Genomic DNA, 57,671 nt, shown 5'->3' with positions numbered 1-57,671 from the left:
AGCCTGATCGAGGGCGGCGGCCTCGGCGCGGTGCTGCCCGGCGTGATGGGCACCGGCTACATCCAGGACTCGGCGAAGCAGCTGGCAACCTTCGTGGACCGGGTGCTCGCGGCGACCGGCTCGGACGAGGTCGACCTGGTCGCGCACTCCCAGGGCGGCTCGATGGCGAACTGGTACACCAAGTTCGAGGGCGGCGCGGCCAAGGTCGACAAGCTGGTCACCTTCGGCGCCACGCACCACGGCACCAGCCTGATCGGGATCGGCGCGCTCGGCCGGGCGATCAACAACCTCGGCATCGACATCCTCGGCTTCATCGAGATCTTCGTCGGGCACGCCGGGATCCAGCAGACCATCGGCTCGGACTTCGTGAACAAGCTGAACGCGAACGGCGACACCGTCGCCGGGGTCGACTACACGGTCGTCGGGACCAGGTACGACGAGATCACCAACCCCTACGACCTGACGTTCCTGCAGGCGGGCCCCGGCGCGACGGTCCGCAACATCACGCTGCAGGACGGCTGCGAGCAGGATGTCTCCGACCACCTGACGGTGATGTACTCCCCGCGCGCGCTCTCCATCGTGCTGAATTCGCTGGACCCCCAGGCGAACCCGAGCCTGGTCTGCACCTTCAACCCGTGGCTGATCGGTGGCGGTGGCAAGCTCTGACCACCGGAAACGCACGGGAGCCCGGGGCACTGCGCCCCGGGCTCCCGTGTTCGATGGTCAGGCGACGGCGGGCTCGGCCAGCGCCTGCTCGCGCAGCGTGGCCAGCACCTTGGTGAGGATGCGGGAGACCTGCATCTGCGAGATGCCGAGCCGCTTGGCGATCTCCGACTGGGTGAGGTTGTCGCCGAAGCGCCACATCAGCACCTGCCGGTCGCGCTCGGGCAGCGCGGCCAGCAGCGGGCCGACGGTGATGGCGTCCTCCAGCAGGTTGTAGCCCGGGTCAGGGGCGGCGAAGGAGTCCAGCGCCGAGGTGGTGCCGGAGTCCTCGTCGCCGCCGCGCGGCTGCTCGATCGGCTCGGCGGCGTAGCCGTTGCGGGCGATCAGCGCCTGGGTGACCTCGACCAGATCGACGTCGAGGTGCGCGGCGATCTCCCGCGCGGTCGGCATCCGGTGCAGCCGGTGCGAGAGCGTCTCGATCGCGGGCGCCAGCCGCTGCTGCAGCTCCTTGGTCGCGCGCGGCACCCGGACCGCCCAGGTGCGGTCCCGGAAGTGCCTGCGCACCTCGCCCATGATGGTCGGCACCGCGAACCCGACGAACGAGGCGCCCACCGAGACGTCGAAGCGGTCGACGGCCTGCACCAGCCCGACCATGGCGACCTGCACCAGGTCGTCCGCGTTCTCGCCGCGCCCCGCGAACTTCATCGCGATGTGCTCGGCCAGCGGGAGCGCCGCGGTGATGATGTCCTCCCGCAGCCTGGCCCGAGCCGGGTCGCCCTCGGGTAGCGCGGCCAGCTCGGCGAAGCGCGGCTCGAGGTTCTCGTAGCCGCCTGTGCTGGTACGGCGGGCGACATCGCGGTAGGCGGTCATCGTCGTCGAGTTCATCGGGCACCTCTTCCGGCCGGGCAGGGCGAACGCACGTCCTAGCTGGTACCCGGACCCGTTGCCGCCAAACTGCTTCGGGCCGATTTTCCGCGCCGCCCCGCGCTACCCGGCCGCGGGATCACGTAGCGGACCACGTAGTCGCCCCGATGCCGGTCCACCCCTCCCTTCGGCACTGTGACGTGAGTCATACGTCGTCGATCGGAAGGACCACCCCATGACCATGACGGCAGCAGCGCCGCTGACCCGCGCCGACGAGTACCTGGCCAGGGCGCGCGAGGTAGCCAGGGTGATCGAGGCCGAGGCCGACGCCATCGAGGCGGGCGCGACCATCACGGGCACGGTGTTCCAGGCGCTCGCCGACGCCGAGCTCTTCTGGATCCTGGTGCCCGAGGAGTACGGCGGCGCCGGGCTGGACATCGTCGGCGCCTTCCGGGTGATCCAGGAGCTCTCCCGCGCCGACGGCTCCACCGGGTGGGCCTTCATGGCCAACTCGTGCAGCACCGCCGTCGCCGTCGGGTTCATGGACCAGGCAGGCGCGCGGGAGATGTTCGCGGGACCGGAGCGCGGCATCACCGCGGGGATGATCGTGCCGACCGGCAGCGCGGTCCGGGTGGACGGCGGCTACCGGGTGAGCGGCTGCTTCCAGTTCGCCAGCGGCTCGGCGCACGCCTCCTGGATCGGCGCGGGCTTCGTGGTGCACGACGCCGACGGCAACCCCGTCGTCGGCCCGGACGGGCAGCCGGACTGCCGGATCGGCTTCCTGCCGCGCGCGGAGATCGAGTTCCTCGGCAACTGGAGCGTCATGGGCATGGTCGGCACCGGTTCCTACGACTACCGGGTGGACGACCGCTTCGTGCCGGACAGGTTCGTAATGGAGACCTTCTCCACCGTGCCGACCCGCCCGGAGCCGGTCTACGAGCTCGGGCTGCTCGGCATCGGCGTCGGCGGGCACGCGCCGGTCGCGCTCGGGCTGGCCGAGCGCGCGCTGCAGGAGATCGCGGGCATCGTCGCGACCAAGCAGCGGCCGGGCTACGCCACGCCGGTCGGCGAATCCGACCTGTTCCGGCTGGACTTCGCGCGGCACGAGGCGCTCTTCCGGGCGGCGAGCGCCTACGTCTACGAGGTGTACGGCGCGGCGCAGGCCGCCGCCGCGGCGGGTGAGCCGATCACCGACGAGCTGCGCGCCCGCATGCGCCAGACCGCGACCTGGGCCCAGGAGGTCGCGGGCGACGTGGTGATGTTCGCGCACCGCTGGGCGGGCAGCGCCACCGTGCGCAACCCCAGCGCGCTCGGCCGCTGCGTGCGCGATGCCGCCGTCGCCACCCAGCACGCCCTGGTCGACCGGATGACCCTGGTCGAGGCCGCGCAGGCCATCGTCCCCGGCTACCTCCGCTGAACTCCGAACCCTTCGAAAGGACCACATTCATGAGCACGCTCGACGGCAAGGTCGCCCTGGTCACCGGAGCCGCCCGCGGCCAGGGGCGCTCGCACGCCATCCGGCTGGCGGAGGCGGGCGCCGATGTCATCGCGGTGGACATCTGCGCCGACATCGCCAGCACCGAGTACCGCGGCGCCACCAGGGAGGAGCTGGAGGAGACCGCGAACTTCGTCGCCGAGACCGGGCAGCGGGCGCACACCGCCGTCGCCGACGTCCGGGACCTGGCCGCGCTGGAGCGCGCCGTCGCCGACGGCGTCGCGGAGCTGGGCAGGCTGGACATCGTGGTGGCCAACGCGGGCATCTTCTCCTCGGCGCCGCTGCACGAGCTCACCGAGGCGCAGTGGGACGAGATGATCGACGTCAACCTGAGCGGGGTGTGGAAGACGCTGCGCGCCGTCGTCCCGCAGCTCATCGCGCAGGGCGAGGGCGGGTCGATCGTGCTGATCAGCTCGACCGGCGGGCTGCAGGGCTTCCCGAACTTCGCGCACTACGTGGCGGCCAAGCACGGGGTGACCGGGCTGGCCCGCACCGCCGCCAACGAGCTCGGCGCGCACGGGATCCGGTGCAACTCCGTGCACCCGACCTCGGTGCTCACCGACATGATCGACCATGAGGCCATGTACCGGCTCTTCCGGCCGGATCTCGCGCAGCCGACGCGGGCCGACTTCCGGGAGGCGTGCCAGTCCGGGATGAACCTGCTGCCGACGCCGTGGCTGGAGCCGGGGGACATCTCCGACGCGGTGGTGTGGCTGGCCTCGGACGCGGCGCGCTTCGTCACCGGCATCGCGCTGCCGATCGACGCAGGCGCGCTGGCCAAGGTGTGAACCGCCGGGGTGCCCCGCAACTCAGCGGGGCACCCCCGCTGCGGCCAGCTCGACCCGGCGGCGCAGCCCCAGTTTGCGCAGCAGGTGCTCGACGTGCCCCTCGACCGTGCGGGTCGAGAGCACCAGCTTCTCCGCGATCTGCCGGTTGGTGAGCCCCTCGGCCACCCACGCCGCCACCTCGCGCTCGCGCGGGGTGAGCCGGTCGCGCTCGGCGGCGGCCGGAGCCGGAGCCGGTTCGGCGGCGCCGAACTCCAGCAGCTCGGTCAGCGACATGGCGCTCCCCTTGACCCCGGCCCGCTCGAAGGCCTGCTCCCCGACCCGGCCGCGCGCGGTCTCGATCGCCCGCTCGCGCAGCGCGATCCAGCTCTCCGAGCCGTAGAGCTGCTGCCCGATCGACCCCCAGCTGGCCGAGGTGGCCCCGAGCAGCACCGCCGCGGTCGCCGCCGAATCCCGCGCCGCCGCGCCGCTCTCCCGCGCCGCCGCGGCGGAGAGCCCGGCCAGCGCCCAGCCGAGCAACTCGGCAAGCAGCGTGGTGCCGAGCACGTCGCCGAACCGGCGCTGGATCCGCAGCCCGCGCAGCGCGTGCTCGCGGGCGGCCGACCAGTCGCCGCCGCGCAGCGCCACCAGCCCGAGCCCGTAGATGGCGTAGGAGTGGAACCAGTGCTCGCCCACCGCAGTGGTCTCGGCGTGCACCGCCGCGAATTCGTCGCGCGCCCGGTCGATCTCGCCGGTGGCGCTGTAGAGCATCCCGCGGTGGATGCGGAGCATGGTCACCAGGTCCGGCGGCGAGCCGCAGGCCGCGTACCCGGCCCGCGCCTCGGCCATGCTCGCCGCGGCGGCGTCGAGCTCGCCCGCGAACAGCTCGCGCAGCCCGCGCAGGTGGGTGAGGAGCGCGGCGTCGCCGTGCTCGCGGGCCCGGTGCAGCGTGTACCCGGCGGCGTCCCGGTCGCCCTGCAGCACCTGCACCAGCGCCAGCACCGCGAGCGCCCTTGCCCTGGCGGCGGGGTCGATGCCGGGCAGGTCGACCAGCCTGGTCAGCCACATGCGGTGCTCGCGCACCGAGATGCCGCAGGCCCACAGGTACAGCGACGCCCCGAGCGCCGCCGCCGCGTGCCCGGTGGCCACCGGGTCGCCCGGGTCGGAGAGCGCGGATTCCAGCGCGGCGCGGATGTTCCCGCGGTTCCGCTCCACCGCGGCGACGTGCCGCAGCTGGTCCGGGCCGTACCAACCCGCCGCGGTGGCGCGGACCACCTCGGCGCACCACCCGGCCAGCCTGCCGCGCAGCTCGTCGCGTTCCGGCGCGGTGAGCCGGTCGTGGCCGTACTCCCTGATCGCCTCCAGCATTCGGAACCGCACCCCGCCGCCGTGCTCCTCGCGGCGCACGATCGACTTCGCCACCAGCGCCGCGGTGGTGTCCATGATCAGCGCGGCGGGCAGCCGGTCGTCCGCGCAGACCCGCACCGCCGCGGCCAGCTCGAAGCCGTCGGTGAAGACCGAGAGCCGGGTCCAGAGCAGCCGCTCCGGCCCGGTGCAGAGCTCGTAGCTCCAGTCGATGGCGGCGGGCAGGCTGCGGTGCCGCGGCGCCCTGGCCCTGGCGCCCGCGGTGAGCACCGAGAGCCGGTGCTCCAGCAGCCCGGAGAGGTCGCCGAGCGAGAGCACGGTGAGCCGGGCGCAGGCCAGCTCGATGGCGAGCGGCAGCCCGTCCAGGCGGTCGCAGATCCGCTCGATCTCGCCGATGTTCTCGTCGGTCACCCGGAAGCCGGAGAGCACCTCGGCGGCGCGCGAGCCGAAGAGCTCGACCGCGCCCGCGTGCGTCGGCAGCGGCGGCAGGTCGAAGACGTACTCGCCGGGGATCGCCAGGTACTCCCTGGTGGTGCTGAGCACCCGCAGCCCGGAGGTGGCCTCCAGCAGCCGGGCCACCAGGGCGGCGGTGGCGTCGACGACGTGCTCGCAGTTGTCGAGCACCAGCAGCATGCGGCGGTTGCGCAGGTACTCGATCAGCACCTGCTCCGGCGAGCGGTGGTGCGCGTCCCTGTTGTCCAGCGCCAGCCCGTCGCACACCACCTGGGCCAGCAGCTCCGGGGTGCGGATGGCGGCGAACTCGACGAAGCGCACGCCGTCCGGGAAGGCGCGGCGGAACTCGTACGCGGCCTGGATGGAGAGCCGGGTCTTCCCGATCCCGCCCGGCCCGACGATGCTCACCAGCCGGTGCTCGCCGAGCAGCCCGCGCAGCTCGCGCAGCTCCGCGCGCCTGCCGACGAAGGTGGTCGCCGGGGTCGGCACGCCCGCCGCGATGTGCTGCGAATCCCGCTTGGCCGCCTCGAGTTCGGCCCGGATCTCGGTGACCGTGCGCGCCAGCATGGTGCGCGACCTGGTCCAGCCGATGCGCCGGGAGATCTCCGCGATGCCGATGCCGGGGGCGGCCACCAGCAGGTCGCGGACCGCGGCGTCGATGTCGTCGGTGACCCGCCCGGAGCGGCGGCGGTGGTCGTCCGGCGGGGTGTCCATGGCGAGCGCCCGCCGCACGGTGTTGCGGGACATGCCGAGCCGGGCGGCGATTCCCTTGATCGACTCGCCGTCCCGATGGCAGCGCTGGATCTCCGACCATTCGTCGACGTTCATGTCCCTCCATCTCTCCGGTGAGATGTGGATCACTGTCCAATGCCGTACGGACCCGCCGCAACCAGGGGGGTCAGGATGTGTCATCGAGTGCGCGACGGTGTGCCCCCGACCGGCTGCGCACCCGTCCGACCAGGCCGGGGCGGTGGTGCGGGGCGCGCGGCCGGATCACGTAGTCGAACGGTTACGGTCCGGCGCAACGCCCCGGCACAGTGATCGGCACCACATCGGCTACCACCCCGAGGAGCGAACATGACGACGAAGAACGCCGAGGCGCTGCGGGCCGCGTTCGCCGCCGCGGACGCGGGCGACCCCACCCTGCTGGTCGCGCTCTACGACGACGACATGACCTGGGCGGGCTTCACCCTCGACGGCACCCAGCGGCTCTACACCAAGGGCGAGTTCCTCGAGGCCTTCGGCGTGCTGGCGAAGCTGGACGAGGCGCGCAACGAGGTGCTCGAGGTGAAGGTCGTCGGCGACGAGCTCGTCGTCGCCGACGTGCGCGCCTACCGCAGGCTCGGCGATACCGAACTCGACATCACCATGGTCATGACGCACCGCTTCGTGGACGGCAGGGTCACGCACGGCACCGATATCGTCCCCTCGTCCTTCGAGCGGTTCTGGGCCACCACCGGCCTGGCGGGTTCGTGACCGCCGCGCTGGTCGGCCGGGCCCCCACCGCGCTCGCCGTACTGCGCCGGGGCGGGGTGGTGCTCGTCGTCGACGACCTGCGCGGTACCGGCTCCGACCTGGTGACGCTGGCGTCTGCGGCGTCCGGCCGCACCGTCGCGGGGATGATCCGGCACGGCTCCGGTCTGCTCTGCACCACCGTCGACGCCGCCCGCTGCGACCGCCTCGAGCTGCCGCCGGTGAACTGGCGCGACCCCGGCGGCAACTGGTACGCGGGCGCCATGCGGGTCTCGGTGGACGCCACCGCGGGCATCACCACCGGCATCTCCGCGCACGACCGCGCCGCCACCGCGCGGGTGCTCGCCGACCCCGACGCCACTCCGGACGCCCTGCGCAGGCCGGGCCACGTCATCCCGGTACTGGCCGAGCCCGGCGACGCCAACCGCCCGGCCCTGCTGGCCGAGCTCGCAGCGCGCTGCGGCCGGCCCGGCGCCGCGGTGCTCTTCTGCGCCGCCGAGGCCGAACCCGCCGCGCTGCCGGTGCTGCGCCTCGGCGACATCCCCCGCTGAGCGATCGGGACTATCCGGTCAAAACCCCCGCTGAGCAGGCATGCGGCAAATCGGACAGCTGTCGGGGCGGCTGTCTCGCCGGGCCGCCCGCCCGGCATACTCGGGACAACTCGGCCCGATTGGAGCAGGCATGGACACGACCACCGCCGCACCCTCCGACAAGCTCGACCGCGACGTGATCGTCACCGGCCTGGTCATCGTCGCGGGAATGATCATGGTGGTGCTCGACACCACGATCGTGAACGTGGCACTGGACGCGCTCAGCACCGAGCTCGGCGCCCCGCTCTCCACCACCCAGTGGGTCGTCACCGGCTACCTGCTCGCCGTCGCCCTGGTCATCCCGCTCACCGGCTGGGCCATGGACCGCTTCGGCCCCAAGCCGACCTGGCTCACGGCGGTCACGCTGTTCGTGCTCGGCTCCGCGCTCTGCGCCACCGCGTGGTCGGTCGAGAGCCTGGTCTTCTTCCGGGTGCTGCAGGGGCTCGGCGGCGGCATGCTGCTCCCCGCGGGCCAGGCCATCATCACCAGGGCCGCCGGGCCGAACCGGCTCGGCCGGGCCATGAGCATCATCGGCGTCCCCATGCTGCTCGGCCCGGTCCTCGGTCCCGTGCTCGGCGGGCTGCTCGTGGAGTACACCGGCTGGCACTGGATCTTCCTGGTGAACGTCCCGGTCGGCGCGCTCGCCATCGCGCTCGCGGTGTGGAAGCTGCCGTCCGGCGACGCGCTGCCCGACCCGGGCAGGCTCGACCTGCGCGGGCTGGTGCTGCTCTCCGGCAGCCTGGTCTGCCTGCTCTACGGCCTCTCCGAGGCCGCGTCGCACGGCGGCTTCGGGGCGTGGGGCGTTCTCGGCTGGCTGCTCGCCGGCGCCGTCGGCCTCGCGCTCTACACCTGGCACAGCCTGAACCGCGGCTCCGCCTCCATCGTCGATGTCCGGCTGCTCGGCAACCGGCTCTTCGCGGGCGCCACCTTCGCGGTGTTCCTGGTGGCGATCGGGCTCTTCGGCGGCATGCTGCTGCTCCCGCTCTACTACCAGACCGTGCGCGGCGAGGGCGCGCTCGGCGCCGGGCTGCTGCTCGCCCCGCAGGGGCTGGGCGCGATCGTGGCCATGGTGGTCGGCGGCAGGCTGGTCGACCGGATCGGCGCCGGGTACGTGGTCCCGGTCGGCGTCGTGCTCGCGCTGATCGGCACCTTCCCCTTCACCCAGGTCGGCACCGACACCTCGTATGTGTGGCTGAGCGTGGCGCTCTTCGTCCGCGGCATGGGCCTCGGCTCGGTCATGATGCCGACCATGGCCGCCGCCTACTCGAGCCTGGACCGCGACATCGTCTCCCGCGCGGCCCCGACGCTCTCCGCCATCCAGCAGGTCGGCGCATCGCTCGGCAGTGCCCTGCTGGTCACCGCGCTGACCCAGCGCCTCACCGAGCAGTTGAGTTCCCGGGGGATCAACGCCCCCGGCGGCGGCGCCGACCAGATCAGCACGATCCCCCCGGAGGCGCTCCCGATCATCGGCCCGCTGCTCGCCAATGCCTTCGGCTTCGCCTTCTGGGTCGCCTTCGCCCTCACCGCGGTCATCTTCCTGCCCGCGCTGTTCCTGCCGCGCCACCGCACCGGGGCCGCCCCGGAGGCGGCACCGGGGCTGTGATCCGCGCCGCGGCAGCGGTATTCCCGGTTACCGTGAAAGGCGCCGCCGCACCCGCGGGGTGACCGGGAGGTGCGGGGTGATGGGGGAACCGCAGCAGTGGATCGTCCCGGTGACGGCGGCGCTGGTCGTGTTCTCCGCGTCGGCGTTGGCGTGCCCGCACCCGTGTGCCGGTCGCGGCCGGGTCGCGCACGGGGTGCTGTGCGCGGCGATGGCCGCCATGCTGATCCCGGCCCACGACCCGCTGGGCCCACTGCCGTGGGCGGTCGCGCTCGGCGGGCTCGGGTTGTGGCTGGCCGACACGCCGGTCCCGCTCGCGCGGCGGCTGCCGGTGATCGCGGACGTGCTGGTGATGGTGGTGCTGCTGCTGACGGCGCCCGGCGCGGCGGCTGCTCCCGGTGCGGCCCATCAGCACTCCGGGGGAGCGGGTCCGGCGTGGCTCTCGCTGCCGATCGTGGCGCTCATCGCCTGGGCCTGGGTCCGGCTGTACGTATGGCGTGCGGGCCGCGGCGCCCTGCCCGCCGCTCGATCCGCCGCAGGCACCCTCGCGCACCTCGCGATGACAGCGGCGATGCTGCTCATGGGGCTGACCCACATCGCGCACCGGTGAACGGTGATCAGCCGGCGAAATCGGGGCACAGGTTGGTCGTGGCGGCGCTCACGAAGAGCGTGCCCTGGTCGAAGTGGTAGGCCTGCTCGACCGCGCTGATCTCGTCCAGCACCGAGACCCCGGCCCGCAGGTTCCCGCAGGCCAGGTAGCCGGCGGCGACCATGTCGTCGGCCGAGCGGCCCGGCAGGGTGGCGTTGTTGATGCCGATCTCCTCCAGGAAGGAGGTCTCGGCGGGGCCGATGTCGGCCGACGCGGTGGCGATGCCGCCGCCGAGCGCGGCGAAGGCGAGGGCGGAGGCAACGGCGAAGGTGCGGAGGCGGTGACGGGTGGTGACCATGATGGCGTCCTCGGTGTCGAGCTGGAGTGGTGGTGCCCTCAATGATTCCGCCGCCGAGCACGCCGGAGAACCCACCCCAGGGTTGGAGCGGGCACCCCCCACGGTGCGGGGAGCAGCCCTCCCGGCCGAAGCCGCGCTCACGCCTCGGTGGCAGGCCCCACCCGCCGGTGCTTGGCCCCGCGGGTGAACGCGCCGGACCCGTACGGCGCGAACTCCACATCCGGGTCGGTGACCGCGCCGAGTTCCCGGCGCAGCACCCGGTACTCGCTGTTCGCCCCGGAGAGCGCCGCGACCACCGCCGCCGAGATCCGCTCGGCCAGAACAGGATCGGCGGTCGCGCCCGGCCGCAGCTCGACCTGCAGCCGCAACCGCTGGTGCTGCCCGTCGCGGACGGTGGCGAGCACGAACTTGCCGGTGACCGTCGCGCCGAAGCCGGGCTGGTCCACGGCGGCCTGCACCGGGTCGGGGTAGATATTGGCGCCGTACAGGATGGTCGCCACATCGGTGCGGCCGGAGATGGCGAGGTACCTGGCGTCCCGGCGCACCGCCGCGGCCAGGTCGGCGTGGCCGGTGGCGGTGAGCACCGCGGCGAGCTCGTCCCCGCTGCGGGCGGTGCCGCGGTCGTCGACCCGGTAGCGGACCATCGGCAGCGTCCCGTCCACCGTGAAGAGCAGGTGGTCGGGCTCGACCTCGATGTAGCAGGAGCGCGGGTCGTACTCGACGAGCGTCGGCTGCGGCGCGGGCGCCTCCGACTTGCCGGGGCCGGCGCCGAACACGGCCGCGGAGAGCTCGGGGTTGCCGCGCGCCGCCCGGCGGACGGCGATGGTGAGCGCGGTCTCGTTGCCGACGAAGCCGATCTCCGACGCCCCGTACACGGCGACCACCCGCTCCGGGCTGTCCCTCCGGCCGAGCCGCTCCAGCACGTGGTCCCGGTAGTCCTCGCTGGTGGGTTCGCCGCCGACCAGCAGCCGGATGTCCTGCCGGAGCGCGGCCTCCGGCGCCTGGTCGAGCAGGTCGCGCACGTACGGCGGGTACCCGGCGAGCACGATGCGGTCGAAGAACGGGCCGAGCGTCGCCAGCGCGTCCCCGGCCGACGGCAGATCGACGCCGGGGGTGATGACGGTGATCCGGTGCCCGCGGGCGCGCAACCCGAGCAGGGCGAGCAGTGCGTAGGTGCCGCCGGTCCAGGTGCCCATGGCGAAGCAGACGATCACCAGCGTCTGCTTCCGGTCGGTGCCGAACTGCGAGCGGAACAGCGCGTCGAAGTGCTGCTCGGCCACGGCGAACGACTTCGGCCCGCGCGGCCAGTAGGTCGCGGTCCCGGACGCCCCCGAGCTCGCCACCAGCATCGAGGTGGCGTCGACGCTTTCGCTCAGCGGCCACGTCGTCGCCACGTCCGCCTTGGTCATCGGCGGCACCGCCGCGAAATCGGTGACCGCGTCGGCGCGCACGCCATACGCGGCGAGGAAGGCCGCGTAGCCGGGGGCGCCGCTCGCCCGCCGGAAGGTCGCGAACGCCGTGTCGAGACCGGGCCGGGTCCCCGCCGAGGCCACCGTGCGGGCGGGACCGTTCTCCGTCGTTGTCATGGCCTACCTCCGTGCCGGAATACGTTGCACGGCGAGCCTGCGCGCGCAGCCCGGCCCGGACACCGCGGCCTGGAGACTGCTGAACACTGCTGAACAGCAGTGCTGTTCAGGACGGCGGCCCGGCTCCGTCCGCGTCGGCGAGCAGCCCGCGGAGGCAGAGCCGCTCCACGGTCGCCGCCACCTCGGCGGGCACCGCCCGCGGATCGCGCAGGCTGAGGATCAGCACATTGTTCACCAGCGTGGTGGCGATCGTCGCCGCAGGGACGTCGTCGACGATCTCGTGCTTCTCCTGCGCAGACTCGATCGCCGCCACGATCAGCCCGGGAAAGTCGAGCGCGGTGAGCACCCGCGTCACCGTGCTCGGCGACTGGAACCGCTCCACGCTGATGATCAGCGTCATCGCCTCGACCAGCGTCCGGTGCGCGCCGATCAGCTCGGCCAGACCGGTGAGGTACCGGCGCAGCACGTCGGCGCTCGGCCGGTAGCGGGCGTCGCTCTCGGTGCGCTTCGCGAGCCGGCCGAAGGCGGTGGCGAGGCCGGCCACGACTATATCGGGGGTGGTCGGGAACAGCGTGTCGACCAGCGCGGGCGCCACCTCGGCGGAGGTCGCGATCTGGGTGCGGGTCGTGCTGAAGTACCCGCGCTCGGCGAATTCCGCGGTGGCGGCGCTGATGATCGCGTGCTCCGGGTCGTCCGGCAGCGAGTCGGAGCCGGTCGACCGGAAACCGCCGACCGCCTTCTCCGCCAGCGCGGCCATCGTGTCGTCGATGTGCCCGTGCGTCTGGTCGGGGTCGAGGACCGAGGCGAAGAGCGCGACGGCGGCGTGGCCGAAGAGGTCGTCGGGGACGGCCTCCGGATCGAAGCGCGCCCGGAGCGCGAGCCCCTCGCCGAGCGCGGTCATCACCACCGCCAGCATCTCGACGGTGAACGGCTGGCGCAGGCTCGCGCCCCACCGCTGCATCGCCTCGGTGTGCACCCGCTCGGAGATGGTCGTGAGCCGGGCGTACTCGTCGCGGACGGCGGCCGTGGCCGCGGGGTCCCCGCCCGCGGCGGCGGCGACCACGAGGCGGAGCTGGGTGGCCGGATCGGTGCGGATCTGCTCCAGGTTCCACTCGCACAGGCCGCGGATCACCGTGCGCGGATCGCCGCCGCTCGCCCGGGTGCGGCGGCCGACCTCGTCGTCGATGGCCTCGGCCGTCCGCCGCGTCCCCGCCATCACGGTGCGCAGCAGCTCCCGCAGGTACAGCTCCTTGCCGCCACCGCCGCCCGTCCGGCGCGGGTAGGTGGTCGAGAAGGTCTGCTTGGAGAGCTGCGCGCGCGGGGTGACGTGGCGGTCGATGACGAGCCCGTCGGCGAGCAGGTTCAGATCACCCGCCGCCAGCGCTTCCCGGCCCGCCTGCAGGAAGCGCTGGCGGGCGGAGAGGTGCCGCTCCGGCATGGTCGGTTCTCCCGGTCTGGTCGGGTGCCGCGGGCCGATCCCGGCCCGCCGCTTGACTTTCGAGTCAACGAGCGCAAGATCGTAGTTCGGAAGTGGTCGCCGGGGCAAGGCTGCCTGCCATGGTCACCGGGGTGGCTTCCGTGATCGAATTCGGCCATGTCGACTGCCGGTACGTGTCCCGCGCCCAGTGGCCCGTGTCACGGCGCGGTCGGCTCCAATTCCGATACCGATCGGTGTGATTCGTGCGGCGGCGCAATCGACTCCGCGCGTCCGCGCGCCAGGCACGCCCGCCTCGCGGCCGCTGTGGTGGGCGCGTCCTACCGCTCCGCCGTCTGGCGACTCCGCCTGGACAACGTCGACTTCTCGAACACGCTGGCCGTTGGCGACGGAGCGGCTCGCTTCGCGGCCACCCTGCGCCCCGAGGGCTGCTACGTCACGGCCATCGATCCGCACTCCACCACCCCGGACGTGCGGCGCTGCGGCCTGGAGGATCTGATCGACGCGCCGGGCCGCTACACCGCGATCGTCTACTGGCACGGGCTCGAGCGCACGCCGCGACCCTCGGGTGAGATCCGGATGGCGACGCATCTGCTGCGGCCGGGTGGCTCGCTGATCGTCTCGATCCCGGATCCGGACAGCGTGCAGGCGCGCGTCCTCGGAGCGCGGTGGTTGGGCAGGCATCGGCCGGGGGAGCGGCACCACCTCTCCCGACGCTCGCTCGCGGCACTGCTGCGCGACAACGGCCTGCGTGTCCGCACCTCCGGCGTTTCCGGCGGTGTCACCGTGCTGGGCTGGGTCGACGGCATGGTGCAGCTCGGGGTCGGCCTCCGGGTGCGGCACGCCTGGGTCAGGACCGGTTCGCGGTATCGGCTCGGCAGGCTGCTCACCCTCCTGGTGCTGCCGGTCGCGGCCGCCGCCGCGGCACTCGAGGCCGTGCTCGGCCGGACGGGTGCGTGCACGGCGGTGGCGGTACGGGAATCCGCGTGATGTCGGCCGGGTCCGCGGGCGGCGTCGCCCGAGGGTGACGCGGCCGTGCTGAGCGGAGCCGCGTGCGGCGGATTTCAGCGAACGATCGCCGGGGCGGCGATCGGGTGTGGGGCGCGGACTCAGCTCGCTGCCGCCAGCACCTTCCACACCCGCTTGGGCCGCGCCCGAGACTGCGGCGCCGCGTACCCGAGCCGCCGCCGTGCCTCGTGAAAACTGATCCGCAGCAGATCCGTCAGCAGCTCCGCGGTGTCCCGGTAGCCGGTGTCCGCGGCGAGGCCGCGTCGCTCCGCTTCGGCGACCGCCGCCCGCATGGCGGCATCCAGCTGCCGCCTGCGGCGCTCGGTCTCGACGAGGGTGCGGAGCAGGTCGACATCGGCCAACTCGGACCATCCGGGTGCCGGGACCTGCGGCGTCGGCGCAGTCGCTTGCTTGGTCACCCGCGTAGCGTACCGCACCTTAGAACGTATGTTCGATAACTCTTCGAGTACGAATGGCCTGCCTCAGGCCGCGGCGTCGCTCGCCCACCGGCGCAGGCGGGCCCGCTGCCGCGGCAGCGTCCGCTGATCGGCCACCTCGAACGCGTGGGCCGTGTCCGCCAGGTTCACCGCGTTCGCCTCGAAGACCTCGATGAGCCCGCCGAGCGTGGTGAAGCAGCTGTCCCGGTTCGCCAGGTACCCCTTCTCGCCGTCGGCGAACTGATGCCCGGGCTTGTCGTCACCCCAGGGCTCGCCGCGGCTGTTGCACGCCTGCTCGAGGGTTTCGAGCAGGATCCGGGTCGCCGCGGCGACCTCTTCGAATTGCCGTGCGGCGCGGCGCACTCCGTCGGGGTCGATCTCCACGGACTGGCTCATCGTGCTGGTCCTCTCGAATCCGGTGCCGCAGCGCCGCTTTTCGTCCGACAACCATGGTGCCGGCCAGAGTTCATCTTGGATACACGTGCCCGCCACTTTTACGATGCCTTAACGTCGTCGGTACATTCGCTGGGCAGGCTCGGCGATGTCAGGCACTGCGATCCGGGGAGAGTCGATCGAATGAGCAAGCCGCACAACGACTCCGCCGCGGCCCCGGATATCCCGCTGAATCTGTCCGGGGTGCCGCCGCTGCCCGAACCGCCCGCCGACGACGGCTCGGCGATCGAACGGCAGGCGACCGACCTCGCGCACGAGACGGCGCGCGAACTGGCCGTCGCCGGACCGGAGGGCTGGCGCAGGCTGGAGGCGTTCTTCGCGCTGACGGTCGCGGGCGGGGTGAGCTACGTCCTGTACCACCTGGACGACGACCTGGTCGCCCGGCTGGAACCGACCGCGGAGATCGTCGACATGGTGCGGCGGCAACGGGAGGTCGCGGCCGGGATCGGCGACGGGCCGTGGTGGCGGATGGTGCTGCGGCTCGACGTCGCGGGCACCCTCGAGGTCGACTACGACTACGGCGACGAGCCGTTCCCGGAGGATCAGCTGCTGGTGCCGGAGGCGTACCTGGCCGACCTGGAGGCGTACCCGCGCGAGCGGCTGCCGGTCTGGCTGGCGGCCTACCTCGGCCACGGCGACCGGCAGTGGCGCTCGCCCGCGGAGGCCGATGAGCGGGCACGGGCGGACCGGGCCGTCGGTCGCGCCGCGGTGCGGTCGACCGACGACTTCCCCGCGCTTCCGGTGCTCTGGTCGCGCTGGGCGGCGATCGCGGCGGCGTTCGTCGCGGTCGGCTCGGCGTGGGGGCCGCGGGTGCTGCCCGCGCTCGGTGTCTTCGAGGGGGCTTCGCGCGGCGGTGCGACGCTGTACGTCCTCCCCGGCGGCCGCGCGGTGCTCTCGGGCGGGGTGTGGAACGCGCCCGAGCTGGACGCCGCCTACAACGACGGCACGCCGCTGCCCGAGCTGTACGCCGGTGCCCCGGCCTGGGTGGCCGGTCAGGTGCTGAACCCGCGGGCGGCCCGCGGCACCCTGTCGTTCTGCTACTGGTGGGAGCGCGGCAGCTGGTTCCGCGGCGAGTCGCCGACCGCCGACCGGCTCACCGCGGCGGTGCCGGGGGTGTGGTCGGCGCAGAGCACCGCCGATGTGATCTGCGGGGTGCTCGGCCCGGACCCGAGCGACCGGCAGCGTGCCGCCGCGGCGGACCTGGTGGCCGCCGCGGAATCCGGGGTGGCGTCACGGGATACGCTCACCGCCCTGTTCACCGACCCGGCCGACGACATCGCCGGGGCGCTCTACCAGCTCTCGCTGGCCGGACTGGTGATGGAGGTGCCCGACCGGCTCTCCCGGGAGCAGGCCATCGCCGCCGTCCGCGCGCACATCGCCGAGCAGGGCATCGACACCTCCGCCTACCCTGTCGACGACCTGGTCGCGGAGCGGCTGACCGTGGGCTGGATGGTCGTCGCGCCGACCGGGCCGGGCGAGATCGCCGTCGGCCGCGCGATCTTCTACATCGCCGACGACGGCGTCATCGAGCAGTCCTCGTCCTCCATCCCGCCCTCGCGCTACGCCGCGGGTTTCGAGCAGCGCTTCCACGACCGCAAGACCGGCGCCGCCGCCGACTTCCGGGTCTGACCTGGGCCGGGGTCAGACCCGGAACGAGTCCACGTCCGGCCAGGCGCCGGTCCAGCGGCTCTGCTGCTCGAGCCACGCCGCGGCGTGGACGCACGTCTCGTGGGTCGTCGCCTCGTCGGTGTCGTAGGTGGAGGTTCGCCTGTTCAGCGTCAGCCTGCGCTCGCGGGCGGGTTCGGCGGGTGGTTCCAGCAGCGAGCGTGCCCACACCCGGTACTCGATCACGTCGGGAGTCTCCCCGTCGTGTTTGACGTGGATCTCCCAGGTCGGCGGGTACACCCGGTAGCCGTCGACCGGCTCGCCGTTGCGCACGGCCTCGTCGTACTCCGCGCCGATGAGCTCCGGGTGCAGGCTGCCGTGCGCGGTGATCACGCCGGTGGCGCGATCGACGACGTAGGTGCCCGCCCCGATCCCCGCCTCCGCGGCGACCTCCTCCTCGGTGAGCACCGGCTGCGCGACCCAGCCGTACTCGCAGCGGAACACCGCGTACGCCCGGTCGGTGTCGAATGCCGTTGCCAGGTAGTGCCGCACCTGCTCCGCGGTGTCGAGCGGCGCGCTCGCCGTCATGCCTGGATTCCGAGCCGCCTGCGGGTCTCCAGTAACCGCGGCAGGTCGGCGGCGAGCTCGCCGATCCAGCCCGTGAAGGTCGACGGCCCCGCGCGTTCCGGCTGTGCCTCCTCGTAGAGCCAGATCGGTGGATCGGGTTCGTCGAGGTCGGCGCCGCGGAAGTACTCGAAGGCGTAGCCCTGGTGGGTCTGCAGGATGTAGGCGTCCTCGAACGGGGCGAAGGAACGATCGTCGTCGTCGGCGACGATCTCGCGGGCCGTCTGCTTGGCTCGGAGCAGCGAGGCGTAGTCCCATTCGCCGTCGCGGCTCAGCCAGTACGGGTTCTTCCCGGTGATCGCGAGGAAGTCGAGGTACGCGGCCGGAAGCGCCCGCACCCCCTGCGCCTGCCGCAGCGCGGCGATCTCCGCGTCGGTGCACCCCCGGATGGCATCCGGCGTGACCAGTCCCCGCCGGATCAGCTGATCGGCGAGTTCGGCCATGAACGGCATGGCGGTCTCCTCACTCGGCTCCGGCGCGCGCCGGGCGGTCTCGTCGGACATTCTTTCATCGGCCCGCGCCGCTCCCCCCGGACGAGGAGCCGGGTTGCGGCACGGGGTCCTTGGGCTTGGCTGATTTGCCCTTCTTCGGGGCGACCCCGCCGGGCAGGCCGAGGGTGGGGCGCTCGAGGTCGAGCGGCGGGTAGGGCGCCACCCACAGGGATTCGAGGTGAATGTGCGGGTACATCTGCTGGAAGCGCTCGATCACCTCCGCGCAGGAGTCGCACGGTGCGTGTTCGACGAACATCCGCACCCGGCCGCGCGCCGGGCTGGTGCCGTCGGGGCCGAGCGGGTAGGTCTCGATCAGCTTCCGGTGCAGGTGCTCGAGCAGGTTGTTCTCGGAGTCGGTCGCCCGACCCGGCTTGTCCCGATGCGCGGGGACGATGGCGTGGTCGGTGACCGGTAGCGCGATCTCCGGCACCGGCCACGGCAGCGAACGGCGCTGCACGCCCCAGACCTTGGCCCCGCTGAACGCCGCGAACGCTCCGGTCTCCGACCCGATCTCGTACTCGAGCGCGCCGCCCATCCGGCCCGGCCCCACCTGCGCCGCGTAGCGCGCGCGCCGATGCAGCTCGGCCAGCCCGTGCACCGCCGGGTCATCGACCCGGACCTGACGTACCGCTGGCGCGGAGCCCTCCGCCGACGACCCGGCGTGCTGCTCCTCCGCCATGCCGTGGCCGGTGTCGGCGGTATCGGCCGGATCGGGGATGCGCAGGGTCGATCCCCGCTGTGCCGCCTGCGTAGCGGATTCGGCCCGCGACGGCCCCGCCCTGCCGGATTTGGGGACGACTCCGTGCGGGAGGCCGAGGGTGGGGCGGTCGAGGTCGAGGGGTGGGTAGGGGACGACCCACCCGACCTGGAGGTCGATGTGGGGGTACATCTGCTGGAAGCGTTCGATGACCTCGGCGCAGGAGTCGCAGGGGGTCTGTTCGACGAGGACCCGGACGTGTCCGGTGGCGGGGCTGGTGCCGTCGGGGCCGAGCGGGTAGGTGCCGACCAGTTTCCGGTGCAGGTGCTCGAGGATGTTGTTCTCGGAGTCGGTGGATCGTTTGGGCCGGTCGCGGTGCAGCGGGATGATGGCGTTGTCGGTGGCGGGCGGCGCGATCTCGGGTGCGGTGTAGGGGAGTCCGCGGCGTCGGGGAGCCCAGGCCTTGCCGCCGCTGAACCCGGCGAACGATCCCGACAGGTCACCGACCCGGTATTCGAGCGCGGCGCCCATCCGGTTGGGGGTCACCTGCGCGATGTAGCGGGCCTGCCGGTGCAGCTCCGCCAGCTCGTACACGGATGGATCGTCCATGTCGATCTGCCGTACCGCGGGCGCTGTCAGCGGTGCCGACGGTTCGGCGAGCTGCTCCGGGAATTGCTCCGGCGACGCGGGTCCGTGCCCGGTGTCCGCCGGTTGGAACGTGTCCTCCGTCGGACGGAGCGTGTCGTCCGCCGGGCGGGATGAGGTGTCGGCCGGGCGGGACGAGGATGGGGCCGGTCGCGATGGCCCGGCCTGCGTCGGCCGGGGTTGTGATGGCCCCGCCTGGGTCCTGGGCTGTCGACCGGATCTGGGGATGACCCCCTGCGGGAGGCCGAGGGTGGGGCGCTCGAGGTCGAGGGGTGGGTACGGGGCGACCCACCCGACCTCGAGGTCGATGTGGGGGTACATCTGCTGGAAGCGTTCGATGACCTCGGCGCAGGAGTCGCAGGGGGTCTGTTCGACGAAGACGCGGACGTGTCCGGTGGCGGGGCTGGTGCCGTCGGGGCCGAGCGGATATGCCGCTACCAGGGTGCGGTGCAGGTGCTCGAGGAGGTTGTTCTCGGAGTCGGTGGATCGTTTGGGCCGGTCGCGGTGCAGCGGGACGATCGCGTTGTCGGTGGCGGGCGGCGCGATCACCGGCGGCTCGCCGGGCAGCCCGCGGCGTCGGGGGGCCCACGGCTTGCCGCCGCTGAACGCGGCGAACGATCCCGACAGGTCACCGACCCGGTATTCGAGCGCGGCGCCCATCCGGTTGGGGGTCACCTGCGCCACCCAGCGGGCGCGCCGGTGCAGCTCCTCCAGCGTGCGCATCGACGGATCGCCCGCCTCGATCTGCCGCACCACCGGCTGCGCGACATCGTCCGCGGGCGAGCGCTGCGCACCGGCCGGGACGAGCGGCACCGGGGCCACCGCTTCGGCGTTCGCCGCCGCGCGCCGCGCGCCCGCCGCCAAGACGACACGGTCGGGGGTCGTGATGATGGCCGAGGTGGCGGCGGTGCGCTCGACGATCGAGGCGGGCAACTCGGTGTAGGTGGCGCCGTCCGCCGGATCCCACCAGACCGGGTCCGATTCCGCGTCCGGGAACACCAGGGCCAGGACGTGGTCCTCCACCGGCCTCCCGGTCTCGGCGCCGGGCGTGTCGTTCCAGCGCACACCGACCCGGGCCATGGTCCGCTCACCGGAGCCGCGCACCGCGTCGTAGACCGCCCGGTACTGCTCCGCGGCCGTCCGCTCCGGTCCGGGGGAGACCTGCTCGGCACCCAGCCAGCGCTCGGCCTGCGCTTCGTCGCTGTTCTCCGGGGCGGTGTCCGCCGGGCCGATCAGCGGGCGCGCGACCTCGGGGTTGCCGAGGAAGCTGGAGAACAGTGCCAGCACCCGGGCCGGGGCGTTGCCCGCCGTCGGGTCCGATCCGGCGATCAGGCGACCGTAGGGGATGCCGCCGGTCGCGTAGGCCGTCGCCGGGTTCTGGAACGGCACGGCGACCCCGTTCCACTCCAGCGCCTGCCGCAGCGCCCTGGTCTCCGCCTCGGTGACCGGACCGTACCGGCCCGGCGTCTGGAAGCTCGACGGTGTCGGGATCAGGTGGCTGTGGCTCGGATCGGCGAAGAAGGCGGGCGCACTGCGCGAGATCAGCTCCCGGGGCGAGCCGCCGACGAGCTCCCTCTCGGGAGCCGCGACATAGGACACGGCGACGGTCGTCGCGGCGATCGACTCCGGGACGCGGTCACCGGTGTAGCCGGTGAGGGGATCCCACCAGACCGGGGCGCGGGAGCCGTCCTCCGGATGCACGACGGCCAGCACCGCGACACTCCCGTCCTGCTGCCGCGCCTCGACGACGGCGACCGAGCCCGGCCCGTACCCGGCCGATGCCAGTACCTCGGTGACGTGATCGAACCGCTCGCCGACCGGGCGGCCGTCGTCCATCGACTGCCACTGCCTGCCGAAGAACCGGGCCACCCGGCGGAGCCGGACCCGGTCGGTCCGCGGGACTCGCTGCGGCGCCCCGCCCGGGTTGAGCCGGTCCCAGGACGGGACGTTGGTGCGCGGGAACCCGAGGAAGGAGGCGATCCCCGCGAGCGCGGCGTCGTACCCGCTGTGGGTCCGACCGGGGCCGGGCGGCCCGCCGAACGTGGTCAGGGTGCCGTACGCGGGGCCGCCGGGCACCGACGAGTACCGGCCGGGATCGCGCCGCGCGACGAACCCCGAGCCGTCCGCCGAGCGCAGGGCGTCCTCGAGCAGACCCCGATGGCTCGCGGCCCGGTCCAGCAGCGCGATGTCGGACGCCGCGAATCGGACCCGGGCGACCCTGTCGACGAACGCGGCGGGCATCGTCTCGTACGTACGTCCGGTCTGGGCGTCCCACCACACCGGCCCCGGAGCGTCCTCCGGGTGGACGATCGCCAGAATATGGGCGTTGCCGTTGGTGACCGGATTGCCGTCCGCGTCGACCGAACCCCATTCCACGCAGACGAATGCGAACGAACCGGTCCCACGATCGGCGATCACGTCCTGGATCATCCGGAACTGCTCGGCCATGGGGGCAGGCCGCTCGGTGAACGTCGCGGGATCGACCAGCTGGTTGCCGAGCCAGCGCTCGGTCGCGGGGTTGCCGGCCAGCGCCGGATGCTCGGGCAGCGGCCCGATCAGGGGGCCTGCGACCACGGGTGAACCGAGGAACGACGAGATGGCCGCGACGGTGGTGGCGGCGCAGTTGCGGAGCCGGCCGAGCAGCCGCGTGCCCGGGCCGTTGACGAGGCGGCCGAACGGTCGTCCGCCGGGGACTGCGGTGTAGGTCGCGGGGTTTCGATACCGGGCGAATCCGCCGCCCGGCGCCGCGAGCGCCGCCTCCAGCGCCTGCTGGTCCGCGGTGTCCACCGACCCGAAGGCTTGCTGCGGGAAGCCCGTGGTCGGCGCGATCGTACGGCTGCCCGGGGTCGGGCGGGTGTGCACAGGTTGGGCGGTCGAGGTGTCCGTGCCGGGTCCGGCGGGCTCCGATTCCGCCGTCCCGGGCAGCAGCACCTCGGCCGTGATCGTGGTGAGTCTCGTGGCCTCGTCACGGGCGACACCGGTGATGCGGTAGCGGGTATCGCGGGCGAGGAGCAGTTCGCTGTCGCGCGGCTGTCCGCCGTTGCTCCCGATCCACAGGCCCGGGGTGCCGGGGGGGACGGTGAGGTCGAGGCGGTAGCTGAACTCGCGTCCGTCGCCCATGGTGGCCAGGTCGGGGCCGACGGTGGTGGACAGGTAACCGGGTTCGTGCTGGGTGGTGCCGACGAGGTCGTCCAGTGCGTAGGGGTACCGCATCCGCCTGCCGTCGCGACCGCGCAGGAATTCGATCTGGTCGATCCCGCGGACGACGCGGATCGGTTCGGTGTTGGGGAGCGGCTGCATCGCTCGGTCGAGGGTGTCGACGGCTCGGCGGAGGGTGAAGGGGTGCGGGGTGGCGGATCCCAGGTAGCGGAGGTACAGCGGTTCGGTGATCTGCCGATAATGCCTGCCGTCGGCCACGAGCTGCGTGTGGGTTGCCGAGGGTGACGCGGTGCCGAAGATCGACTGGAGTGCGCGCGTGGCCTGGTAGGCCCGGGCCGGGTCGGGGAGCACATCGGACGGGTGCGACGGCCCGGTGTGGTAGGCCGCCAGGTCGTCGAGCGAGGGGTCCTGCGAGCCGGTCAGCTCGGTGAGTACGTCGAGGTTTGCGGCGGCGGCACGCTGTCGCTCGTACGTGCGCTGGAGGGCGTCGCCGCCGTCGCGCAGCAGTGTGTTGTAGGCGGGGCTCAGATGATAGGCCCAGACCGCGTGTTTCTGCTCCGCGGTGAGCTGTGGCCAGCGGTCGAGGACGGTTTCGCCGTAGTTGAGGCCGGCGTCCTCGGTGTCGAAGACCCTGGTCCCGGATGGGTCGAGCCGCCCGGTGTCGGTGCGGTCGGTGCTGGACGGGGTCGGCGGGCGGGTGTGGTGCTCCGCGGGCGGATCGAACGTCGCGGGCAGGTCGAGTCGGTCGAGGTGCAGGCGGTAGGGCCTGCCGTCGGCGGTGGTGGCCAGCTGGAGGTCGGCCGGGTTGTCGGGCGAGGCGTAGACCAGGACGAAGGGGGCATCCGCCGCTCCGTGGCGGTAGACGTCGCGCGGCGCACCCGGGCGGAGCACCACCATATTGAGGCCGAGCGCCCGCGCGGCGACGGGGAGCAGGTCGACGCTCATGAGGTGGTCGGTGGGGTGATGCCGGTCGGTGAGGGCATCGAGCAGCAGGCCGAACCGGTCGAGCGCGCGTTCGCGGACCGCGTCGTCGAATCGGTCGATCGAATCCAAAAACTGCTGTTTGCGGGCAGCGGTCGCGGCGATGTCCGCCGCGCTCCTCGGCAAGTCCTCGTCGCTCCCGAGCACCCCGCGTCGGCGGAGCTCCAGCAGCTCGCCGATCTCGCGGAGTTCCCCTTCGGCCCACTCGTTGCGCCAGCGAATCCGGCGCAGGGTCTCGCCCTTCGCCTCCTTCTGCGCGGCCAGCGTGACGCTGCGCAGCAGTTCGAGGTAGGCATCGCGGTCGGCGCGGAGGTGCTCGGCCATGGTGGTCCGTGCCGCCCTGCCGTTCGGCAGCCCCGCGGCGCGGGCGAGCACGTCCAGCAGGCGGTTCCCGTTCTCCGGCAGCGGAGTCCAGGTCGGGTCGCCGGTGTCGTGGCCCGTGGCCGGGGTGCGGAAGTCCGCGGCGGGGTCGGTGCGGTCGCCGCGGGTCATCAGGGTGCGGAGGCGGTCGACGGTCGACGGGCGGGTGTCGGCGCGCGATGCCCGCGGCGCCGACGAACCGGTGAGGCCCTGGACCCGCGCCACGACCCGTCCGAGGCGCCGCGACCCGAGCCGGGGGGCTGGGGCGGTCGCGGGGTGCAGCGCGCTCCCGTCCGCTTCGGGTCCGCGGTCCGGGCGGCCGGGCGGCCGGGTCCGGTCCGCGGGGGCGCCGATGCGGATCCCGGCCGGGAACACCGGAATGGTCCGGCCGGTTCGCGTGCCCGAGCCGGAAACACCGGTGTCCGAACGGGAATCGGGGAGGGGACGGGCGTGGTGGCCGGTTCGGAGCCGCGCCGCCAACGTTCGGACGCCGGTCGGGATGTGCGGGATCGTCGTGCGCGGGTCGTCCCGGCCGATACCGGGTGGGAACAGGGCCGGGGCGACGGCCCCCGTCGGGCCGAACAGGATCGCGTGCACCGCGGCGTACTCGTTCCGGCCGGGCACCGTGTGGGTGGGGTCGGCGTCGTCCTGCACGAGCACCGTGCCGCGGTCGTTGACCATCCGGTAGGCGTGCGCGCCGATGCCGTCCGCGCCGGGGGTGGCGTGCACGCCGACGACGAGCGCCTGCGCGCCCGGCCCCTGGATCATCAGGTTGCGGACGATCGTGGCGGTGTCGGGGAAGCCCTGGAGTCTGCCGCCCGCGGCGCGCTCCAGCTCGCGTCGGGTGCGCCCCGCCACCGGCGGTGGCCCGGTCGGTATCCGGATCCGGTTCCCCGGGAGCGAATCGCGGATTCCGGTCAGCGCGGCGACGACACAGTCCGTGCCGGTCCGCAGCGCCGAGGAGCCGGCGCGGGAGGTGTCGACCGAGTCGACGTCCGTCGACGCTCCGCTCCTGGCAGTGACCTCGGGGAGACCGGCGTCGGGGGTGATCGGCGGTGCGCCGGTCCGCGGGAGCACCGTTGCCGACTCTGGCGAGGTCGCGAGCTGCGGTGATGCGGTACGGACGGTGCCGTCGCCGCGCGCCGGGTCCGGGGTGGGTGCCGCGCCGCGCAGCCGGTCGAGCCGCGCTCGGAACAGGTCGCGGTGGCGCGGGGCGCGCTCCGCCGGGCGCGGGGTCGGTGCCCCGGCCAGACGCTCCGGAAGGGCGCGGACGCGAGAGAGTATCCGCTGGAGGCGGTTCGGCGCGGCCGGACGCACCGGGCCTGCCTGCCGTGTCGCGGTCGTCGCGTTCACCTGGATGCTGCCGTCGGAGAGCGGGGCCGCGCGGTGCGGCGTCATCGGCGGGGTCGGCTGGGTTCCCGGCGCGGCCGTCGAGCGGTCGTCGCCGGTCAGCGCGGTGTCGACGGTGAGGTTCATCGCCTGCGCTTCGTCGGAGACCTCCGGCGTGGCGATGGACTCCACCGACGCGTCGGGCCGAACGGGCGCGGACACCGGGGTGGAGAGGCGCAGGTCCTCGCCGGACGGCAGGTTCCGGAGCGGCTCGACGGCCCGGTGCACTCGGGGGAGTGGATCGAACCGGTGCCGTCTGCGCACCGGCGGCGACGCGAGTTGCCCGCTCCGCTCGGTATTGGTCTCGAGGGGTTTCGCGGCGGTCGTGGTCTCGGCGGTCTGCTGGTCGGTGCCGATCGGCGCCCGGGCGGCAGTGGCCTCGTCGATCCCGGTCTCGATGCTGGAGTCACCCTCGACGGTGGGTCGAGTCTTGACCGGTTCGACGGCGTTCTCGGGCCTCTCGGCGTCGTCCCCGACGCGCGAGCGGCCGTCGGGCACCGTCGGCGCCTTCGGCGCACCCGTGCCGTCGGCGGGGACGGCGAGGTAGTAGTGCTCGCCCGCGACGAGCACCGAGGCGTCCGGCTGTGCCCTGGTGTCCTCGCCGAAGGTCCAACCGTGCGCGATCTGCGTGTTGTGCACCCGCACAAGGCCGACGTTCAGCCGCGCCAGCGCGGTCGCGGCGGCGCGGGGAACCAGGTCGAAGAGGGTGAACTGCCACTGCCCGAGCTGCCGCAGCCGCCGGACCTGCGCGTCGTACGCCGCGCGGGCGCTGTCGACGATGTGCTGCGGGATCTCGGTCTGCCGCCGCTCTTCGGCGGTGAGCCGTTTGCCGCTGGTCAGCGCGGCGGCGTGCAGTTCGAGGAACTGCCGGAAGTACTGGTCGCGCCGGGGCCCGGACAGCTCGTCGGCGGTCATGCCGCGCAGGTGGTGGAGCCGCCGGTCGAGTTCCGCGCGCGAGTGGGCGGGCGCGACGTACACGATTCGTTCGAGGGCGTGGAAGAAGCAGTCGTTGTCCTCGGGCATGGATTCCCACAGGTGCCCCTCGGGTGCGGGCACCGACTCGACCGCGGCCGATCGCGGACCCGCGACGCGGAAGGTCGCCGGTGGCGGGACGGCGCGGTCACCGTCCTCCGAGCCGGTCACCCTCGCCTTGCCCTCGGCGCCGGCCTCGACCCCCGCCGCCTTGCCCTCCGCGGCCTTGCCCTCCGCGGCTTTGCCTTCCGCAGTCGTGCCTTCGTCTGCCTTGACCTCTGCGGCCTTGCCTTCCGCGGCTTTGCCGTCTGCGGCTTTGCCGTCTGCGGCCTTGCCTTCGGTGCCGTTCGACCCGCTCTTCGGCGCCGCCGTGCTGTCCGCCGGTTCCGGTGTCTTCGCGGTCGACGGCGGTGGCTCGATGGTGCGCAGCACCATGTCGCCGGTGACCCACACCGTCCCCTGCGGACCCCGCACCTCCACGAGCGCGACGGTGCGCAGCCGGAAGCCGTCGGTCGGCGCGTTGGTGCGCCAGAGATTGCGCCGGACGCTGCCGACGCCGTTGTCCCCGCCCTTGTGCTGGCTCTGGCCGCCGATGGGAAGGGAGGCGATCCCCCCTCGGAAGTTCTGCTCGGAGAGGATCGGACCGGTGTAGCTGGCGCCGAGCCCGACGGTCGTGCTGTGTTCTTCGCTGGAGAGCATGCTGTCGACCGAGAATTCGAAGCGATCGATGGCGATCGACGTCGCGGAGTCCTCGGCGCGGGGCGAGTACAGGCTGACCTTGATCTGGACGCCGTCCACCGTGACCTCCGCCGCGTGCGGCCGCGGCTCGGGCACGGTGCCGGACGGGTCGACGTTGAGCAGCGGCGCGGTGGACTGCGGGCCGAGCCGGGTGAAGTCGCCCTTCGCCACCAGGGTGACGAGCCGGTTGTAGGTCGCCTCGGCGGAGCGGGTGCCGTCGTTGCCGTGCAGCGCGGGATCGACGGTCAGCAGTGCCGCGGCGAGTTCCGGCGCCGCGTCGAATTCGCGGATGTCGAAGGACAACTCGGGAACCCAGGGGGTGGTCGAGAGCAGGGCTCTGGTATCCGCGGGTACCTCGTCGGCGGGCTCGACATGGGTGTTGGCTTCGAGATCGATCTCGTCCGCCGGGCGCTCGGTGTCGCGGATCCGGGCGGGACGCAGTTCGGGCGCGGCGGGGTCGAATCCGAAGATCGCCGGTCGGGTGCGCTGGAGCTCGGGCACCGAGCCCGCCCCCGGCAGCGGTTTGGTATCCGAGACGTGCAGCCGCACGTGCGAGGTCGAGCGGACCGTCGAGGATTCGGTCACGGTCGGCGGCGGGAGTTCCTCCGGGACGAGGCCGTGCGCGACCCCCAGTTGCTGCCCGCCGAGGATCAGCAGGTCGCCGACCTTGTCGGCCACGTACGTCAGCAGTGCCTCGGTCAACGGGCGGGAGTCGACGGTGACGGTGTACTCGGTCGGCACCTCGAATTCGTACTGCGCGTCGGAGCTGCGCTGCCAGGCGCTCAGGTCGCGGGTGGAGTTCTGCACGTCGCCGTGCGTGCTCGAGCGTTCGACGCCGAAGGTGACGGCGGGGCGGTGGCCGCGGTCCTTGGTCTCGGTGCCGGTACTGCGCCCGCCGAACGTGACATCGAGCTGGTTGCCCCGCGACCGGGTGGTCCCGACGCTGGTCGCCTCCGGTTCCAGCAGGGCGTTGCCGTCGGCGCGGATATGCCGGTGCACGTTGTCCAGGGCGGCGGTGCGCGGCACCTGTTTGCCCTCCAGCGTCGCCAGGGTGGTGCCGTCGGGCATGTCGGCGTCCCGCCGGGGGCGGGTGCTGAAGTTGACCCCGACGAGCTTGGGAAAGAGCCCGCTCCGGTCGATGTAGTGGAAGGTGTGCTTGCCCTCGGACCCGGCATTGGCGAGGTTCCGCACGCCGAAGCTCGTGGTGTGCTCGTTGATCAGCGTGGCGACGCCGGGGTGGTAGTTGTTCGAGCCGACGACCGTCGCGCCGGGCGACATCTTCTCCACCAGCGCCGTCGCGGTGTCCTCGAGGGCGCCGCGGCCGTCCTCGAAGACGACCTCGGTGACCGAGCCGAAGGAGAGCAGCCCCTTGGCGGTCTCCGGGTCGTCGGTGCGCGCGCCCGCGTAGGCGTCCGGGAGCAGGCGGCGCTCGGTCGCGACCGAGGTCCCGTCGCTCTGCTGCACCGTCTCCTCGGGGAGGACCGGGTCGGCGACCTTGTTGTCCGCGGCCCACTGCTGCACGAGGCGCAGGTATTCGGGATGGTTGTGCAGGTCGTTGTCGGTGAGGAAGAACTCGAGCCTGCGCGGCGCGTCCACGAACCGCGTCCTGGAGGCGTACGGCTTGCCCTGCGCGAGCCCGCTGAGGAAGTTGCGCAGCCCCACCTTGACGTTGACGCGGTAGTGGCCGTCGGCGGTGAAGCGGTAGACGTTGCCGCCGTAGTCGGAGGTGACACGCATGGTGTCGGTGGCGTCGCCCTTGGTGACGGACTTGCCGGTCGAGTCGAAGCCGTGCCAGCCGCCGCTGGGGCGGAAGCTGCCGTCGGACTGCGCGCCGTAGGCCCCCTGCACATTGATGCCGCCCGCGTTGCCCCTGGTCTTCGTCTCGGTGTCGGCGGTGGTGTTGGTGTTCTCCAGCCAGTGCTCGGTGTCGATCGGCACCACGCCGAGCACCTCGATGTTGTCGAAGTAGCCGCGGATGTCGACGCTGTAGTCCGTTCCGGCGACGCCACCGGGGATCTCGCTCTCGAACTTGAACGAGTCGCGGAAGATCATCGGCGCGAACGAGGTCGTGTGGTGCGGCGACAGCGAGGTGTGCAGCGCCGACTGGACCGCCGAGGTGGGGTGCTGCACCGGGTCGCCGAACGCGGTGCGCCACATCCACCGGCCGAGCCCCGCGGCCCGATCCCACACCCAGTGCCCGAGGTCGGACCAGGTGGGGCCGGTGTCGCCGGCGTCGGAGCGCTCGTCGTCCGCGCGCCAGGCGCCAGGCACCGGCGGGGTGTCGTCGGATTCGTCGTCCGAGTCGAGGAGGGTGGGGCGGGGAACATCGGTGAGGTCGATCTCGACGAACTCGTCGGAGCCGTCGGTGCGCGGGAACGTCGGGCCGCCCGCCGCGCTCGGCCGACCGGACTCCGTGTCCGAGTCGAGGAAGGTGGGGCCGCGCCCGCCGGATCGGCCGGATTCGTCGTCGGAGAGCAGGAAGGTCGGGCCGTGGCCGTCGCCGGGCAGTGTGGATTCGCCGTCGGTCAGCAGGAAGGTCTCCGGGTGCGGGAGATCCGTGATGTCGACCTCGCCGTCCGAGGTCAGCGGGAGCAGCTGGTTCGGTGGCGGCGGGGCGGGCCGGTCCGGGGGCGCGGGGAACGGCGGGGCCGCGGTGTCGCGGTCCGCGAGTTCGATGCTCTCCTGCTCCGGCGCCCGCGCACCGAACCACCTGCGGACCGCCGCCGACCACGGGCCGGACGGGAGGTAGGCGCCGGGGTTCCAGCGGGAGCCCGCGGTGGTGCTCGGCGCGGCTTCGGACTCGGTGCCGCTGTCGGCGGGGGTGCCCGGGTACTCACCCGGCAGCGGCGGGCGGTTGGGGTCGTCCAGTTCCGCGGCGGCTTCGCGCTCGATATCGGCGACGAGCTCGAGCGTCGCCTCGTGCAGGATCTCGCCGACCGGATGGCCGGCGATCACGGCGCTGAGCGGGAGCCTGCCGACCCCCTTCTCGATGGCGGCGTCCGCGGCGAGGCCGAGCTTCTCGGTGAACTCGGCGCGGGCGTCGTCGTCGACGTCGGTATCGGCCCGGATCACCGGGTCGGGTAGCCGCCCTGTGCCCTCGGTGGGCGTGGTCAGGTAGGTGGGAACGGCCAGGCTGATCGCGCCGGTGCCCTCGATCGGCGCCGGGCCGGGGCCGTGGCTGTAGGCGATCTCCACGACGTACCTGGTCGGCACACCGAAGATCTGCAGGCCGGGCTCGCGCGCCTTGGGGCCGGGGCTGAAGGTGTAGTTCTCCTCGGCGAGGTTGTGGCCGCTGACGGTGGTCTGCGAGGTGTCGCCGGTCCGGTCGTAGGAGCCGTTCAGGCTGGCGAGTGCCTCGCTGCCCTCGACGTCGAACGGGTTGGTGAAGGCGAAGCCCGCGCCCGCGTCCCAGGCGAACGGCGTGTGCTCGGAGCGCTCCTCGCTCGCCAGGATGATGCCGGAGTAGTTCATCGTCTGGATGTGCGGGATCATCCAGTCGTGGGTGACGCCCCGGTGTGCATTCTGCTCGGGGTCGTAGCGGCCGTCCGCGGTCGCGTAGTCCCGGACGGCCTTGATGGTGACGGTGATGCGCTCGGTGTCGAACCCGTTCGATTTCTCGAAGACCGTCCGCGAGCCGCCCTGGATCATCTCGTCGACCGTGCCGAGGCGGTTCAGCCTGGACGTGATCTGGGTGAGTTTGCGGTGGTTCTCCAGCAGTTGGCTCTTCGTGGCGTCCGAATCGAGGGTGTTCGATCCCTCGGTCCGCGGCGGCAGGAAGTTCTTGTCCGCCAGGTAGTTCTCGATCCCGTCGAGCACGGGCTGCGGGATGTCGTTGCGCAGCGGGGTGGTCAGCAGCCCGAGTTGCTGCAGGTGCAGCAGGTCCGGTGGCAGGTAGCGGCGTTGTTCGGCGGTGGGTTTGCTGCCCAGCGACGCCTTCGACGGCACCAGCATGTTGATCGGGTACCGCTTCCCCGGCGTCGGGTCCGTCGCCGGGTTCGCCGGGGCGAGCGGGGAACCGGCCTGCGGCTGCACGGGCGGCCCGCCGGGCCGGACGAAGGTCACCCTGATGTCCAGGTCCGGGGTCGTGTGCAGCAGGTGGGCGACCAGCCGCAGCGCGCGCGAGGTGTAGGCCCGCCCGCCGTAGGCGATGGAGTGGTTGTGCCGCTGCGCCGCCCCGACCTTGACCGGGGTCAGGTTGGCCCCGATCGTCGGGTACGAGGTCTTCTCGTCGGGCTTGGCGCGGCCGAGGCCGAAGGACAGCGCCAGCGATCCGCCGATGGCGTTGGCGATGGTGGAGGTGGCGAGGGTGCGCAGCGCCCGCAGCACGTTGTACTCCAGCCGGGAGGCGCCCGCGGTGGTGGTCGGCCCGGTGAGCTGCTGCCCGCCGTGGAAGGCGGGGATCTCCACCTGGAAGAAGCCGAGCGGCGTGCCGTCCTTCGCGTAGAGCGTCGGGGACGGCACCGCGCCGCCGTGCATCATCGGGATGTTGCCGCGGAAGTTCCCGCCGAAGAACTCGCGCAGCTGGGACGCGGAGTTGCTGGACAGGTTCCGCACCTGGTCCGGGAAGGACGCCATGACATCGGCGAAGAGCCGATCGTGGTGCGGGAAGTCGAGCGGTCCGTAGAACGGCAGCTCCTCCAGTGACAGCGGCGCATCCGGGTCGGCGGGGTCGCGGCGCTGCGGCGGGGGGACGGTCGCGTCGTCCGCCGGATCGACCACCGGCAGGCCGGGGCTCTCGTCCAGGTACTTGGGGAACCAGGCGACCAGGTCGTCCGGCGCGGGCTCCGGGATGCGCGTCCACCCATCGGCGACCGGCAGGTCCGGTGCGAGCACCCCGGCCACGCCGTCGTCGTTGAGCCGGATCTCCCACAGCATCTCGTAGTCGTGCGGGACGGCCGCGGCCTCGGTGCTGCGCTTCTTGATGATCGACTGGATGGTCGAGAAGACCGAGGCGCCCGAGGAGAGCTCGTTGTGCGTGAAGTCCGGCCGGAAGGTCAGCCCCATCCGGAGGAAGGTCTTGTCGAACATGTTCCACAGCCCGCTGAAGGTGAGCCCGAACGAGCGCAGGTTGTGGCTGCCCGCGGTATCGCCGGTCTCGACGGCGCCGTAGGTCCAGCGCTGGGTGCTGACCGTCGGGCCGGTGCTCGGCCGCGAGCTGTCGCGGGCGCGCAGCTGCAGGCGCAGGAACGCCGGGAACGGCCGTCCCCGGTACTCGACGGCCAGCGGCATGCCGGATTCGCTGAGCAGCCGGTCGTACTCGGCGGTGGTGAGCCGGGAGGTGAGCTTCCGTTCGACCTCGGCACGGAACTTCGGGTCCGGCGCTCCCGCGGTCTCGACCGGCTTCGTGCCGCCGAGCAGGCGATCGACGCGCGCGGCGATCGGGCCGGTGGAGAGCATCGCGTCGACGTCGGCCTTGAACGTGTCGTCGGCGTCGATGGTGTTCAGCCTGGCCCGGATCTGCTCCGGGGTCGCGTCCGGGGTGAGCTCCCTGACCTCCCGCAACCACTGCGCCGCCGCGAACTCGCCGCCCCTGCTCTCCACCATCCGCACGACGTGCCCGCGCAGCCATTCGATCGTGCGCTGCGGGATCGGCATGACGTGGACCAGCTCCTCCGCGCCACGCCGCTGCGCGCCGAACTCCAGGACCGGTTCGCTCAGCGGGCGGTGTCCGATCACGGTCTCCGCGGGCAGCTCCTCCGGATGCTGCGGGACGATGAAGGCCGGCCGGCCGTTGGCGTCGAAGAGGGCGGCGTGGGTGCCCGCGAGCTCGCGGGGCGCGTGCGGCGGGAAGGCGCGGGTGTCCGGGTCGGCGGGGTCGCGGACCTCGATCGCGCCGTCGTCGCCGACCCGGAGCAGGTAGGCGTGCGCGCCGATGCCGGTGGTGTCGGCCGGGCCGCGGTAGTGGTCGACCACAAGGGCGACCGCGCCCGGGCCGAGCGGGGTGAGCTGGGCGGCGATGTCGTCGTGGTCGTGGAAGGGGCGCAGCGGTGCGCCCGCGTGGTCGGCGAGGGTGTCGGCGGTGATCCCGGTGGTCTCGGTGCTCGGCAGCCGCGGTTGCGGGCGCCCCGTGAGGTCCGCGAGGCCGCGCAGCGCGAGGACGCCGCAATCGAGGGTGCCCGGCGTCACCACCGGCTCCTCCGAGCCGCGGTCGGTGCGGTGCTCCGGGCCGATCACACCGGTGCCATCGGTGATCGGCGCGGGCCGCCGTGGCGTCGCGGTGGTCTCGGGTGTCGTGGCCCTCTCGGGTGTCGTGGTCGTCTCGAGGGGCGCGGTCCTCTCAGGTGTCGCGGTCGACTCAGGTGTCGTGGTTGTCTCGGGTGTGTCGGTGGTCTCGGCGAGCGAGGCGGAGTCCGCCGGGTGCTGCTCGGGTTCCGTGCGCGGGATCGGGGGCGGGGTGGCCGGGCGCTGCGAGTCGGTGCCCTCCGTCGTGGGCGGCGCACGCGGGAGATCCGACTCCAGGGTGTGGGCGCGCAGCAACTGCTGCTCCACCGCCGCCTTCTGCAGCGGCGTGGCGATGTCGCGCAGATCGTTCTCGGCGGTGGCGAGCGCGGACCTGGTCTGCTCCACCCGCGCCTCGGTCTCGCCGGTACCGCCGTCCCGGTGCGCCGCGGCGGCATCGCGATGGTCGGCCGCCGCCTCCTGATACCGCGTGATGTAGGTGGTGACGCGCGCGTCGGGCGCCGCGCTCCGGTAGTCCTCCGGCGAGACGTAGTGCACCGCCTCGCCCGGCGTGCCACCGGTCGCCCAGTCCCCCTTCGGGTTCCCGCTGCGCGCCGCCCGCGTCTCGGCCTGGTGGTTCACCCGCTCCGAGTAGGCAGGGCCACCGCTGATCTTGACCTTCAGCCCACCGTTCGCGATCGCCTCCGCGGACGGAGTGATGTCGACACCGCGCCCCATCATCTTGTTGCCGAGAATGATCCGGCCCATCTCCCCGCCGCCCGCGATGATCCGCTGCAGTTCGTCGTTGGCCCGGTCCTTGCTGCCGTGCGCATCGACCCACGCGACATCGAGCTTGTCGTAGGCCACCACGATCCCGCGCTCGGCCGCGGCCCGGTCGAGCGCCGCGGAGAGCCGGGCCACATCGGCGTTGTCCATGGCGATCGCGAGCTGTGGCGAGCCCTGCTGCTCCAGTTCGCCGGTCTCGGCGTTCCGGACGAAGGCGGTGTCGAGGATGTCGTCCGCCATGGCCGCGAACTTCTCCTCGCCGGACAAGAAATGCCTGGCGTCCGGGGTGCTGAGCTGCGACTTGAAGTACCGGTCCACCTTGGCGATCGGCCCGGTGCCGTACTCGCTGTGCATGGCGTCCTCGACGCCGCGCGGATTCCCCTCGGAGGGGGTGAGCAGCGTCCCCGACATGCCGGTGATGTGCTCGAAGTGGCCGCCGGTGAAGATCTGCTTGCCGGTGATGCTCAGCGAGTGCTGCGAATCCGCGGTGATGGCGAGCTCGTTCATCGCCTCCAGGTACTTGGCGAACCCGTTCCACCGGCTCGAGCTCTGCTTCTCCGGATCGTCCATGACCTGGTCGTTGGTCTGCGAGGCGATGATCTTGATCTTGCCGTCGGCGCTGACGTGGTAGTCCGAGTCCCGCTCCGGACCCCACCGCGCCTGGGCCGCGTGCGCGAACTCCGCGGCGTCGGCATCGCTGATCGGCCGGTCCGGGCCGAGCATGTCGGCGAGCCGGGCCCGGCCCTCCGGGGTGAGCCGGGAGTCGAAGATGCCGCGCCGCTCCGGGTCCTTGCCGAAGTCCGCCGGACCGAGCACCCCGCGCTGCTCGGCCTCGCGCAGCGTGCCCCAGATCTCGTGCACCCGCTGCGCGAACGCGTCGGTGGCGGGCCCGGCCTTCCCGGGTGAGAGCACGTAGTGGGTCTGTTCGTCGATCAGCTGCGCGTCGATCTCGTCGATGATCAGGTTGCCGCCGGGGAACGGCTGGAAGCGCTCGGACACGTCGAACTTCGCGGCGGCGGCGTCGAGCAGCTCGGTGTATTCCCGCAGCGACGGCGCCGCCTCCAGCTCCGCGCGCAGCTGCGTCAGCTCCGCGGTGGGCATCCCGGCCGCGGTCAGCCGGTCGACCACGGCCTGCGCCTCCTTGACCGCCCGGAAGCCGTAGTCCTGGGCGGTGCCGACGACGATCAGCCTGCGCCCGTCGACCCGCTCCGGGAACGGCTGATCCGAATCGAGGCGGTACACGTCGATACCCAGCCCGCGATCGCCCGCGACCAGGTTCTCGAACTCGTGCTGCATGTGCACGACGAGCGGATCGCTGCTGGTCATCACATGCGCGATCCCCGTCTCCAGCACCGTGCGGGTGGCCCGGGAGATGGCAGTCAGCTCCTTGCCCTCGCCGGTGTCCATCTCGACCGGGCCGTGGTGCATCAGGATCTCGGCGGTGAGCTGCGTCCAACGCAGCACCTTGCCGCCCGGGCCGCCGATCTCGCCGCCGGTGCCGCGGCGGAACAGCTCGATCTGGGCGGCTCGGGAATCCTTCTCCGAACCGGTCAGCACGCGCTGCTCCAGCTCCGCCGGGCTCAGCGTCGCCAGCGGCCCGGACCTGTCCTTCCCGGCCTGGATCTCGTAGTGCGCCAGCAGCGCCTCGGCCGCCGCCTTCGCGGCCGCCACCCGCTCCCGGCGCACCAGCGGGAAGGCGTCGTCCCGGCTGATCTGCCCGTCCTGGAACGCCTGCCAGGTGTCGGTGCCCGCGGTCTTCGCGGCGGCCATCAGGTCGTCGACGGCCGCCTCGACCGTCTCCCGGTGATCGGCGACGGCCTGGGTGTGCACCGCGCGCGCCTCGGTGATCAGGACCGCGTCGCCGGTCGCCTCGGCCGCCTCGACCGCCTGCCCGGCCCGGTCGACGCTGCCCGCGGATCGTTCGATGGTCTGCCGCACCTGCTGCTGGTGCCGCTCGGCGTGTTCCTGCGCGGTGACGTGGCGCTGGTACCCGCCGGGATCGCGCTTCGGCGGCGCGGGGTCGGCGGGCGGCTCGCCGAATCCCCGCTGGTCGCCGGGGCGGGGGAGCTGCGTCGCCTGGTCGGCGGTCACCGAGCTCTGGACGGGTGTGCTCGGCGCGGCGGTGAGCGGGGACGCCGGTGCGCCCGGCGTCGGGGACAGGCCGGTGCGGATCTCGCCGCCCGCCGGACGGCCGTCCGGGTGGTAGAGCACGGCGGTGACCGCGCCGATATCGCCGCGGCCGCGGAAGACCAGCGGGGACTGCTTCCCGGTCGCGGGATCCCAGACCCACGGGTTGTCGTTGCGGACCGACATCACCACGGCCCTGGCGCCGACACCGTGCCGATCGGCCGGGCCGGGCGAGGTCTCGATGACCGCCGCCCTGGCGCCGGGGCCGAGTTCGCGCAGCGCGTTGCCGACCGCCTCGGGGCCTGCGAAGGTCAGCAGGGTGCCGCCGGAGCGGCTCTCGAACTCCCTGGCGTCCATGCCCTGCGGGCCGGTCGGCGCGGTGGGCGGCTGGATGACGCCGCTGTTCGGGAAGCCCGCGGCCAGGTGGTGCAGGACCTGGCTGCTCGATTCGGCCCCGATTCGGTGCTGCTCGAGCGGGGCGTCCCCGGTGGACTCGTCGCCGGTGAGCGTGGCCGGGTCCACCCGGTCCGTGAATTCCGGTGCCAACGGTTCGTCCCCGGGGCGGAGCGGGGCGCCCTCCGGGTCGGGCTGCCCGAGCGCACCCTCTTCCTCGCTGATCCGGCCGTCACCGTCCCGGTCGTCGACCTGCAGTGGATCGTCGCCACCCTCGACCGGGGTGAGCGGCGGTTCGTCGTTCTGCTCCACAGCGTCGTGGAACGGGTCGCCGTTTTGCTGCTCAGTGACGGACTGGAGTGGGTTCCCGTTTTGCTCGGTGGGGGACTGGAGCGGGTTCCCGTTCTGCTCGGTAGGGGATTGAAGCGGGCTGCTGTTCGGGTCGGTCGAAGTCTGAAGCGGGTTCCCGTTCTGGTCCACGACATCGTGGAGCGGGTCCCCGTTCTGCTCAATGGGGGACTGGAGCGGGCTGCCGTTCTGCTCGGTGATGTCGTGCAGCGGGTTCGCGTTCTGCTCGGTGGAGATCCGGAGCGGATCGCCCTCCTGGATCGGACTATCGAGCCGATCGCCGCCGTTCGACTCGGCGACGAGCGGGGTGCGCTGCTCCTGCTGGGCCGCGAGCGGCGGGTCGGCGCTGCGGACCCCCTCGGCGGTGCCGGGCCGCGATTCGGAAACGGACTGCGCATCGTGCTGCGTGGACACGCTGTTCGCGTCGTGCACACTGCCCGCGCGGAACTGGTCGGTCCCATTGGCGGCGAAGGTGGCGTCGACCGGCGCCACATTCGCGCGGGATACCGAATTCTCCGTCCCGTCGGTGCGCACCGGCCCGGACCTGGACGAGCCGTCCGCGATGGCGGCCGCCGTCGAGTAGTCCCGCGGCGCTGGGGCGGGCCGCGCCTGCGCCGCGGTCGAGTCCGCCCGGCCCGGCGCGACCGGTCCGGGCGGCGTCCGCCCGTTGACGGTCGAGGCCGGTTCGGCGGGCGCCTGCCCCGGCAGCCCCCCGCCGGTGTGCTGACCGCCGGTCGTGAGCGCCGTCGGCGCCGTCGGGGCCCCGCCCACCTGCGGAGCGGTGCCGTCGCGGTACGGCGGCGGCGGATCGTCCAGCACGTCGTCGCTCGGCGCCCCGTCCTTCTCGTCGGACTTCCCCTCGAGTGCGAGGTTCTGGTGCGCGGCGACCGCCTGGTTCTGGAAATACCCGGACACCCCGTGCATTCCGCCCGCGATACCACCCGCGACACCACCGGCCAGCGCCGCCGGATCGAACTCCCACTGCCCGGTGATCGCCCCGTACCCGACCATGCTCGCGGTGGCGCCGACGAGGCCTGCGGGGATACCGGCCCCGATGCCGATCAACCCCCCCTTCCACCAGGTCATCTCACCGTGCTTGCTGACGACCCCGCCGAGGTACTTGCCCCCGAGGTGGCCGATCGGCGCGGCGACGCCCGCGGCGAAACCGCTCACGGCGCCGCTGACGAGGAACTGTGTGGTGTCGAAGTCCTCGCGGGTCCCCTTGGCGAGCTGGATTCCCTGCGCCAGCCCCTCGATGCCGAGCCCGAGCGCGGTCTCCTGCAGAATCTCGATGCCGGTCATCTTCCACAGCGGCATATCGGCCATCTTCGCCGCCCGCGAGGCCATGTGGCTGGCGAGCCGGGCGGCGATCTGCGACATCACGCCCATGCCCGCGGCTTCGATGATGGGCACCGTCCACGCGCCCCAGGCCGAGGCCAGCGCCCAGAGGATCTCGATCGCCATCACCGCGAGCGTGATGACGATCTGCAGCTTCGCGTACTCGACCTGCGTGCCGCAGTCGAACGCCGCCTTCGCCAGCCCCTCCAGCCCCTCGGCGATCTTCTCGATCGAGGAATCGCCGGAGAAGAAGTTCTGGAACTGGGCCACCATCTGCTCGGCGCCCTCGCCCGAGTAGTTCTGCGTCGCGGTGTCGGTGGCCGTCCGCAGCAGCGGGATGACGGCGGTCAGCGCGGTCGCGGCGTCGGTCCAGTCCTGGCTGAGCGCGAAGAGCTGGTCCTCGTCACCCTGCGGCCAGGACGCCCCGGCGAGGTAGGACAGCCACTGCAGCTCGGGCGGGATCTCGATGCTCAATGCTCAACCGACCTCGCGCTCTCCGCCCTGTCCCGCCCGGGGCGGATCGACCTGACGAACGGTACCGCAGTACCGGGGCCGCGCGCGCTGTCGCGGGTCGGATGCCGGTGGTGTGCGGACGGTCCGAAACCGCGCCTGCGGCAATTGATTCAACCACGGGAGAGACTGTTTCCCGGTGGTAGCGGAACGGTGCCCAACGTCCGCGTCCAGGATCGAAGTTACGTTACGTTCTCGTGAACGCCGGTGGCCGCGCCGCTCGAACCGGCGATCCCGCACCGGATTTGGTTTCGTCCGAATGAAAGCACTGTTGCGCGCGCGCATCTCGCGATAACGATGCGTTTCGCCCACTCCGAACGCCTTGACAGCGGCGGTGCCCGCCCGCGAGCGTGAGCCGGTGACGACACGCATCGAGCACGATTCGCTCGGCGACCGCGCGGTCCCGGCCGAGGCGCTCTACGGAGTGCACACCGCACGCGCGGTGGACAATTTCCCGATCACCGGGGTGCCGATCGGCTCGCACACGGAGCTCGTCCGCGCGCTGGCGGTGGTCAAACAGGCTGCGGCGCTCGCGAATCGGGAACTGGGGCTGCTGCCCGCCGAGATCGCCGACGCCGTAGGGGCGGCCTGCACGGAGATCCGCGACGGGGCCTGGCACGACCACTTCGTCGTCGACGTCCTGCAGGGCGGAGCCGGCACCTCGACGAACATGAACGCCAACGAGGTCGTCGCGAACCGCGCCCTGGAACTGCTCGGCCTCGACCGCGGCCGGTACGACCGGATCCACCCGATCGACCACGTCAACCTCGGACAGAGCACCAATGACGTCTACCCGACGGCGATCAAGGTCGGCCTGCAGGCCGCGATGGTCGGACTGCGGTCCGGGCTCGGCGAACTCGTCGCGGCGCTGCTCGGCAAATCCGAGGAGTTCGCCGACGTCCTGAAGATGGGCCGCACCCAACTCCAGGACGCGGTGCCGATGACGCTCGGCCAGGAGTTCGGCGCCTGGGGGCTGATGCTGCGCGAGGACATCGACCGCATCACCGAATCGGCGGCGCTGATCGCCGAGGTCAACCTCGGGGGCACCGCGATCGGCACCGGCCTGAACGCGCACCCGCGCTACGCCGAGCTGGTCACCGCCCACCTGCGCGAACTCACCGGCTTCCCGATGGTCACCGCCTCCGACCTGGTGGAGGCCACCCAGGACGTCGGCGCCTTCGTCCAGCTCTCCGGCGTCCTCAAGCGGACCGCCGTCAAGATGTCCAAGATCTGCAACGACCTGCGGCTGCTCTCCTCCGGCCCGCGCGCCGGTCTCGCCGAGATCGGGCTGCCCAGCAGGCAGGCGGGGTCATCGATCATGCCGGGCAAGGTCAACCCGGTCGTGCCGGAGATGGTGAACCAGGTCGCCTACCGGGTGATCGGCAACGACCTCACCATCACGATGGCCGCCGAGAGCGGGCAGCTGCAGCTCAACGCCTTCGAACCGGTGATCGCGCACTGCCTGTTCGAATCCATCGAGATGCTCGGCCGTGCCTGCCGCATCCTCGCGGACAAGTGCATCACGGGCATCACGGCCAACACCGAGCGGTTGCGCGAGATGGTCGAGATGTCCATCGGCGTGGTGACCGCGCTCAACCCGCACCTCGGGTACCGCGCGGCCAGTGAAATCGCCGCCGAGGCGCTCGCCACCGGGCGTCCGGTCGCCGCACTGGTCCTGGAGCAGGGGCTGATGACGGAGAGCGAGCTGGCCTTCGCGCTGTCCCCGGAGAATCTGGTGCGAAGGGTCGACCGGGAGCCGGTGCTGTGAGCCGGCGCGTCCGAGCCCAGGCACCGGTGCGAACCATCGAACGCAGGCTCAGTGCTCCGGGCGCAGGTCGAGCCTGCGCAGGAGCTGGGCATTGACGGCGACGACGACGGTGGACGCGGACATGAGCAGGGCGCCGATCTCCATCGGCATGGTGATCCCCCAGTGGGCCAGGACGCCTGCGGCGAGGGGGACCGCGACGATGTTGTATCCGGCGGCCCAGGTGAGGTTCTGGATCATCTTGCGGTAGGTGGCGCGGGACAGGGTGATGACGGACAGGACCGAGCGGGGGTCGTCGCCCGCCAGGACGACGCCCGCCGAGGCGATGGCGACGTCGGTGCCCGCGCCGATGGCGATGCCGACGTCCGCGCGGGCCAGCGCGGGGGCGTCGTTGACGCCGTCGCCGACCATGGCCACGGTGCGCCCGGCGTCCTGGAGGGCCTGAACCTTCGCGCCCTTGTCCTCGGGCAGGACCCCGGCGAAGACCTCATCGATGCCGAGCTGCGCGGCGACGGCGCGGGCGACGGGTTCGGCGTCGCCGGTGATCATGGCGACGTGGATGCCGCGCCGGTGCAGATCCGCGACGGCCGTGGCGGATTCGGGCCGGACCTCGTCGGCCAGGGCGAGGGCGCCCACCAGCTGCCCGTCGCGCAGTACGTGCAGCACGGTCGAGCCCTGCCGGGCCCACTCGGCGGTGCCGGGCAGCGGGTGCAGCCGGTGTTCGGTGAGCAGGCCGGGGCCGCCGACGCCGATCGCGCGGCCCTCGACGGTAGCCGTGACTCCGATGCCGTTGCGGGCGGTGAAGGCGGTGGCGGCGGGGATCGTCAGGCCGCGAGTGGCGGCGGCGTTGCGGATGGCCTTGCCGAGGGGGTGTTCGCTGTCGGCTTCGGCGGCCGCGGCCAGTGCGACGACCTCGTCCTCGTCGATGCCGGTGGCGGTGACCGCGGTGACGGCGGGCTCGCCGCGGGTCAGCGTGCCGGTCTTGTCGAACAGCACCGCGTCGACCCCGCGCATGGCCTCCAGGGCACGGCGGTCGGTGATCAGCACCCCACCTCTGGCGGCGCGTTCGGTGGCGATGGAGACCACCAGCGGAATGGCCAGGCCGAGGGCGTGCGGGCAGGCGATGACGAGCACCGTGATGGTGCGGGTGATGGCCGACTCGGGCTCGCCGAGGAGCAGCCAGGTCGTGGCGGTCAGTGCCGCGGCCAGCGCCGCGAACCAGAACAGCCAACCCGCGGCCCGATCGGCCAGCACCTGGGCGCGCGAGGTGGAGTTCTGGGCCTCGGTCACCAGGCGCTGAATCCCGGCCAGGGCGGTGTCCGCACCCACGGCGGTGATCCGCACGCGCAGCGCGGAGTCGGTGCTCACGGTGCCCGCCACCACCCGGTCACCCCCGGTGCGCCGGACCGGCCGCGATTCGCCGGTGATCATGGACTCGTCGACATCGGCGGCGCCGGACTCGACCGTGCCGTCGGCGGGCACCCGCCCACCCGGGCGGACGATCACCAGGTCACCGGAGCGCAGCTCGCCGACCGGAACGGTCGTGACAGCGGCGCCGTCGAGGCGCTCGGCCTCGTCGGGCAGCAGCGCGGCCAGCGACTCCAGCGCGCCGGCCGCCTGCCCGAGCGAGCGCATCTCGATCCAGTGCCCGAGCAGCATGATCACGATCAGCAGCGCCAACTCCCACCAGAAGTCCAGGTGGTGGTCGAGGACCCCGATGGTGGCGCCCCACGAGGCGGCGAAGGCGACGGTGATCGCGAGCGCGATCAACAGCATCATCCCCGGCTGCCGCGACCGGATCTCGCTGAGCGCGCCGGTCAGGAACGGGCGCCCGCCCCAGAAGAACATGATCGTGCCGCCGAGCGGGGACACCAAGGACAGAGCCTCCGGCACGGTGTACCCGAGCAGGTCGGCGAACATCGTGTTCGTGGCCACCACCGGGATCGCCAGCACCAGCATCACCCAGAACAGGCGCCGGAACCGCGCGACGTGATCACCGTGCTCGCTTCCGTGATTCTTGCTGTGGTCGTGTGCTCCCGCCGGAGCGTGGTGTTCGCTGGACATACTGGGAGTATATACCCCAGGGGGGTATTTATTCCCGCGTGCTCACGCCGGGATGGTTCGACGAAGCCGGCGTTGCGGCAGTTTGTCGAACAGATGTTCTAGACTGCCCGTTGTGGTCGTGCGAGATGAGCAGGGTGGCTGGGCCGGCCTCGGTTGGTGGGCATGGACAGATCCGGAGCAGATACGGGCCCGTCTCGAAGCGGGCGCCGCCCCCGATGCCCTACTGCGTGGCGGGCTGAGACCGTTGGACATCGCCGCCGAGCGCGGGTCTGCGGAGGTGGTGGCGGAGGTGGCGTCGCGAGTGGGTGATGTGGACGCGATGGCGTGGGGCCGTACCGCATTGTGGCGCGCGGTGTATGCCGACCGGCACGACAACGTCCGCGCGTTGCTGGCTGCGGGCGCCGATCCGGCGCGACCGATGATGGCGGGCTGGTCCCCGGCCCGGCTGAGCCTGGCTGGGCCGCATCCGCTGGTCGCCGCTGCGTTGTCGGCCTCCGAACAGGCCGCGGTCGAGGAAAGGCGCCTGCTGACGACGGCACTGGGCAGACCATCGGTCGACGGGACGAGCCTGGTCTGCGTCGCGGGCATCGACGCGGCCGAGGCGGTCCGCCGGTTGGACGCCGAGGTCGTGCCTGCGGATTCGGTGACCGCGGACGACACGGCGAGCTGGCCGATGTCCGCGGACATCGAGTCGACGATGTGGGCGACCGACGTACCCGGCGGCTGCGCGATCGTCCAACCGGGGTCCTACCATGCCTCGATGCCCGGCATCTCCGCCCGCCTGTCTCGCGGCACCAAATGCTTTGGGATGTACTTCAACCCGAAGGGCGGCTGCCAGGGCAGCACCGCTCTCGACGGTTTGCTCACCGGCTCGGATATCAGTCCCGCCCTCGACCCGTCCGGCGATGATTCCGCCGAGGACGTCCTCGCCGCGTACCTGTATCAGCACGATATCCTCGCCTACTGCTGCGCCTGGGCGGGGTTGCGTCCGCGGGACGCGCGCGCCTTCGTCGGGCCACCGGACATGTGGCTCCGTGTGCCCGACGGCGACTACCGGCACCGCCCCTGATCGCTCGGCTCCGGCGCGGTCGCCGAAATGTCCGGCCAGGGTGGCGAACGCGGCTCTCAGCTGATCTGGGTCCCGGACCAGCCGAAGCTGAAACTGTGCCCCTTGGAGGTGCACGACAGCGCACCGCGTCCGCCGCCGGTGCAGGATGCCCCGCCGTTGGTCAGGGTGCCGTCGATGGCCGGACTGCCGGGCCGCCCGTGCGGGCCGAACAGGCCGAAGGTGGGGTGAGCGGGCAGGAACGGCAGATCGATGGCGAGGTCGTGGACGGTGAACCCGAACAGATTGGTACCGCCCGGGATATCGCACCCCACATCACCGTTGGACCGGATCGCGCAATTCGACCCGGAGTAACTGAAATAGACAGTGTGACCGTCGATTTCGTCGACCGGGGACGCAGAGGCGGCACCGGCTCCCGACAGCGACACGGCGGCCACGGCAGCGGAAGCGACCAGGACAGTTCGCATTCTCATGACCCGACCGTAACTCACCACGAACAACAGTGTTCGCAGATTAGAACACGTTGACAGCCTCTATGTGGTCGGGAGCGGTCGAGCGCACGGCACTGCTGGGTAGCTAGATTGCCACCCATCGGTGCGCGAGAGGGGACTCGCGCTGCTGCAGGTAGCGACCCCGCGATGGCGGGGTACACAAGCGCCCTTGAACCTAAATCGCCGAGCGGACGTCGTCAACTTGGGCATCAGCACTCCTGCCGATCTTCGCTGATCGTGGGAACTCGTTCGCGGTTCGTGGGAGCCTGCTTCGGCCACGGGTACCGCAGAATTGCAGAGCGGAATCGGCCTACTCGCCACTTGGCCGCCGTGAGGCGTGGCAAGATGCGGCCGTGACGAAAATCCAAGTCGGTGCTGGTAAGACCATGCTGCAGGGGCTCGTCAAGACCCCTGGTGTGGGCCTCTGCGAGCTAATTTGGAACGCCTTCGACGAAGACGCGAAGGTCGTCAGTATCCGAGTTGAGTCCAATGGCTTGGGCGGCGTGGACCTGATCCATGTCGAAGACGATGGCAACGGGATGAATCGTCAACAGGCAGAGCGTTCGTTCTCGAAGGTTGGAGATAGTTGGAAGGCGGTGTCGGGCACCAAGAGTGATGGAGGGCGCGCCGTGCACGGAAAGCACGGTCGTGGTCGATACGCAGCCTTCGCGCTTGGTGGCTCTGTCAACTGGGTGTCCACCAGTATGGCAGTGGAGAAGAATGAGCTGACAACGGTCGAGATCAAGGGTGACTTCAGCAGCCTTGATCATTTCGATATTGATGTGCTGCCGACTCAAAGTAGTCAAACCGGAACTAGAGTCGTAATTGGCGCCGTAACGGAAGAAGCGGCGAAAGCCTTCGATGAGAGAACTGCGATTCATCAAAGACTGCTAACGGAATTCGCTCTGCATCTCGAAAGATATCCCGACTTTCAAATTGAATTCCTGGGAGCGACAGTCGAACCTGGAGCCGTTATTGCGTCGCGAAAGAAGATCGAAGTCAATCTTCCGGAGTCTCGGATTAGCGCGAACCTGACGGTCATCGAGTGGAAGCTGCAGAACGTCGAGCGGCGTCTGTACCTCTGCAATCCGGATGGCTCCATTGTCGGCGAAATGCCTCCTAGTATTCAGGCGGTCGGAGCCGAGTTCACCGCATATCTCTCCTGGGAGGGATTTACTCACGATCAGGCTCTTCTTCTGGAAGGTGACACTGAGACGTCAGCTGGCAAAGTTGTTCAAGCGGCGCGCCTCGCTTTGAAAGAATACTTGACGGATGCAGCTAGGCGACGGGAGGCTGAAACTATTTCGCGTTGGAAAAAGGAAGGCGTTTACCCGTATAAGGCGGAGCCAAAATCGAAGGTCGAGAGGGCGACCCGCGATACTTTCAACGTAGTAGCGATGGCTGCATCTCGAACCGTAGACGAGGCGAAGACTTCATCCTCGAAGGCGCTCGCCCTCAGTCTCCTTAAGGAGACTTTCGAAAATGATCCCGAGGCACTGCTTCCCATTCTCAAGCAATTCTCCAAGCTTAACTCGTCCCGTATTGATGAGTTGCGTGAGATTCTTGAGCATACCTCGCTGACCCATCTGATCTCTATGGGCAGGGAGGTAGGCGGCAGGATCGAATTTATAAGCGGTCTTAATGCTCTGCTGTTCGACAAACTTAACAAGAAGAAGCTACTGGAACGTACACAACTGCATCGTATTCTTGCCAACGAAACATGGATTTTCGGCGAGGAGTGGTCCCTCACTGCCGATGACGAGCGGCTGCAGGAAGTATTGAAGAAGTACCTCGCCAAGTTGGGCGCCGATGTCGAACTTGCTGGAACTCGTCCTGTGCTCCGGGAAGATGGAAGTGATGGTATCCCTGACCTAGTGCTTGGCAGGCAACTTGAGACCCGAGAAAATCACTTCAAGCATCTTGTCGTCGAGTTGAAGCGGCCCAGTCACCCGTTGAACGACGACGACGTGACTCAGTTGCGAAGTTACGCGAGTGCGATCACGAACGATGAAAGGTTCGACCAGCCGAATTCCTTCTGGGAGTTCTGGCTGGTGGGGAACGAGACGAAAAATTCGGTCAATGAACAGCGAGACCAGGAACACCTGCCTTACGGAGTGGTCCAGCACAGCAAGAAATATCGCCTCATTGTTCGGACGTGGGCGGAGGTGCTTGGTGATGCTGAGTACCGGCTGAAATTCGTTCAGAGGTCTCTGCAATATGAGTCGGATCGCGATTCAGGCTTAGCCTCAATGCGCGCCAAGTATTCGAGCTATCTTCCGCCTGAGGCCCTAGATCTTGTAGCCGCGACGGCCGACACCGACGGTGTTCCGGAGGGTGACGCCGAAGGTCCCGGCTCAAGGGAAATGACGGCGTAGGCCCGAAGCCGACCGAGCAGCGTTCACGCCTCTGGCAAGCGGGAACTCAAATCGCTATATGGATCGTGGCTGGGAGCAACGCGATTCAGGGGAAGCACCTCTGCATCGCTAGGTGCAGGTAGCCGACAGACCTTCTCGGCGCCCGCCGAATCGGCGCCCGACGGAATCTGGTCTGCTTGAGTTTCCGCAAGAAGACGACGAAGGTTCCCTGATAGCGCGATGAGCTTTTCTGCCCGATGGCGCTGTCCGCGCTTCCTCGGCGCGGATTGGGAACATGATGGGCTGGCGTCCTTTCACGTACGGCGGTGCGGGATCCAGGAACTGCCGGGCAGGAGGGCGCAGACGTCCTTTCGCGAGAAGTCGGGTACGAGTGGGTGCGGCTCGCCGGCTAGCACGGCCACCGCTGCCGCGACTTCGTGGATCGTCGCGCGGACGTAGGTCAGGGTGGTGCTGTCGCGTCCGCTGGGCTCGGCGTGTGCGCCGAAGGCTCGGGCGATGGCGTAACCGAAGTGGCGTTCGACCCAAGTGAGGGTGGTGTGGCGGAGCCAGTGGGTGCTGATCTGCTGGGTTGCGGTTGCGGCCCACGGGAGGTCTTGGCGGATGCGGTTCCAGATATGGTCGTGACGGCGGCGCGTGATGGCTCGTCCGTTGCGGTAGCGCAGGAGTTGGTCGTACTCGTCGCCGCATCTGCTTATCTGCGCCGCAAGCATGGTCATGAGCGTGGGGGAGACCGGTTGCCAGTGCAGGGTTCCGCCTTTGCCGTGCAGCCGGATCATGGATTCTGCGGGGTCGAGGTCGCAGGGGCGGATGGCGAGGGCGCTGCTGGTGCGGCAGGCGGTTTCGAGGTGCAGGCGCAGGATGAGGATGTCGAGTTCCTGATCGTCGCTGCCGGTGTTGGTGGCGGCGTCGAAGACCTGCTCGAGTTGGGTGGAGGACAGCGCGCGGCGGGTGCTGGGCAGGCGGCGTGGTTTGGTCAGGTGCACCGACGGGTCGCGGTGCGGGGAGACATGGCCGTCGTTGACGGCGAATCGGTAGAGGCAGCGCAGTGCGCTGACCATGTTCTCCGCGGCGGAGCGGCCGTCGCGGGAGTTGCGGCGGGCGAGCGCGGTCTGGCGAGTGGCCTCGACCAGGGTTTGCAGTTCCAGGACCGATGGTTCGTTCAGGCGCCGGTCGGGCCAGGTGGTGGTGAGACGTTGCCAGTACGACAGGTAGGTGCGCCGGGTGCCAGGGGTGACCGCTTGGGCTATTCGCGGTATGTAGTCGGCGAAGGTCGGGACGTCGAGATCGGTCTTCGAGTGGTTGAGCAGGTCGGCGGGATCGACGCCCATTCGTTCGAGCAGGGCTCGGGCCATGTCGAGGTCGTGGGGGGTCATAGCGGCTGCTGTGCGTCCGGAATTGCTGGGTGCAGCGCTTCGTAGGCCAGCTGCGCTGAGACTATTGCGACGAGGTGCGCGCCGGGTACGGCGAGGAGCAGCACGCTGTCGTCCGGTGCCATGCCGGCCGAGATCCGGACGCCTGCGGGAAGATGCACGTGTCCGGGCCTTCGGATCACGGCGTGGTGGGGCCGAGTACCGGCGGGTTGCAGAGCGATGATGTGGCGGCCGACCGTGAAGCGGACACCGTCTCCGACGGCCCATCCCAGTTCGCGGAAGATGCGGGTGCCGCTGACCCGGCCTCCGTCGGTGAGCACCGACGTCGTCAGCAACACGGTGTGCTGCCGGTCGGGTTGCGCGGGGACGGCGCGTTCGTGAATCGACACGGACAACTCATTTCTGACCGGTCCGCGGATTCTCCTTCCTCATCTTAGAACGCGTTGCGGATACCCGGCCCGCCCTGCGAGTTCTCGTGGCGGATCGACCGATCGAACTCGGGGACTCTGGCGAAGGATGCTACTTCGCTGTTCCGTGGGCGACTCCCGCGAAGAAGGACATCTCGCTGTCGCGGGACGCGGGTGGCTCGATTCGTCTGGTCCGCCGCCCCGGTGGACTGATAACCAGCGGTTCTCTGTTGTTCACCTATTGGCGGTTTCCGATCGAGGGTGTCCGGTTCCGCTCCCGCGTCCGGTGGGGGATGAGTTCGGTCGGGACCAACAGGGCGCACGCGAGGGTCATCGCGGTGTAGCCGGTGCCGAAATGTTCCAGGTCCGGAGCGATGACGGTATCGGCTCGCGTGCGAGCGGCAGTGGTGATGATGTAGGTGATGGGCATGTAGGTGTCGTGATCGATGGTGACGATCAGGGCCAGTCGCAGCGCCGATGCGCGAGCAAGGTCGTCGATGATCGCGCGGTGCGCGGACGCCTCACCGGACAGGGCGAGATTTATCACACCAATTGCTATGTTGCACAATGGATTTACCTCATCTCCGGAGCGGTTCGCTGTCTTGTCGCTCTTGCGTCGGAACAGTGAGCGCGGCGCGAGGACGGGCCGACGACGGCAAGGACTGCCGTTCGGGCTCTGCGGACTCTTGTGGGTTCATCGTTCGTCCGGTCCTTCGGGCTCGGAGGGGAGCACTCTAAGCAGCGGCGATTGCATGCGCGAATTGCCTTGATGACTTCTTCTGATGATGGACAGAAGGGGGCCTTCGGAGGGCTGATCCAGGCTCGGAAATTGCCGGGGCTCTGCCCTGGAGTGGGAAGTTCGATCAGCCTTCCCGAGCGGATTATCCCAACCTGGAGCCGCGCCATTTCGGCAGGTAACCAGATATCCGCGGGGAGATCGGCGCGAGTGATGAAGGTCCATCGATTCGCGCGCGGCTGAGTGATGATCGGTCCAAGGCGAAAGCCCTGTTCTTGCAGATGGATAGTCACCGTCAGGGCCAGAAGCGAGCGCACGATCAAGCCATGAAAACGGTGCGCTGGTAGTACGATGCGATTGATGTGTGGTGGGTGAACAATCGCTGGTAGGCCACCGGATCGGTTGTAACTCTCACAGAGTGAGTACGGGCTCCATCGGCTGTGCTTCACGGTCAATGGAGTTCCCTTCGGATTGTATATTGGGTGCATCCGGAACCGGTGCGGTATCGCCATCCACAGCAGTTCGCCGTGATCGCCGTGGATGTGCCCTCCGCCGGGTGGGCAGTGGAGTGGGGTCGGAAGGCTTTCCCGGTTCCGGATGCATCACCAGGTTGCCGATGTGGCGGGGCCGGTGGAAGGCAACCAGGACGCAAATTTCAGCAATCGGCAGCAATCGCCGGGGGATGCGGAGGGAGTGCGATGACCAGCGGGGAGATCGTCATGTGGACCGGGGCCGAGGTGAAAGCCCTGCGTGCGGCGGTTCGGCTGACCCAAGTCGCACTGGCCGAGAAGCTGAAATGTAGTCAGCGTGCGGTGAGCTTCTGGGAGAGCCGGCCCCTCGTCCAGGTCAGCGCAGCACATCAGGCAGGACTGGACAGAGTGCTGGCCGACGCGGACCATAGGGCACAAGATCGGTTTAAGAAGTTGATCGGAGACGATGTGGACCGGCGTAAATTCCTTGCCTCGACAGGCGTAGTCGTCGGTGCCTCGATGGTCGCCGGCTGGGATACGCCGACCGTCACTCCGGAAGCTATCGGGCAGCTGCGGAATACAATTCATTCGGCGATGTTGCTCGATGATCAGCTCGGCTCGGCTGCGGCGCAGCCGATCATCGAGGCGCAAGCGCAAACGTGTGCGACCTTGTTGCGGGATTGCCCGGTTCGTTTGCGAACCGAACTACAGTCGCTCACCGGTGAGGCGACGGCGAGTAATGCATGGGCGGCCTGGGATCAAGGGAATTACCGAGTCTCGGATCAATTGTTCGTGGATGCTTTCTCCCATGCGACCGAGGCCGGTGACGAGAATGTTTCGGCCGGCCTTTTGTGTCATCGGACTCAGCTCGCGATCTGGACCAATAACTATCAGTCCGCTGCTGACCTCGCCGACGCTACTCTGCGCCTTCCTGTCAACGATTCGAGAATGGCTGACTATGTGAAACTCCAAGCTGCTCAGGCGTACGCCTATTCAGGGCGGCCGCGGGAAGCGTGGGGATTGCTGGACAGGATCTCGGGCGATCACGCCGAGCCGACGACTCCGGACAAGTCCTACGCGTACTACATGAGCGAATGGTTGACCGGCTTGTTGACCAGCAAGAGTCTGGAGATGGCCGGGGAAACCCGCCGCGCTGTGGAGGTCATGGAGGCGACGGTGGATCGCGTCCCGGCCACGGACGTGCGGGATCGGGCGCTGGCATTGCTGCACCTTGCGAAGCTGACCGCACCGACGGATCTGGACCGGGCGTGCCGCGCCGCCGCTCATGCGCTGGAGCTTTCCAGGATCAACACCTCGCCCCGGCTACGTGAGGTCTACCGGGCCACCCGAGCGGGCCTGACGCGGTGGACAGGATCGGAGCCGGTGCGCCAGCTCGATGAAGTTGCTGCTCAGGTCAGGCTGTAAAAGTCGCGGGGCCGGTGGCTGTCACCGGCTTAGGGTCGCTGACCGGATCCGGGTAAGGGCGGCCCGGCATTCGGTGGCGAGGTCGTGCATCCCCGCCCGTACGGTCGAGCGGATCGCTCGCTGGACCTGGTGCGGTAGCCGGTGTTGCTCGGCGGACAGTACAGCGTCTCTGAATAGCGACGCGGCGGTATCGGGTTCGCCGGTCATTGCCATGACTTCGCCGCTGGTGATCTGCTCGATGATTCGCCACTGCGGTGCGGCCGGGACTCCTGGCGGGTCGCCGAGTCGCCGAGTGGCGTCCGGCAGTCTGCCCAGGTCGAGCAGTCCGCGGATCTCGACCTCTCGCAGCGCGAACGGTTGGAAGAGCAGGCCACGCGCGGAGTTGGTGTCCAACAGCTCGCGGTACTCGACCAGAGCGTCGGTGAAGGTGGCGGCATCGCCGAACTCGGCGGCGGCCCGGCAGAGGAACGCCAATGAACCGCCCCGCTCCTCTGCTCCGGTGGACAGCTCGAGCGACTGTCGGAGCCGGGCCACTGCTGCTGCGGTGTGACCGGCTTTACGTAGCTCGTTGCCGTGCATCCGTAGCGCGTGGGCGTGCAGGGCCTGGTCGTTCAGCTTTCCGGTGACCGCCACCGCTTGCCCGGTCCAGTTCGCCGCCGCCGGGAGCTGTTCTTCGGGCAGTACCGTTCCCAGCGACACCCCGAGTGCGATCCGCGCCCGGGCCAGTAGCACTACGGTGTCGCGTTCGAGATGTCCTTCGGCGGCGCGTGCCTCCAGCCGTGCCAGCAACGGCCATAGTTCGTTGACGGCCTCGACGGCGCGCCCGGATTGGCGCGCGATCTCGGCCAGGCGCACGGTGCTGTCCCCGAATTGCAGCATCGCCCGATATTCGGCGTCGCCGGTTCCTGTCACGCCGAGGACGTGGGCCGGGAGTGCGAGGCGGGTGGCGATGTGTTGGCGGCTGGCGACATCGGTAATCGCGCGTTTGCCGGTCTCGATCATCGACACATACGACTTGTCGTAGCCGAGAACTTCGGCGAGAGCGGCCTGGCTCAGGCCGTTGATGCGCCGATAGGCGCGCAGGATGGTCGGGAGATCGCGGGTGGCGAGTGCGGTAGCGGCCTCGGGCGCGGTCCACAGCCAGACCGCCGACGCGACGGGAGCCGTGGGAGCGACCTCGGTTTCACCCGCGCCGCCGGTGCTCGCCGCGCAGGTCGGGCACAGCGATGCGGCAGCGTAGCGGCCGGTCGTGACGTCGCACGCCTGGCAACGGAGGTCCCCCACCCCGTGCTCCCGTTTCAGGCGATCTCGGCGGAGCGCAGTTGCGCGAACCAGGTCATGATCGAGCGTTTGTAGCCGTCCGGCATCGGGAGGCCGGCGATGTCGTCCTCGCCGAACAAGCCGACCTCTTTGTGCTCGTGGGAGAGCACGGGGTCGGCGGCGGTGTCGGGGTAGCAGCCGTAGGTGACGATGAAGACGTTCTTCTCGGCTTCGTCGATGTAGTACATCCAGGAGTCGAGGATCGGGCCGGTTGTCACCGGCCACTGGGTCTCTTCGCTGATCTCGCGAGCTACGCACTCCTCGGGCGTTTCGTTGGGCTCGATCCGTCCGCCCGGCAGTTCCCATTCCTCGCGTTCGTTCTTCAACAGCAGGACCTGGCCGTCGCGGACGACCACGCCCTTGATCGACACCGAGTACAGGTGCGGAACGTAACCGGAACCAGTCATAGCGGCGACGCTACAGCCTCGGCGCCCGGCAGCGCGGTGACGATCTGTCACCCCTCTCGGCGTGACGATTCGTCAGTGGACACCTCGGGAATCGGAACGCACGGTGATTCCATGTTTGTTGACCTGCAACAGGATTGGGCCACCAGAGTCGCTACCGACCTCGTGGCCCGCGGCATCGCTCGCTTCGACCGGGTATACAGCCGGGAGCAATTCGTGACGCTCGGGGCGTCACTGGGACAGATCGTGCCGCACCGCGACAGCGAGAGCGACGGCGTGACCGCACTCGCGCATCAGGTCGACATGGAGCATCGGGCCGGTTTCGCGGGATTCGGAACCGCGGCGCTGGCGCCCCATACCGACCGTTCCGGCGTTGCCGACCCTCCTGCTCTGCTCCTGGTGGTCTGCGCTCGCAAGAGCACCACGGGCGGTGAATGTGTCGTTATCGACGGCTGCGAGGTCTACGCCGACCTGCTGATGAACAATCCCGCCGCCGCGGACGCTTTCCTGCGCTCGCGCACCGTCCTGTTCGGTGGCGCAGCCGGCTATCTGGGGTCGGTCTTCGAACACGCGCCCGGCGGACGCATCCGCATCCGATACCGTGCCGATAGCCTCGCCGATTTCGCACCCGCCCTCATCCCGTGGCTGCCCCTGCTGCGCGAGGCGATCCAACGGCACACGACATGCTTCGCCCTGGAACCCGGGCAAGGCTACGCGCTGCACAACCACCGCTGGTTGCATGGACGCAGTGCCTTTACCGGCGACCGTCTCTTCTACCGCCTCAGCCTGAGCCCGCACCCGGAATTCGAGATTCCTGCCGGTTTCTCTATCCCCGGTACCTCCTACCAGTCGAGTCCGGGGCTGGTCTCGGGTGCTGGAGCGGTGTCGGGGTAGGGGCTGAATTCGTCGCTGTCATAGGGCTGGGGGTCGTAGGCGGTGAGGTCGCCGGGGACGGCGGCATCGATGGCGTCGGCGATGGCCATTCCCGTCGGGTCCGGTTCCGGCTGTGGGGCTTGGTCGGGTTCGGAGCCCAGGGTGATGTTGGTCGACGGAATGTCGACGAGGTCTATCTCCAGGCGTGCCCAGAGGGCGGCGGCGGGCATCTCGTCGGGTAGTGGTCGTGCCCGGCCGGCCTGGGTGAGGTGGTGTTCGAGGTCGTGTCCGGCTCTGGCGGCGGTGTCGAGGCGGGCGGCGATGAGCGGCCAGGTGGGGTCGGTGCTGATGCGGGGGTCGATCCGGTCGACGGTGGGAGCCCACCGGTGCTGCGGTGAGTGAGTGTCGTCGCTGGTTTCGATGATGCGGCGGTCGAGTTTCTGTTGGTAGTCGCGTTCTGCGGCGGTGGGTCGGGCGGGGCCGGTGGGGCGGTGATCGGTGTCGGGGATGTGGAGTCCGGCTCGCCAGATCGCGAGGTCGGCGAGCAGGTCGGGGTCGGTGCCGAGTAACGGTCGCGCCCATTCGGGGGCAGTGGCTGAGGTCCACGTGCGTGTGGTGTCGGCGATCTGGCGGGCGAGTACGGCCACGATCCGTTCCCGTGCCTGCACGGGTGCTGTGAGGTCGGGGCCGCTTGCGGTGGCTGCGGCAGGGAGTCCGGGTGTCCAGGGCAGGGGACCGAGGCCGGTGGCGTGGCGGCCGGTGGGGTCGAGTCGCCAGTCGAGCACCGCGGCGGGGTCGTCGGCGGTGTCGAGCTCGCGGGCGGTGACGGCGGTGCGTAGCTCGGTCATGGGGTCGGCTCCGGTGAGGGCGAGCATGGCGAGGTGCTGGCGCAGGACCGGGTAGGCGGGGCTGTCGGTCAATCCCGGTACGAGGCGGTCGGCGGTGCGGTCGATGGCTTCGAGTTGCCCTGTGCCGAGGCCGTTTTCGGCGGTGAGTCCGAGGGTGTCGAGGTAGGTGTCGACGGCGTGGCCGATGCGGCGGGCGGGGTCGAGTGCGTCGCGGAGTTCGGTGTGGGCGGAGGGGTGGGTGCCGTCGCGGGCGAGGATGTGGTGCAGGTGCTCGACGGCGGTGCGAGGGTAGTGGCCGGGCAGGGTGTAGATGTCGCCTTCGGCGCCGTCGAGGGCGGTGGCGATGTAGGCGTGGTTGGCGTGGCGGCCGCGGGTCATGGCGACGTAGAGCTGCTGGCGGGACTCGCGGCCGGACAGCGCGACGTGGCAGGTGTCGGTGGTGATGCCCTGGGCGGAATCGATCGTGGTGGCATAGCCGAGGTTCAGGTGTTCGCGCACGTACTCGCCCGGCAGGCGCACGAGGGTGGAGGTGTCGCGGCCGTGCACACGCCGGGCGAGGGTCACGCCGTTGTCGGGGTGGACTTCGCAGACTGTCCAGGTGTAGCCGTTGCGCACCCAGTCGTGCTCGCCGAGGCGAAGGCGGGGGTCGTTGCGGCGGGTGCGCACGGTGTCGCCGGCCGAAGCGATCGAGCCGTCACCGAGGATCACGGACGGCTGTGACACTGCCCCGGTGGGCGAGCTGGTTGCCGCGATGCGGTCGGTGCGGGCGCGCAGGTTGAGCACGGCGGCGATGTCGTGGGTGGGGGCGAGCATGACCGCGTCGTGACCGGCGGCGATGTCGGCGGCCCAGGCGCGGTAGGTGTCGTCGTAGACGGTGCCGAGGTGCCCTGCGTGGATACGGCCGTTGTCGAGGTACCAGGCCAGTGCGGTGGGATCGCCCTCGCGCAGCCGCTTGGAGGCGAGTGCTTCCCCGCGGCTGGCGAAGCGCACGACATCGCTGAGGGTCTCGGCTTGCCGGGGTGAGGCGTGGGCCATGTTGGCTTCTACGCCTCCGGCGTCGATCGCGGACAGTTGGCGGTCGTCTCCGATGCAGCGGACGGTGGCACCGCGTCCGGTCAGGTAGCGCAGCATCCGCAGGCGTTTCGCGGTGGGGACGGTGATGTGTTCATCGACCATCACCAGCGTGGTGGTGTCGATGTCGAGCACCCATTGCGGCAGATTCGGCGGGATGCCCGCGGTTGCGACGGCGGCCGGTTGGTGGCGGTCCAGGACGTGCAGGAGCTTGTCGACGGTCTCTGCGCGGGCATCGATCGCCTCACCCAGCTCGGATGCGGCGGCGGCCGTGGGCGCCAGCCCCAGCACCGTCCCGCCCTCGTCTGTCCAGGCATTGGCGAGGACTCGCATGGCGGTGGTCTTGCCGGTTCCGGCGGGAGCGTTGGCGCTGTGCACGCGCATCCCTGCCGTGGCGAAGGACTCGATGACCCGGACCTGACCGGTGTTGAGGGTCTGGTTCGGATGCGCGGTGTTGTAGTCGGCGACGGCGCGAGCGACCGTGGCGGGTTCGAGGACGGCGCCGCCGGGCTCGACGGCGAGCGCGATCAGCTCGGCTTCGGCGGCCAGGGTGGATTCGGTGGTGTAGATCTGGGCGTTCGCGCGGGTGTGCACGGGGGTGCCGTCGCGGCGGCGGAGCCAGGTCGGGACCGCGCGGAGGTCGGGTTCGGCGGCGATGTCGGGGTCGCCGCGCGCGACGGCCGAAGACGGCGACAGCGCTCGGTTGAGTACTGCATTCGCGACCTGCGTCCAGTGTTCCGGGGCGACGGTGCCGCGTAGCTGGCGTTCGATCTCGGCGCGCAGGTTGAACGCCCGCCAGGTAGCCCGCTTACCCGACACCGCCGCGAGCGCTTGATCGGCGAGGTGGGTGATGAACGCGTGATCCGGTGCCGGACGCCGCGCGGGCGACGCTGAGAGTGCGCGTGTCATGACCGCATCCACCCCGGCGGGTCCGCCCAGTAGTTCCTCGGCCTGGGCTCGCCAGGTCGCGCGCTGTTCGGATCGTGAGGTCGGGGCGTGCTTGCCGGGCCGGGTTTCCAGCGTCGCGCGCTGGGCCAGTTTGTGCACCTCGTCGGGGGTTGGTTCGCGGCCGAAGGTGGTCTGCCAGGCGGCGGTCAGGGTGTCGAGGCGGTCGGTGATGGCGGTCCCGCGCCGCGACCACCGCGCGATCAGCGGCAGCGGGACGCCGACGAGTTCGCGAACCCGGACGCGGGCGGGGTCGCGGTCGGGCCGGGTGTAGAACTGCGCGCCGATCGCGGTTTCCAGGTGGTGTTCGAGGCGGGTGTCGTAGATTTCCGACACCGTGACGACGGCTTGGTGGATGACCGTGCCGTCGATGGTGCGCCACTTGCCGTCGTGGGTGCGGACGCGGTTGGCGATCAGGACGTGGGTGTGCAGGTCGGGGTCTCCGGCTCGGGAGTCGCGGTGGTCGAAGCCGGCGGTGATGCTGCCTTGCACGTCGACCTGTCGGACGCCGTTGCGGCCGAGCCGGGTGAACAGCGCGTTGTCCTCCAGCCAGCGCAGAGCGTCGGCGACTGCCGCACGGTGGGCGGTCTCGATCTGCTCGGCGAGTTCCGGGGTGGCGATCGCCCATAAGGCGGAGACGGATTTGACCGGGCTGAAGGTGAAGTCGAATCCCGCCACGGCGGTGCGGTCGGGGCGGGAGTTCTTCGCTACCCACCCCGACAGCTCGCGCGGGTCCAGCGGGGCGCGCCCGTACTCCGCGGTGAACATCTCGGTCGCGACCGTGGTGCGAATCCGTGCGCGGACCTCGTCGGGAATGTGGGCGGTGACGCACTCCCCGCGTTCGGTGTTGTGCTCCCGGTACGCCTGCGCGACCACGGCGCGGTAGCCGGATTTCGAGGTGTAGACCGCGTACCGGTTGCCGAGGTCGGTGGCCTTCTCCGCGAGTTCGGCAGCGCGGGCGGGTGGCAGGCCGGCCGCGCGGTGCTCGGCGGCGGCGCGTTCGCGGATGCGTTCGGCGTCGGGGTGGATTCCGGTCCCGAACAGGTTGCGCATCTGGTCCTCGGTGACTTCCGTTCCCTCGATCAGGCCGAGGGCCGATAGCCCGGTGCCGTGCCAGGTTCCGGGGGCTTCGCCGTGGTCGTTGTAGTACTCCGACAGCGTGGTCCGCCCGCGCGCCGTGGTGTCGTTGGCGGCGGTGTTGCGCAGGTAGTACTCGTAGCCGTTGCCTGCGGCGACCTTGTGCATGGTCGCGACCATGCTTCCATGAAGCGCCTACTACACTTCGTAATTCAAGTGCGTAACTCTTGAACATAGCGTGAGCAGGCACAATTCGGGGCCCGAACGCACCCGAGATGCAAGATGTCTGCTTGTGAGGGTGTAGTGCTATGGGGGTGGGGGGTATGTGGCGGGGGGTGAGAGTGGCTGTGGGCCACCCCAGGGTGGTATAGACCTAGCACAAATAGTGCGGTAAAAAAAAAAAAAAAAACAAACCCCACCCCAACACAAAAAAAAAAACACACAACACACACACACAACACACAAAAAAAAAAACAAAAAAAAAAACCCCCACACACCCAAAAAAACCA

32 protein-coding genes (1 of these 32 cut by a window edge) are annotated in these 57,671 nt (G+C 70.7%); 14 read left to right on the top strand and 18 right to left on the bottom strand.

The window, feature by feature from the left end; genetic code table 11:
• On the top strand, positions 1-666 hold the 3' portion of the coding sequence (locus ACFUUZ_RS04870) for an esterase/lipase family protein (protein WP_378692628.1). 492 nt of this gene lie to the left of the window's left edge; only the last 666 of its 1,158 coding nucleotides appear in the window; its start codon lies off the left edge, out of view; the stop codon is at positions 664-666.
• Positions 667-723: 57 nt separating this feature from the next.
• Here the strand turns inward: ACFUUZ_RS04870 and ACFUUZ_RS04865 are convergent, their stop codons facing one another.
• Positions 724-1,548, bottom strand: coding sequence for a SigB/SigF/SigG family RNA polymerase sigma factor (locus ACFUUZ_RS04865; RefSeq protein ID WP_378692586.1), 825 nt, complete (start codon positions 1,546-1,548; stop codon positions 724-726).
• Positions 1,549-1,762: 214 nt separating this feature from the next.
• Here ACFUUZ_RS04865 and ACFUUZ_RS04860 point away from each other — a divergent pair, with 214 nt between their 5' ends.
• Positions 1,763-2,944: an acyl-CoA dehydrogenase family protein gene (locus ACFUUZ_RS04860; RefSeq protein WP_378692584.1), complete on the top strand. Its 1,182-nt coding sequence runs from the start codon at positions 1,763-1,765 to the stop codon at positions 2,942-2,944.
• 29 nt (positions 2,945-2,973) lie between these two features.
• Positions 2,974-3,810 (top strand): mycofactocin-coupled SDR family oxidoreductase, encoded by an 837-nt coding sequence (locus tag ACFUUZ_RS04855; RefSeq protein ID WP_378692583.1) that lies wholly within the window; start codon positions 2,974-2,976, stop codon positions 3,808-3,810.
• Positions 3,811-3,831: 21 nt separating this feature from the next.
• Here the strand turns inward: ACFUUZ_RS04855 and ACFUUZ_RS04850 are convergent, their stop codons facing one another.
• Positions 3,832-6,432 carry an ATP-binding protein gene (locus ACFUUZ_RS04850; RefSeq protein WP_378692581.1) on the bottom strand — a complete coding sequence of 867 codons (2,601 nt, stop codon included), beginning with the start codon at positions 6,430-6,432 and terminating at the stop codon, positions 3,832-3,834.
• A 249-nt stretch (positions 6,433-6,681) separates the two neighbouring features.
• Here ACFUUZ_RS04850 and ACFUUZ_RS04845 point away from each other — a divergent pair, with 249 nt between their 5' ends.
• From ACFUUZ_RS04845 to ACFUUZ_RS04830, 4 genes are all read left to right on the top strand, one after another.
• Entirely contained in the window at positions 6,682-7,080 is a 399-nt protein-coding gene (locus ACFUUZ_RS04845; protein ID WP_378692579.1) for a nuclear transport factor 2 family protein, read from the top strand.
• On the top strand, positions 7,077-7,628 hold the full coding sequence (locus ACFUUZ_RS04840) for a 3,4-dihydroxy-2-butanone-4-phosphate synthase (RefSeq protein WP_378692577.1): 552 nt from the start codon (positions 7,077-7,079) through the stop codon (positions 7,626-7,628). The genes ACFUUZ_RS04845 and ACFUUZ_RS04840 overlap by 4 nt, the downstream gene beginning before the upstream one ends.
• Positions 7,629-7,758: 130 nt before the next feature.
• Complete coding sequence (locus ACFUUZ_RS04835; RefSeq protein ID WP_378692576.1) at positions 7,759-9,270, top strand: DHA2 family efflux MFS transporter permease subunit; 1,512 nt, start codon at positions 7,759-7,761, stop codon at positions 9,268-9,270.
• Positions 9,271-9,349: 79 nt separating this feature from the next.
• The gene (locus tag ACFUUZ_RS04830; protein WP_378692574.1) at positions 9,350-9,877 is read left to right on the top strand and encodes a DUF5134 domain-containing protein; all 528 of its coding nucleotides are present in this window, start codon (positions 9,350-9,352) and stop codon (positions 9,875-9,877) included.
• Between the two features lie 7 nt (positions 9,878-9,884).
• On the opposite strand, the gene ACFUUZ_RS04825 is transcribed toward ACFUUZ_RS04830, so the two are convergent.
• The 3 genes from ACFUUZ_RS04825 to ACFUUZ_RS04815 form a co-directional block, all read right to left on the bottom strand.
• Positions 9,885-10,214: a DUF732 domain-containing protein gene (locus ACFUUZ_RS04825; RefSeq protein ID WP_378692572.1), complete on the bottom strand. Its 330-nt coding sequence runs from the start codon at positions 10,212-10,214 to the stop codon at positions 9,885-9,887.
• Between the two features lie 137 nt (positions 10,215-10,351).
• Positions 10,352-11,800, bottom strand: a complete 1,449-nt coding sequence (locus tag ACFUUZ_RS04820; protein ID WP_378692571.1) for a phenylacetate--CoA ligase family protein — start codon at positions 11,798-11,800, stop codon at positions 10,352-10,354.
• Positions 11,801-11,906: 106 nt separating this feature from the next.
• The gene (locus ACFUUZ_RS04815; RefSeq protein WP_378692569.1) at positions 11,907-13,238 is read right to left on the bottom strand and encodes a TetR/AcrR family transcriptional regulator; all 1,332 of its coding nucleotides are present in this window, start codon (positions 13,236-13,238) and stop codon (positions 11,907-11,909) included.
• A gap of 306 nt (positions 13,239-13,544) precedes the next feature.
• Between ACFUUZ_RS04815 and ACFUUZ_RS04810 the strand changes: the two genes are divergently transcribed.
• Positions 13,545-14,225 carry a class I SAM-dependent methyltransferase gene (locus tag ACFUUZ_RS04810; RefSeq protein ID WP_378692567.1) on the top strand — a complete coding sequence of 227 codons (681 nt, stop codon included), beginning with the start codon at positions 13,545-13,547 and terminating at the stop codon, positions 14,223-14,225.
• Positions 14,226-14,344: 119 nt separating this feature from the next.
• On the opposite strand, the gene ACFUUZ_RS04805 is transcribed toward ACFUUZ_RS04810, so the two are convergent.
• On the bottom strand, positions 14,345-14,662 hold the full coding sequence (locus tag ACFUUZ_RS04805) for a DUF222 domain-containing protein (protein WP_378692565.1): 318 nt from the start codon (positions 14,660-14,662) through the stop codon (positions 14,345-14,347).
• A 63-nt stretch (positions 14,663-14,725) separates the two neighbouring features.
• Entirely contained in the window at positions 14,726-15,076 is a 351-nt protein-coding gene (locus ACFUUZ_RS04800) for a hypothetical protein (RefSeq protein WP_378692564.1), read from the bottom strand.
• A gap of 180 nt (positions 15,077-15,256) precedes the next feature.
• On the opposite strand from ACFUUZ_RS04800, the gene ACFUUZ_RS04795 reads away from it, so the two are divergent.
• Positions 15,257-16,762, top strand: coding sequence for a hypothetical protein (locus tag ACFUUZ_RS04795; RefSeq protein WP_378692562.1), 1,506 nt, complete (start codon positions 15,257-15,259; stop codon positions 16,760-16,762).
• A gap of 12 nt (positions 16,763-16,774) precedes the next feature.
• Here the strand turns inward: ACFUUZ_RS04795 and ACFUUZ_RS04790 are convergent, their stop codons facing one another.
• Genes ACFUUZ_RS04790 through ACFUUZ_RS04780 form a run of 3 tightly spaced genes read right to left on the bottom strand, consistent with a single transcriptional unit; the run spans position 16,775 to position 38,419 of the window.
• Complete coding sequence (locus tag ACFUUZ_RS04790) at positions 16,775-17,326, bottom strand: hypothetical protein (protein WP_378692560.1); 552 nt, start codon at positions 17,324-17,326, stop codon at positions 16,775-16,777.
• Positions 17,323-17,865: a hypothetical protein gene (locus tag ACFUUZ_RS04785; RefSeq protein ID WP_378692558.1), complete on the bottom strand. Its 543-nt coding sequence runs from the start codon at positions 17,863-17,865 to the stop codon at positions 17,323-17,325. Before ACFUUZ_RS04785 ends, ACFUUZ_RS04790 begins: the two co-directional genes overlap by 4 nt.
• Positions 17,866-17,869: 4 nt before the next feature.
• Positions 17,870-38,419: a toxin glutamine deamidase domain-containing protein gene (locus ACFUUZ_RS04780; RefSeq protein ID WP_378692556.1), complete on the bottom strand. Its 20,550-nt coding sequence runs from the start codon at positions 38,417-38,419 to the stop codon at positions 17,870-17,872.
• Positions 38,420-38,813: 394 nt separating this feature from the next.
• Here ACFUUZ_RS04780 and ACFUUZ_RS04775 point away from each other — a divergent pair, with 394 nt between their 5' ends.
• On the top strand, positions 38,814-40,223 hold the full coding sequence (locus ACFUUZ_RS04775; RefSeq protein ID WP_378692554.1) for an aspartate ammonia-lyase: 1,410 nt from the start codon (positions 38,814-38,816) through the stop codon (positions 40,221-40,223).
• Positions 40,224-40,271: 48 nt separating this feature from the next.
• Here the strand turns inward: ACFUUZ_RS04775 and ACFUUZ_RS04770 are convergent, their stop codons facing one another.
• Positions 40,272-42,284 carry a heavy metal translocating P-type ATPase gene (locus tag ACFUUZ_RS04770; protein ID WP_378692552.1) on the bottom strand — a complete coding sequence of 671 codons (2,013 nt, stop codon included), beginning with the start codon at positions 42,282-42,284 and terminating at the stop codon, positions 40,272-40,274.
• Between the two features lie 244 nt (positions 42,285-42,528).
• Between ACFUUZ_RS04770 and ACFUUZ_RS04765 the strand changes: the two genes are divergently transcribed.
• Positions 42,529-43,353 carry a hypothetical protein gene (locus ACFUUZ_RS04765; protein WP_378692550.1) on the top strand — a complete coding sequence of 275 codons (825 nt, stop codon included), beginning with the start codon at positions 42,529-42,531 and terminating at the stop codon, positions 43,351-43,353.
• Between the two features lie 56 nt (positions 43,354-43,409).
• On the opposite strand, the gene ACFUUZ_RS04760 is transcribed toward ACFUUZ_RS04765, so the two are convergent.
• Positions 43,410-43,823: a hypothetical protein gene (locus ACFUUZ_RS04760; protein WP_378692548.1), complete on the bottom strand. Its 414-nt coding sequence runs from the start codon at positions 43,821-43,823 to the stop codon at positions 43,410-43,412.
• A 371-nt stretch (positions 43,824-44,194) separates the two neighbouring features.
• Between ACFUUZ_RS04760 and ACFUUZ_RS04755 the strand changes: the two genes are divergently transcribed.
• Positions 44,195-46,216 (top strand): ATP-binding protein, encoded by a 2,022-nt coding sequence (locus ACFUUZ_RS04755; RefSeq protein ID WP_378692547.1) that lies wholly within the window; start codon positions 44,195-44,197, stop codon positions 46,214-46,216.
• Positions 46,217-46,509: 293 nt separating this feature from the next.
• Here ACFUUZ_RS04755 and ACFUUZ_RS04750 read toward each other — a convergent pair whose 3' ends face one another.
• The 3 genes from ACFUUZ_RS04750 to ACFUUZ_RS04740 form a co-directional block, all read right to left on the bottom strand.
• Positions 46,510-47,589 carry a tyrosine-type recombinase/integrase gene (locus ACFUUZ_RS04750; protein ID WP_378692545.1) on the bottom strand — a complete coding sequence of 360 codons (1,080 nt, stop codon included), beginning with the start codon at positions 47,587-47,589 and terminating at the stop codon, positions 46,510-46,512.
• Complete coding sequence (locus tag ACFUUZ_RS04745) at positions 47,586-47,975, bottom strand: hypothetical protein (protein WP_378692543.1); 390 nt, start codon at positions 47,973-47,975, stop codon at positions 47,586-47,588. Before ACFUUZ_RS04745 ends, ACFUUZ_RS04750 begins: the two co-directional genes overlap by 4 nt.
• Positions 47,976-48,231: 256 nt before the next feature.
• Positions 48,232-48,540 (bottom strand): hypothetical protein, encoded by a 309-nt coding sequence (locus ACFUUZ_RS04740; RefSeq protein ID WP_378692541.1) that lies wholly within the window; start codon positions 48,538-48,540, stop codon positions 48,232-48,234.
• An 887-nt stretch (positions 48,541-49,427) separates the two neighbouring features.
• On the opposite strand from ACFUUZ_RS04740, the gene ACFUUZ_RS04735 reads away from it, so the two are divergent.
• A complete protein-coding gene (locus ACFUUZ_RS04735; protein WP_378692539.1) occupies positions 49,428-50,624 on the top strand; it encodes a hypothetical protein in 1,197 nt (398 codons plus the stop codon).
• 21 nt (positions 50,625-50,645) lie between these two features.
• Here ACFUUZ_RS04735 and ACFUUZ_RS04730 read toward each other — a convergent pair whose 3' ends face one another.
• A complete protein-coding gene (locus ACFUUZ_RS04730) occupies positions 50,646-51,908 on the bottom strand; it encodes a helix-turn-helix transcriptional regulator (RefSeq protein ID WP_378692538.1) in 1,263 nt (420 codons plus the stop codon).
• Between the two features lie 14 nt (positions 51,909-51,922).
• Positions 51,923-52,351 (bottom strand): NUDIX domain-containing protein, encoded by a 429-nt coding sequence (locus ACFUUZ_RS04725; RefSeq protein ID WP_378692536.1) that lies wholly within the window; start codon positions 52,349-52,351, stop codon positions 51,923-51,925.
• A 111-nt stretch (positions 52,352-52,462) separates the two neighbouring features.
• Here ACFUUZ_RS04725 and ACFUUZ_RS04720 point away from each other — a divergent pair, with 111 nt between their 5' ends.
• Entirely contained in the window at positions 52,463-53,242 is a 780-nt protein-coding gene (locus ACFUUZ_RS04720) for a TauD/TfdA family dioxygenase (RefSeq protein WP_378692534.1), read from the top strand.
• Here ACFUUZ_RS04720 and mobF read toward each other — a convergent pair.
• Complete coding sequence (mobF, locus tag ACFUUZ_RS04715) at positions 53,191-57,342, bottom strand: MobF family relaxase (RefSeq protein WP_378692532.1); 4,152 nt, start codon at positions 57,340-57,342, stop codon at positions 53,191-53,193. The genes ACFUUZ_RS04720 and mobF overlap by 52 nt on opposite strands.
• Between the last annotated feature and the right edge of the window lie 329 nt (positions 57,343-57,671).

It is taken from the genome of Nocardia sp. NPDC057353 (assembly GCF_042667085.1).
Classification (GTDB): domain Bacteria; phylum Actinomycetota; class Actinomycetes; order Mycobacteriales; family Mycobacteriaceae; genus Nocardia.
Note: the sequence above shows the minus strand (reverse complement) of the source record. Positions and strands in the feature narration are given on the sequence as shown.

Bases quoted from the DNA above. Each gene is read 5' to 3' on its own strand.
- ACFUUZ_RS04865 (WP_378692586.1), bottom strand. From the start codon at position 1,548: ATGAACTCGACGACGATGACCGCCTACCGCGATGTCGCCCGCCGTACC.
- ACFUUZ_RS04770 (WP_378692552.1), bottom strand. From the start codon at position 42,284: ATGTCCAGCGAACACCACGCTCCGGCGGGAGCACACGACCACAGCAAG.
- ACFUUZ_RS04720 (WP_378692534.1), top strand. From the start codon at position 52,463: ATGTTTGTTGACCTGCAACAGGATTGGGCCACCAGAGTCGCTACCGAC.
- mobF (WP_378692532.1), bottom strand. From the start codon at position 57,342: ATGGTCGCGACCATGCACAAGGTCGCCGCAGGCAACGGCTACGAGTAC.
- ACFUUZ_RS04725 (WP_378692536.1), bottom strand. From the start codon at position 52,351: ATGACTGGTTCCGGTTACGTTCCGCACCTGTACTCGGTGTCGATCAAG.
- ACFUUZ_RS04790 (WP_378692560.1), bottom strand. From the start codon at position 17,326: ATGACGGCGAGCGCGCCGCTCGACACCGCGGAGCAGGTGCGGCACTAC.
- ACFUUZ_RS04815 (WP_378692569.1), bottom strand. From the start codon at position 13,238: ATGCCGGAGCGGCACCTCTCCGCCCGCCAGCGCTTCCTGCAGGCGGGC.
- ACFUUZ_RS04830 (WP_378692574.1), top strand. From the start codon at position 9,350: ATGGGGGAACCGCAGCAGTGGATCGTCCCGGTGACGGCGGCGCTGGTC.
- ACFUUZ_RS04860 (WP_378692584.1), top strand. From the start codon at position 1,763: ATGACCATGACGGCAGCAGCGCCGCTGACCCGCGCCGACGAGTACCTG.
- ACFUUZ_RS04750 (WP_378692545.1), bottom strand. From the start codon at position 47,589: ATGACCCCCCACGACCTCGACATGGCCCGAGCCCTGCTCGAACGAATG.
- ACFUUZ_RS04845 (WP_378692579.1), top strand. From the start codon at position 6,682: ATGACGACGAAGAACGCCGAGGCGCTGCGGGCCGCGTTCGCCGCCGCG.
- ACFUUZ_RS04850 (WP_378692581.1), bottom strand. From the start codon at position 6,432: ATGAACGTCGACGAATGGTCGGAGATCCAGCGCTGCCATCGGGACGGC.
- ACFUUZ_RS04795 (WP_378692562.1), top strand. From the start codon at position 15,257: ATGAGCAAGCCGCACAACGACTCCGCCGCGGCCCCGGATATCCCGCTG.
- ACFUUZ_RS04760 (WP_378692548.1), bottom strand. From the start codon at position 43,823: ATGAGAATGCGAACTGTCCTGGTCGCTTCCGCTGCCGTGGCCGCCGTG.
- ACFUUZ_RS04820 (WP_378692571.1), bottom strand. From the start codon at position 11,800: ATGACAACGACGGAGAACGGTCCCGCCCGCACGGTGGCCTCGGCGGGG.
- ACFUUZ_RS04835 (WP_378692576.1), top strand. From the start codon at position 7,759: ATGGACACGACCACCGCCGCACCCTCCGACAAGCTCGACCGCGACGTG.
- ACFUUZ_RS04735 (WP_378692539.1), top strand. From the start codon at position 49,428: ATGACCAGCGGGGAGATCGTCATGTGGACCGGGGCCGAGGTGAAAGCC.
- ACFUUZ_RS04800 (WP_378692564.1), bottom strand. From the start codon at position 15,076: ATGAGCCAGTCCGTGGAGATCGACCCCGACGGAGTGCGCCGCGCCGCA.
- ACFUUZ_RS04855 (WP_378692583.1), top strand. From the start codon at position 2,974: ATGAGCACGCTCGACGGCAAGGTCGCCCTGGTCACCGGAGCCGCCCGC.
- ACFUUZ_RS04825 (WP_378692572.1), bottom strand. From the start codon at position 10,214: ATGGTCACCACCCGTCACCGCCTCCGCACCTTCGCCGTTGCCTCCGCC.
- ACFUUZ_RS04785 (WP_378692558.1), bottom strand. From the start codon at position 17,865: ATGTCCGACGAGACCGCCCGGCGCGCGCCGGAGCCGAGTGAGGAGACC.